This is a genomic window from Sphingomonas sp. S6, from assembly GCF_043498045.1.
Classification (GTDB): domain Bacteria; phylum Pseudomonadota; class Alphaproteobacteria; order Sphingomonadales; family Sphingomonadaceae; genus Sphingomonas.
In genome coordinates, this window is sequence record NZ_JBIEOE010000013.1 from 1 (window position 1) to 55076 (window position 55076).

At 63.2% G+C, this 55076-nt stretch carries 61 protein-coding genes (1 of these 61 running past the window's edge); 35 read left to right on the forward strand and 26 right to left on the reverse strand.

Going from position 1 to position 55076, the window contains the following annotated elements; translation table 11 throughout:
* The first annotated feature begins 527 nt into the window (after positions 1–527).
* The gene (locus tag ACGVWT_RS15440; RefSeq protein WP_231729948.1) at positions 528–2366 is read left to right on the forward strand and encodes a TonB-dependent siderophore receptor; all 1839 of its coding nucleotides are present in this window, start codon (positions 528–530) and stop codon (positions 2364–2366) included.
* A gap of 77 nt (positions 2367–2443) precedes the next feature.
* Here ACGVWT_RS15440 and ACGVWT_RS15445 read toward each other — a convergent pair whose 3' ends face one another.
* A complete protein-coding gene (locus ACGVWT_RS15445; RefSeq protein WP_066675301.1) occupies positions 2444–3100 on the reverse strand; it encodes a cation transporter in 657 nt (218 codons plus the stop codon).
* A gap of 64 nt (positions 3101–3164) precedes the next feature.
* On the opposite strand from ACGVWT_RS15445, the gene ACGVWT_RS15450 reads away from it, so the two are divergent.
* Positions 3165–3569, forward strand: a complete 405-nt coding sequence (locus tag ACGVWT_RS15450) for a helix-turn-helix domain-containing protein (protein ID WP_066675305.1) — start codon at positions 3165–3167, stop codon at positions 3567–3569.
* A 326-nt stretch (positions 3570–3895) separates the two neighbouring features.
* On the opposite strand, the gene ACGVWT_RS15455 is transcribed toward ACGVWT_RS15450, so the two are convergent.
* The 4 genes from ACGVWT_RS15455 to ACGVWT_RS15470 all read right to left on the reverse strand — a co-directional run bounded on the left by ACGVWT_RS15455 (position 3896) and on the right by ACGVWT_RS15470 (position 9499).
* Entirely contained in the window at positions 3896–4264 is a 369-nt protein-coding gene (locus tag ACGVWT_RS15455; RefSeq protein WP_010409068.1) for a hypothetical protein, read from the reverse strand.
* On the reverse strand, positions 4261–6369 hold the full coding sequence (locus tag ACGVWT_RS15460; protein ID WP_048939652.1) for a hypothetical protein: 2109 nt from the start codon (positions 6367–6369) through the stop codon (positions 4261–4263). Before ACGVWT_RS15460 ends, ACGVWT_RS15455 begins: the two co-directional genes overlap by 4 nt.
* A gap of 2 nt (positions 6370–6371) precedes the next feature.
* On the reverse strand, positions 6372–8036 hold the full coding sequence (locus ACGVWT_RS15465) for a hypothetical protein (RefSeq protein WP_048939653.1): 1665 nt from the start codon (positions 8034–8036) through the stop codon (positions 6372–6374).
* 110 nt (positions 8037–8146) lie between these two features.
* Positions 8147–9499 (reverse strand): tyrosine-type recombinase/integrase, encoded by a 1353-nt coding sequence (locus ACGVWT_RS15470; protein ID WP_037522502.1) that lies wholly within the window; start codon positions 9497–9499, stop codon positions 8147–8149.
* A 202-nt stretch (positions 9500–9701) separates the two neighbouring features.
* Here ACGVWT_RS15470 and ACGVWT_RS15475 point away from each other — a divergent pair, with 202 nt between their 5' ends.
* From ACGVWT_RS15475 to ACGVWT_RS15540, 14 genes are all read left to right on the forward strand, one after another.
* Positions 9702–10025, forward strand: coding sequence for a hypothetical protein (locus ACGVWT_RS15475; RefSeq protein WP_394427142.1), 324 nt, complete (start codon positions 9702–9704; stop codon positions 10023–10025).
* 9 nt (positions 10026–10034) lie between these two features.
* Entirely contained in the window at positions 10035–10763 is a 729-nt protein-coding gene (locus tag ACGVWT_RS15480; RefSeq protein ID WP_052192506.1) for a DUF6710 family protein, read from the forward strand.
* A 762-nt stretch (positions 10764–11525) separates the two neighbouring features.
* Positions 11526–13397, forward strand: coding sequence for a reverse transcriptase domain-containing protein (locus ACGVWT_RS15485; protein ID WP_394427146.1), 1872 nt, complete (start codon positions 11526–11528; stop codon positions 13395–13397).
* A gap of 29 nt (positions 13398–13426) precedes the next feature.
* Positions 13427–13714 carry a hypothetical protein gene (locus ACGVWT_RS15490; protein WP_394427150.1) on the forward strand — a complete coding sequence of 96 codons (288 nt, stop codon included), beginning with the start codon at positions 13427–13429 and terminating at the stop codon, positions 13712–13714.
* Positions 13715–13764: 50 nt separating this feature from the next.
* The gene (locus ACGVWT_RS15495) at positions 13765–14253 is read left to right on the forward strand and encodes a hypothetical protein (protein WP_147036907.1); all 489 of its coding nucleotides are present in this window, start codon (positions 13765–13767) and stop codon (positions 14251–14253) included.
* Positions 14254–14479: 226 nt separating this feature from the next.
* Positions 14480–15439 carry a DUF2493 domain-containing protein gene (locus tag ACGVWT_RS15500; protein ID WP_033966666.1) on the forward strand — a complete coding sequence of 320 codons (960 nt, stop codon included), beginning with the start codon at positions 14480–14482 and terminating at the stop codon, positions 15437–15439.
* A gap of 117 nt (positions 15440–15556) precedes the next feature.
* The gene (locus ACGVWT_RS15505) at positions 15557–15790 is read left to right on the forward strand and encodes a hypothetical protein (protein ID WP_033966667.1); all 234 of its coding nucleotides are present in this window, start codon (positions 15557–15559) and stop codon (positions 15788–15790) included.
* A complete protein-coding gene (locus tag ACGVWT_RS15510) occupies positions 15787–16401 on the forward strand; it encodes a hypothetical protein (protein WP_147037396.1) in 615 nt (204 codons plus the stop codon). Before ACGVWT_RS15505 ends, ACGVWT_RS15510 begins: the two co-directional genes overlap by 4 nt.
* A gap of 34 nt (positions 16402–16435) precedes the next feature.
* Positions 16436–16894 carry a hypothetical protein gene (locus tag ACGVWT_RS15515; protein ID WP_147037397.1) on the forward strand — a complete coding sequence of 153 codons (459 nt, stop codon included), beginning with the start codon at positions 16436–16438 and terminating at the stop codon, positions 16892–16894.
* Between the two features lie 190 nt (positions 16895–17084).
* The gene (locus ACGVWT_RS15520; protein WP_147037398.1) at positions 17085–17375 is read left to right on the forward strand and encodes a hypothetical protein; all 291 of its coding nucleotides are present in this window, start codon (positions 17085–17087) and stop codon (positions 17373–17375) included.
* Positions 17372–17659 (forward strand): hypothetical protein, encoded by a 288-nt coding sequence (locus ACGVWT_RS15525; protein ID WP_033966671.1) that lies wholly within the window; start codon positions 17372–17374, stop codon positions 17657–17659. Before ACGVWT_RS15520 ends, ACGVWT_RS15525 begins: the two co-directional genes overlap by 4 nt.
* On the forward strand, positions 17656–18147 hold the full coding sequence (locus ACGVWT_RS15530; RefSeq protein ID WP_033966673.1) for a DUF6884 domain-containing protein: 492 nt from the start codon (positions 17656–17658) through the stop codon (positions 18145–18147). Before ACGVWT_RS15525 ends, ACGVWT_RS15530 begins: the two co-directional genes overlap by 4 nt.
* Positions 18148–18158: 11 nt before the next feature.
* On the forward strand, positions 18159–18710 hold the full coding sequence (locus tag ACGVWT_RS15535) for a hypothetical protein (protein WP_147037399.1): 552 nt from the start codon (positions 18159–18161) through the stop codon (positions 18708–18710).
* Positions 18711–19436: 726 nt separating this feature from the next.
* A complete protein-coding gene (locus tag ACGVWT_RS15540; protein WP_033966680.1) occupies positions 19437–19850 on the forward strand; it encodes a single-stranded DNA-binding protein in 414 nt (137 codons plus the stop codon).
* 53 nt (positions 19851–19903) lie between these two features.
* Here the strand turns inward: ACGVWT_RS15540 and ACGVWT_RS15545 are convergent, their stop codons facing one another.
* The gene (locus tag ACGVWT_RS15545; protein ID WP_033966681.1) at positions 19904–20311 is read right to left on the reverse strand and encodes a response regulator; all 408 of its coding nucleotides are present in this window, start codon (positions 20309–20311) and stop codon (positions 19904–19906) included.
* Between the two features lie 540 nt (positions 20312–20851).
* Between ACGVWT_RS15545 and ACGVWT_RS15550 the strand changes: the two genes are divergently transcribed.
* Together ACGVWT_RS15550 and ACGVWT_RS15555 are read left to right on the forward strand one after the other, a co-directional pair.
* Positions 20852–21016, forward strand: coding sequence for a hypothetical protein (locus ACGVWT_RS15550; RefSeq protein ID WP_167509725.1), 165 nt, complete (start codon positions 20852–20854; stop codon positions 21014–21016).
* Positions 21017–21318: 302 nt separating this feature from the next.
* Positions 21319–21576 carry a hypothetical protein gene (locus ACGVWT_RS15555; RefSeq protein ID WP_147035692.1) on the forward strand — a complete coding sequence of 86 codons (258 nt, stop codon included), beginning with the start codon at positions 21319–21321 and terminating at the stop codon, positions 21574–21576.
* Positions 21577–21985: 409 nt separating this feature from the next.
* Here ACGVWT_RS15555 and ACGVWT_RS15560 read toward each other — a convergent pair whose 3' ends face one another.
* A complete protein-coding gene (locus ACGVWT_RS15560) occupies positions 21986–22312 on the reverse strand; it encodes a hypothetical protein (RefSeq protein ID WP_033966713.1) in 327 nt (108 codons plus the stop codon).
* 251 nt (positions 22313–22563) lie between these two features.
* On the opposite strand from ACGVWT_RS15560, the gene ACGVWT_RS15565 reads away from it, so the two are divergent.
* The 5 genes from ACGVWT_RS15565 to ACGVWT_RS15585 all read left to right on the forward strand — a co-directional run bounded on the left by ACGVWT_RS15565 (position 22564) and on the right by ACGVWT_RS15585 (position 25125).
* A complete protein-coding gene (locus ACGVWT_RS15565; RefSeq protein WP_033966715.1) occupies positions 22564–22956 on the forward strand; it encodes a DUF3768 domain-containing protein in 393 nt (130 codons plus the stop codon).
* A 59-nt stretch (positions 22957–23015) separates the two neighbouring features.
* Positions 23016–23231 (forward strand): antitoxin VbhA family protein, encoded by a 216-nt coding sequence (locus tag ACGVWT_RS15570; RefSeq protein ID WP_033966687.1) that lies wholly within the window; start codon positions 23016–23018, stop codon positions 23229–23231.
* 296 nt (positions 23232–23527) lie between these two features.
* Entirely contained in the window at positions 23528–23671 is a 144-nt protein-coding gene (locus ACGVWT_RS15575) for a hypothetical protein (RefSeq protein ID WP_156143070.1), read from the forward strand.
* 237 nt (positions 23672–23908) lie between these two features.
* Positions 23909–24490: a hypothetical protein gene (locus tag ACGVWT_RS15580; protein ID WP_033966689.1), complete on the forward strand. Its 582-nt coding sequence runs from the start codon at positions 23909–23911 to the stop codon at positions 24488–24490.
* Positions 24491–24810: 320 nt separating this feature from the next.
* Entirely contained in the window at positions 24811–25125 is a 315-nt protein-coding gene (locus tag ACGVWT_RS15585) for a hypothetical protein (protein ID WP_033966692.1), read from the forward strand.
* 31 nt (positions 25126–25156) lie between these two features.
* On the opposite strand, the gene ACGVWT_RS15590 is transcribed toward ACGVWT_RS15585, so the two are convergent.
* Entirely contained in the window at positions 25157–25420 is a 264-nt protein-coding gene (locus tag ACGVWT_RS15590) for a hypothetical protein (RefSeq protein ID WP_147035691.1), read from the reverse strand.
* Between the two features lie 95 nt (positions 25421–25515).
* On the opposite strand from ACGVWT_RS15590, the gene ACGVWT_RS15595 reads away from it, so the two are divergent.
* The gene (locus ACGVWT_RS15595) at positions 25516–25722 is read left to right on the forward strand and encodes a helix-hairpin-helix domain-containing protein (protein WP_033966693.1); all 207 of its coding nucleotides are present in this window, start codon (positions 25516–25518) and stop codon (positions 25720–25722) included.
* A 240-nt stretch (positions 25723–25962) separates the two neighbouring features.
* Here ACGVWT_RS15595 and ACGVWT_RS15600 read toward each other — a convergent pair whose 3' ends face one another.
* The 4 genes from ACGVWT_RS15600 to ACGVWT_RS15615 form a co-directional block, all read right to left on the reverse strand.
* The gene (locus ACGVWT_RS15600) at positions 25963–26223 is read right to left on the reverse strand and encodes a hypothetical protein (protein WP_231565314.1); all 261 of its coding nucleotides are present in this window, start codon (positions 26221–26223) and stop codon (positions 25963–25965) included.
* Between the two features lie 30 nt (positions 26224–26253).
* A complete protein-coding gene (locus ACGVWT_RS15605; protein WP_147035690.1) occupies positions 26254–29517 on the reverse strand; it encodes an error-prone DNA polymerase in 3264 nt (1087 codons plus the stop codon).
* Positions 29514–31112 (reverse strand): DNA polymerase Y family protein, encoded by a 1599-nt coding sequence (locus ACGVWT_RS15610; protein ID WP_244304997.1) that lies wholly within the window; start codon positions 31110–31112, stop codon positions 29514–29516. Before ACGVWT_RS15610 ends, ACGVWT_RS15605 begins: the two co-directional genes overlap by 4 nt.
* Positions 31113–31212: 100 nt before the next feature.
* A complete protein-coding gene (locus ACGVWT_RS15615; RefSeq protein WP_183949601.1) occupies positions 31213–31974 on the reverse strand; it encodes an ImuA family protein in 762 nt (253 codons plus the stop codon).
* Between the two features lie 133 nt (positions 31975–32107).
* Between ACGVWT_RS15615 and ACGVWT_RS15620 the strand changes: the two genes are divergently transcribed.
* The 5 genes from ACGVWT_RS15620 to ACGVWT_RS15640 all read left to right on the forward strand — a co-directional run bounded on the left by ACGVWT_RS15620 (position 32108) and on the right by ACGVWT_RS15640 (position 35867).
* Positions 32108–32743: an SOS response-associated peptidase gene (locus ACGVWT_RS15620; protein ID WP_081988825.1), complete on the forward strand. Its 636-nt coding sequence runs from the start codon at positions 32108–32110 to the stop codon at positions 32741–32743.
* Positions 32744–33518: 775 nt separating this feature from the next.
* Positions 33519–34100, forward strand: coding sequence for a recombinase family protein (locus ACGVWT_RS15625; protein ID WP_033966719.1), 582 nt, complete (start codon positions 33519–33521; stop codon positions 34098–34100).
* A gap of 225 nt (positions 34101–34325) precedes the next feature.
* Positions 34326–35003 carry a ParA family protein gene (locus ACGVWT_RS15630; protein WP_033966697.1) on the forward strand — a complete coding sequence of 226 codons (678 nt, stop codon included), beginning with the start codon at positions 34326–34328 and terminating at the stop codon, positions 35001–35003.
* Entirely contained in the window at positions 35000–35350 is a 351-nt protein-coding gene (locus ACGVWT_RS15635) for a hypothetical protein (RefSeq protein ID WP_147035687.1), read from the forward strand. Before ACGVWT_RS15630 ends, ACGVWT_RS15635 begins: the two co-directional genes overlap by 4 nt.
* A gap of 163 nt (positions 35351–35513) precedes the next feature.
* On the forward strand, positions 35514–35867 hold the full coding sequence (locus tag ACGVWT_RS15640; RefSeq protein ID WP_033966698.1) for a hypothetical protein: 354 nt from the start codon (positions 35514–35516) through the stop codon (positions 35865–35867).
* A 432-nt stretch (positions 35868–36299) separates the two neighbouring features.
* Here the strand turns inward: ACGVWT_RS15640 and ACGVWT_RS15645 are convergent, their stop codons facing one another.
* Positions 36300–36569 carry a hypothetical protein gene (locus ACGVWT_RS15645; protein WP_033966699.1) on the reverse strand — a complete coding sequence of 90 codons (270 nt, stop codon included), beginning with the start codon at positions 36567–36569 and terminating at the stop codon, positions 36300–36302.
* A gap of 341 nt (positions 36570–36910) precedes the next feature.
* Between ACGVWT_RS15645 and ACGVWT_RS15650 the strand changes: the two genes are divergently transcribed.
* From ACGVWT_RS15650 to ACGVWT_RS15660, 3 genes are all read left to right on the forward strand, one after another.
* On the forward strand, positions 36911–37492 hold the full coding sequence (locus ACGVWT_RS15650; protein ID WP_147035686.1) for a hypothetical protein: 582 nt from the start codon (positions 36911–36913) through the stop codon (positions 37490–37492).
* A gap of 245 nt (positions 37493–37737) precedes the next feature.
* Positions 37738–39000: a relaxase/mobilization nuclease domain-containing protein gene (locus tag ACGVWT_RS15655; RefSeq protein WP_244304994.1), complete on the forward strand. Its 1263-nt coding sequence runs from the start codon at positions 37738–37740 to the stop codon at positions 38998–39000.
* Positions 38997–40079 carry a hypothetical protein gene (locus ACGVWT_RS15660; RefSeq protein ID WP_052192509.1) on the forward strand — a complete coding sequence of 361 codons (1083 nt, stop codon included), beginning with the start codon at positions 38997–38999 and terminating at the stop codon, positions 40077–40079. Before ACGVWT_RS15655 ends, ACGVWT_RS15660 begins: the two co-directional genes overlap by 4 nt.
* Before the next feature lie 42 nt (positions 40080–40121).
* Here the strand turns inward: ACGVWT_RS15660 and ACGVWT_RS15665 are convergent, their stop codons facing one another.
* The 9 genes from ACGVWT_RS15665 to ACGVWT_RS15705 form a co-directional block, all read right to left on the reverse strand.
* Positions 40122–40457 carry a hypothetical protein gene (locus ACGVWT_RS15665; protein WP_033966703.1) on the reverse strand — a complete coding sequence of 112 codons (336 nt, stop codon included), beginning with the start codon at positions 40455–40457 and terminating at the stop codon, positions 40122–40124.
* Entirely contained in the window at positions 40454–41167 is a 714-nt protein-coding gene (locus ACGVWT_RS15670) for a ZIP family metal transporter (RefSeq protein WP_033966704.1), read from the reverse strand. The genes ACGVWT_RS15665 and ACGVWT_RS15670 overlap by 4 nt, the downstream gene beginning before the upstream one ends.
* A 13-nt stretch (positions 41168–41180) precedes the next feature.
* Positions 41181–41399, reverse strand: coding sequence for a hypothetical protein (locus ACGVWT_RS15675; RefSeq protein WP_221204854.1), 219 nt, complete (start codon positions 41397–41399; stop codon positions 41181–41183).
* A gap of 144 nt (positions 41400–41543) precedes the next feature.
* Positions 41544–41783, reverse strand: coding sequence for a hypothetical protein (locus ACGVWT_RS15680; RefSeq protein ID WP_147035684.1), 240 nt, complete (start codon positions 41781–41783; stop codon positions 41544–41546).
* A gap of 99 nt (positions 41784–41882) precedes the next feature.
* On the reverse strand, positions 41883–45125 hold the full coding sequence (locus ACGVWT_RS15685; protein WP_033966706.1) for an efflux RND transporter permease subunit: 3243 nt from the start codon (positions 45123–45125) through the stop codon (positions 41883–41885).
* Positions 45122–46282, reverse strand: coding sequence for an efflux RND transporter periplasmic adaptor subunit (locus tag ACGVWT_RS15690; RefSeq protein ID WP_147035683.1), 1161 nt, complete (start codon positions 46280–46282; stop codon positions 45122–45124). The genes ACGVWT_RS15685 and ACGVWT_RS15690 overlap by 4 nt, the downstream gene beginning before the upstream one ends.
* Positions 46279–47538, reverse strand: a complete 1260-nt coding sequence (locus tag ACGVWT_RS15695; protein WP_147035682.1) for a TolC family protein — start codon at positions 47536–47538, stop codon at positions 46279–46281. The genes ACGVWT_RS15690 and ACGVWT_RS15695 overlap by 4 nt, the downstream gene beginning before the upstream one ends.
* A gap of 57 nt (positions 47539–47595) precedes the next feature.
* Positions 47596–47910: a hypothetical protein gene (locus ACGVWT_RS15700; protein WP_033967010.1), complete on the reverse strand. Its 315-nt coding sequence runs from the start codon at positions 47908–47910 to the stop codon at positions 47596–47598.
* Positions 47911–47978: 68 nt separating this feature from the next.
* Positions 47979–49316 (reverse strand): MFS transporter, encoded by a 1338-nt coding sequence (locus ACGVWT_RS15705; protein WP_033967011.1) that lies wholly within the window; start codon positions 49314–49316, stop codon positions 47979–47981.
* A gap of 87 nt (positions 49317–49403) precedes the next feature.
* Here ACGVWT_RS15705 and ACGVWT_RS15710 point away from each other — a divergent pair, with 87 nt between their 5' ends.
* Positions 49404–49673, forward strand: coding sequence for a metal-sensing transcriptional repressor (locus tag ACGVWT_RS15710; RefSeq protein ID WP_033967013.1), 270 nt, complete (start codon positions 49404–49406; stop codon positions 49671–49673).
* A gap of 72 nt (positions 49674–49745) precedes the next feature.
* Here ACGVWT_RS15710 and ACGVWT_RS15715 read toward each other — a convergent pair whose 3' ends face one another.
* The gene (locus ACGVWT_RS15715; RefSeq protein WP_156143081.1) at positions 49746–50015 is read right to left on the reverse strand and encodes a hypothetical protein; all 270 of its coding nucleotides are present in this window, start codon (positions 50013–50015) and stop codon (positions 49746–49748) included.
* 364 nt (positions 50016–50379) lie between these two features.
* On the opposite strand from ACGVWT_RS15715, the gene ACGVWT_RS15720 reads away from it, so the two are divergent.
* Both ACGVWT_RS15720 and ACGVWT_RS15725 read left to right on the forward strand, forming a co-directional pair.
* Complete coding sequence (locus ACGVWT_RS15720) at positions 50380–50604, forward strand: antitoxin VbhA family protein (protein ID WP_033967015.1); 225 nt, start codon at positions 50380–50382, stop codon at positions 50602–50604.
* Entirely contained in the window at positions 50601–51659 is a 1059-nt protein-coding gene (locus ACGVWT_RS15725) for a Fic family protein (protein WP_033967016.1), read from the forward strand. Before ACGVWT_RS15720 ends, ACGVWT_RS15725 begins: the two co-directional genes overlap by 4 nt.
* A gap of 39 nt (positions 51660–51698) precedes the next feature.
* Here the strand turns inward: ACGVWT_RS15725 and ACGVWT_RS15730 are convergent, their stop codons facing one another.
* The 3 genes in view from ACGVWT_RS15730 to virB10 are tightly spaced (at most 15 nt apart) and all read right to left on the reverse strand, a layout consistent with a single transcriptional unit that may run on beyond the window.
* On the reverse strand, positions 51699–53594 hold the full coding sequence (locus ACGVWT_RS15730; protein ID WP_147035680.1) for a type IV secretory system conjugative DNA transfer family protein: 1896 nt from the start codon (positions 53592–53594) through the stop codon (positions 51699–51701).
* A 15-nt stretch (positions 53595–53609) separates the two neighbouring features.
* Complete coding sequence (virB11, locus tag ACGVWT_RS15735) at positions 53610–54632, reverse strand: P-type DNA transfer ATPase VirB11 (RefSeq protein ID WP_033967017.1); 1023 nt, start codon at positions 54630–54632, stop codon at positions 53610–53612.
* Between the two features lie 4 nt (positions 54633–54636).
* On the reverse strand, positions 54637–55076 hold the final stretch of the coding sequence (gene virB10 / locus ACGVWT_RS15740) for a type IV secretion system protein VirB10 (RefSeq protein WP_147035679.1). It continues 844 nt past the right edge of the window; 440 of the gene's 1284 nt are visible here — the last part of the coding sequence; its start codon lies off the right edge, out of view; it ends in the stop codon at positions 54637–54639.

Genomic DNA, 55076 nt, shown 5'->3' on the forward strand with positions numbered 1-55076 from the left:
CAGCGGACCTTCATCGTCATCCCCGCAAAGGGGGCGACATCATCTCGGAATCAGGGGGCGAGTAATTCTCGGAACAGGGGGGCGGCATCATTTCGGAATGAGGGGGCGGCTTCCCTCGGAATCAGCATTTTTCCATCGGAAAGCACGGCCCTGTCATAACAAGGCGTCTTCCCGACATGGTCAGGTTGACGCCGCGGCAGGGAAGAACCCACGATATGCGGGCGCAGGAGACACCACCCTGCTACTCTATTCTCGGCGCCCCCTGATAACTGTTCCTGCTTGACCTGTCACGCTGCCTTCTGAAGGTCATCATCGGCTGCGCGGCTTACACAAGGCTGCCGGTGTTACCGTCAGGAGAATGTCCGGGCCTACGCGCGCTCCCGACGCAATGCGCACCGTCCCGGACGTTTCAACGGCCAATAGCAGATCCTGAAAACCGTTCTTGACCCTGTAGTCGCTACAGGTCTTATGGAGCCTTCCGTACCCGGCGTCAGATGTCGGGCAGGAACGGGGGCAATGTGAGTTTGATGGTTCGTGCCGGCAGGGTCTGTGTCGGGAGCAGCGCGCTGGTTATTGCAACCATGATGGCCGGTACAGCCTATGCGCAAGCACAGGTCCAGGCCGACCACACAGAGGAGGCTGAGACCGAGATTGTGGTCCAGGCGACACGGACGGGGCGCAGGGTTCAGGACGAACCGATCCGTGTCGATGTCATCAATCGCGAGGAGATTGAAGAAAAGCTCCTCATGCGCCCCGGCAACATCGCCATGCTCGTCAGCGAGACGCCGGGCGTGCGGGTTCAGACCACATCGCCCGCGCTAGGCGCGGCCAATGTCCGCATCCAAGGCCTCAAGGGCCGCTACACGCAGATCCTGGCCGACGGATTGCCCCTCTATGGTGGGCAGACACCCTCCATTGGTCTGCTGCAAATCCCGCCCACCGATCTTGGCCAGGTGGAGATCATCAAGGGCGCGGCATCGGCGCTCTACGGTCCCTCAGCACTGGGCGGCGTCATCAATTTGGTGTCGCGTCGTCCGGCCAGCGAGTCGCAAGGCGAACTCCTGCTCAATGCTACCAGTCGTGACGGACAGGATGTGACGGGGTATGTCGCCGCGCCGCTCAGCAGCGTGTTCAGTGCCTCGGTCACCGCTGGCTATGACCGTCAAAGCCGACAGGATCTGAACGATGACGGCTGGGCCGACATGCCCGGCTATGAGCGCTTCACAGTCCGGCCCCGTCTGTTTGTCAACACTGCCGATGGGACCAAAGCCTTGGTCACTTTCGGCGCGATGGCGGAGCAGCGCGACGGCGGAACGATGCCGGAAGCCAATGCGCCGGACGGATCGCCGTTCGCGCAGACGCTGCACAGCCGGCGCTACGACCTCGGCCTCACGGCCGAAACACCGCTGGAAGGCATCGGCACGCTGCGTTTGCGCGCGTCCGGCGTTACCCAATCGCATCGCCATGTCTTCGGCAAGACAGTGGAGAATGACCGCCACCGCACGGCATTCGCTGAGGCCTCGCTCGGCGGCAAGGCAGGCGAGACGACATGGCTGGCAGGCGCTGCGATCCAGTTGGACGACTATCGGTCCAAAGCGTTCTCAGCCTTCGATTACAGTTATACCGTGCCCGCGCTTTTCGTGCAGGGTGAGCAGGAACTGGCCGACCGGCTGACCCTGGCGGGGAGCCTGCGCTGGGATGCGCATAGCGACTATGGCTCACATGTCAGCCCGCGCCTTTCCGCGCTCTATCGCCCTGGGCCCTGGACGATCCGTGCGTCGCTTGGACGCGGCTTCTACGCGCCGACACCGTTTGTCGAGGAGACAGAGGCCAATGGCCTTGCGCGCCTTCTGCCTTATGGAAAGCTCAAAGCGGAGTTTGCCAACAGCGGGTCGATCGACTTCGGCTACGCCAGCGGACCGTTCGAAGCGAACTTCAACCTGTTTGCCTCGAGCATTGACCATGCCCAACAGTTGCAGACGGTGGACGCGGATCATGTCACGCTCATCAATGCCGATGGCGTCACGCGGACGCGCGGCGCCGAAGTGCTGCTACGTTATCGCTGGCAGGCTCTGTCTCTGACCGGCAGCTACGTGCATGTCGCCGCGAATGAACCCGATCTCGATGGCTCTGGTCGGCGGATCGTACCACTGACGCCCCGAGACAGCGCGGGCCTTGTCGGAATGTGGGAGAAGGAAGGGCGTGGCCGTTTCGGGATCGAGGCATACTATACCGGACGACAATCCCTACCGGACGCAAAGCAGGTCCTATGTCCAGCTCGGCGCTATGGGCGAAGTGATATTGGGCAAGGTCAGCCTGTTCCTCAATGCCGAAAACCTGCTCAATGTGCGGCAGACGAAATATGACCGGCTGCTCCTGCCGCGTCGCGCACCGGCGGGGGCATGGACGGTCGATGCCTGGGCACCGACCGACGGGTTTGTCCTCAACGGAGGGGTGCGGATTCGCTTCGGCGGAGAATAGGCCTGCTCCTCAGTTCACCGCGCGCCTGGTGGATGATCTGCCATCCGCCGGACAGCGCGAGCGCGGCCATGATTGCTGCGACAGCGATGTCCGGCCAGCCCGTGCCGGTGCCGAACACGCCCAGCGCTGCGGCGACCACGGCGATATTGCCGATCGCATCGTTGCGCGAGCAGATCCAGACCGAGCGCCGGTTGGCGTCACCCGCGCGGTGACGCCAGAGCATCGCGGCGCAGGCAAGGTTCGCGACCATTGCGATCACGCCCACGATCCCCATGGTCTCAGCAGCTGGAACTATGCCCTGCGTCGCCATCCAGATCGTGTTGCCCAGCACCCAAATCCCGAACAACAGAATCGATACGCCCTTGGCCATAGCCGCCCGCGCTCGCCACGCCAGCGCCATGCCCGCGACGCCGAGGCTGATCGCGTAGTTGGCAGCGTCGCCCAGGAAGTCGAGCGCATCGGCCTTGAGCGATGCAGACCCGGCAGTGACACCGGCGACAATCTCCACGCCAAACATGACCGCGTTGATCACAAGCGCGATCCATAACACGCGCCGCCATGCCGCATCGTTCAGCTTTTCGGTATTGTCCTGTGATCCGCCGCAGCATCCGCCGGCCATATGCATCTCCTGTTTCGGTGATGACAGGCTATATAGGGCCTGTAGCAACTACAGGGTCAAGGGTATGGCATTCACGATCGGCGATATGGGCAAGGCTACGGCCACGAAGATCGAGACGATCCGCTATTATGAGAAAATCGGCCTGCTGCCTAAGCCGGCGCGGACAACGAGCAACTACCGGGACTATGGGCAGGCGGAACTTGGCCGACTGTCCTTCATCCGCCGGGCCCGCGACCTCGGGTTTTCGCTCGATCAGGTCCGTGCGCTGTTAAGCATCTCGGGCGACCGCAGCTGCGATTGCGCCGGTATCGACCGGATCGCCAAAGAGCACCTACTTGAAGTTGACCGCAAGCTCTCGGACCTTGCGGCGCTTCGCAAAGAGCTGAAGGCGGTAATTGATTCCTGCGATGGCGGCATCGTTGCGGATTGCCGTATTATCGAAGCATTGGGGCCTGCATCGCCAGCCTAAGAATGGCAGTTGTTTGCCTTCCGCGGTCCATACCTGCCGTTCTCCTTACGGCCAATCGCGGTCATTTACATGCGAGATACCCATTCAAGCTGCTGGTCGCAGGCGGGCCGTTGATTGAGGGAATTCTTCGTCGAGTGATGGGCCCAACCAAAATCCATCAAGCGTTGTGCAGGGGAGGATCAGTGCTGCGCAAGCGGGGAGGGTTTTACACTGAACCTGCCTTCAATGCGTAGCCCGCCCGTGGCGGTCTCGCGTCGCCATGTAGCGTAGAGCGAATTGAGCGTGCAACGTGGCGTCGATTGTAATGTCCTCAGGACTTGCTCGCATCATGAGTCGGCCGGCCGTGGTTTTGGCAGCATTGAGCGCAATTGCCGGAGTTCCGCGTCTTTGGCTTCCAACGCAGCCTCCAGCATGATGATACGATTGAGCAACTGGTTGATCACGTTTCGCAGCTCGGCCTTGCCGCTCGTGCTTTGTGGTTTAGCCTTCGGCGGCTTCGGAGCTTCATCGAACAAAGCGAGAAGTTTGGAGCATCGATAGGCCGTCGCTCGACTGACCCCCGCCTCGCGCGCAACATTGGTTATGCTCAGCTTGCCATTCGTCGCGGTGCCTTTGCCGTCGCGCAAGCGGTTATAGGCGTCAAGCAGCGCGACGGTGGCTTGCGATTTCCGGGGAGGGTTCGCTTTCGTCGTCATCGTTCGACCTGTTCCAGCAACTGCCTGTAAATATCGATCTGTGCCTCAATGGCGTGTTTCTGGATCGGGCTGATGTTCTTGCCATTTTTCATGGTCTCGGCATCTGCGATGCATGATTGCAGAGCCAGCACATGCCGCCTCGCCACCACGCTGTTCGGACAACGAGCAGGCTGGCACCTCGTAAATGCCGGCTGCGCCTCAGCTCCTTTCACCTTCAAGCAGAGGGCGTGGTCGGCATAGAAGAAGCAGTCGTTGATATAACCCGGATGAAGCGTGACGGCGGTGTTCGAGAGCATTTTTGCGCGGCGCCGATCATCAACGACCGTGCCGGGCAGATCTCCGATCTTGTTTCTGATGCTTGTAAATTCGGCGACGAGTTTCGATCGCATGGGGCCGCCTGGATTGATCCCTGCCTTCCAGTCCTCGTACATCTCGACGATATCGCTGAGCTGAGCGAGGCGACGTTCCTCTTCGATCTCCGAACGGAAGCCGGATTGGGAAGTGCCCGCATAGCCTTCGAACATCATGGCGCTCGCGTGCCCATATTGTATCATGCCCGCGATCACGCCGAAGGGCTGACTGGCGATGTACCATGCAAGGGTGCGGCGGAGCTGACGCGTGCGCCACCGCCAGGGTTCATCACCCTCGTCCGGGATATGATAAAGTGCCAGTATGCGGTCGGCTTCGGCGGGCGCCGCCGCTGCCATTTCTTCGGCGAGCCGGCGACACTCTTTGGCAAAGTAATTCAGGTATACGGTCGATTGATGCGCCGTAAGCTGGACATTGCCCACCCCCCGAATCAAGGCCGGTTTGAACAGGGGCTCATCATCTCGCGGCGCTTCCGTTCGATCGGCGCTGTTGTGTAGATAGTCCTGCAACCGTATTGCTGCCAATACGGCCCTGGCAACAGGCTCTATCACGGTCCAGCGATGTTCAGCGCCGTCGACGTTTTTACGGGTTTTGAAGATTCTTCCGACGAGTTCGTAGCCCTTAACCTTCCCATGTTCGTCGCGCATGAGTCTGAGGCAACCACGCTTGAGCGCGGCCGCTTCCTCGCCGCGCATTCCTGATAATAGGCCGATTACGAGATAGCACGCGGCTATCGCCGGTATGAAGGTATAACGGCTGCTGAAGCTGGGAAGATGCGACCGCCACGCAATGTTTGTTCCTGGCATGCTGGCCCAACCACTGCTTGCGCCTGGGCGCTCGGTTCCGAGTTGCGAGATTGCCTTCTCGAGCATAGCTGAGCGTGCCTTCAGCACTGCCACGCCGAGGCCGCTGGCCTTGCAGATTTCTGGCCACGCGGGTCGACCATCTTGGGTCGCCGGTACTCCAGAGCCCGATGCTTCAAGCGCATCCAAATAAGCGCGCAGGCGCTGGTCGCTTAGTTTCGGTGACACTCTCTGCCGACGCGCGGCGATGTTGATGCCAGCTATACGATGTCGGGCGATAAGATCGTCGATCCCATGATGGACGTAGAACATGGCCCACCGCAACGCCGGCGCGCTAATGGCTTCCGGTATTCGCGGTGTGACATTTTCTCGGCCACCCCGGTATCCCGCGATCCTAGTCGCTGAACGGTTACCCCAAGGAGCTATCTCGATTCCCCGGAACGACAGGGAGGGCGTATAGAGCGCAAGTCGCCGTACGCAGAGGATCTTGTAGACAAGAGTTGCCGGTGCGAGGTGCCGCTTCGCGGACAGCCACTGATCCAGCCAAGGCTGATCGATCTCGTGGAGTCGAAGTCCGGCTTCCCGCACTTCTTGTAGAAAATGCCGGATTATATTGCCGACCTGCATCAGCGAACCAGGTTTCAGGACGCCGAGGCGGCCGCGCACATTGTCTCGGGAGTCGTAGTTTAAAGACAGGAACAGGTATTCTCGTATGAGCTCCCGCTCATCAGCATCGGCGATCCGACCGAAGCAGATACAGGCTTCATGGGCCTTTGTCGGCCGCGCGATGGCACATTCGAGCAGCCACTTATCGTCCCCGACCAGAGAGATATTCTGCTGCTCACGGCCACTCACGACCATCTGGGGCGGAATCACCAATGCCGAACGGTCAATCCGCCAAGATGCTTCGGCACGTTCCAGAACCCGACGCATGTTCAGCCCCGCTGAAGATGTGGCGGCAGCGCTGGCGCCACAGCGGCATTTTCCGCCGTGGACCGAGCCTGTTCGATATCGCCAGCGTCGAACACGGGGAGTATCTGTACCATAATTCGATTATGGTCGGCGCTGTAGCGCTCGTGCCACTCCGCTTCCGTCATGACGGCGCGCCGTTCAGCTAGCCATGTCAGATAGGTCAGCAATGCAGGCAGTTTTCGTGCGGTGAACACTGCATTCGAGCAATGGAGGCAGCCGGTGAACGCGGTGGCGCAGGAGCCGTTGTCGTTCCGCCCAAGAGGGCTCGACCAAAAGCCGGAACACATGCCAAGGAACGTATCGGCATCGCCTGAGACCAACGACGCGACCGCGCCTGCGTCGAGCTTTTGGTTTCCGATCGAGAGGCCGGATGCGAGCGCGCTGACTTCCTCCTTCGGTGGCAGGACCAACGGCATCATCGCCATGTCGAACAGTTGACCTTCAGCGACCGCTACCGAGCGTGCATGCTCTTCTCGAAGCCCGTCCACCGCGGCATAATGCCGAGCGGCAACTGGCTTCGAGTGATCGCTCGCGAAGCGCCGAAGGTGGCCTGTGTGGCGCAAGTAATTGTCCCGCTTCACCGTCTTCCTTAGCCGGGCGGGAACGATCTTGGTTATCGGCTTGCCCGCTTCGTCGACGAGCCCAAGGCTCCTGATCGCGGCATAGAAGTTGTGGGTAGAAAGGCTGAACCGCCGCCAGCTCGGCAGTCCGGCTGCAACGAAGCCCACCCACAGGTAATCCGCATTCGGGTCCCCTCGATCGGCCATTCGCTCGGCGGCGGGTCGGGATAGTTCGAGGGCAAGGCGAACGAGTCCGCCGGGCGTATTAATTCCACCATCACGCACGCGTTCGCGCTTGATCTTCGCGCGGGGGCCGCCTCGTCCCTTTGTGTATTCAATGGAGACGTACCCTCTCGCGGGGTTCTTCAGGCAGTCGCGCCGCAGGGTCCGCAGGCATTCTATCGGCATTTCGACCCGGAGCGCGATGGCGATGATGAAGCAGATCGCATCAGGCAGGGTCAGAACGAGAAGATCGCTGGCCGCGGCGATGGCAACCTTGCGATATTTGAACATGTCGAACTCGCTTCGAGCGGGGCGCGTGCCGTCGGCGACCCTCAGGAACACATTCTCAAAGCGGCTCCTCTCCGGCTTGTTTCGCAAAGCTTCGATCTGCTCGCGGCCCGACAAGATCCTTTCGCGTGTAGCTACCACGCTGCGATCAGCGGCGTCTTTCAGGACGCGAGCGACGAACGGTGTCAACGGTTCGCGGGGCCGTAATGCCGTTCCGTTGTGCCGGCTCGTGAAGTTGATCCGCGCCTTCAGATCCGGACGAAGCAGATCAGGGTTTCGTTCGTCTATCGCGCGAAGGCCGTGAACAAGGCAACGGAACCGGGAGTATTGACCCCGAACGTCGCAGGCATCGATGTCAGCGGCCGTGATCACGCGAAGCCCCCCGTTGAGGCGCCCGCTGGAGGACAGATGTTTCCCGAGCGGGATCCAGCTCTGTCGATACTGTTCGACACTCGGGACGGCCAGGCCGGCGAACAGCTCGTTCATCATCGGCCCAAGGTACAAGGCAAGATCGCGACCCAGGCCTTCGTTCCCCACCTCGTGCAGCAACCAGGTCATTTCGCGCCCGACACCGTCACGATGATGATAGGCTACGATCGCGTCGGCTCGCGGCTCCTCATCCTGCTGCGGAGGTAAATCGCGGAACGAGAGGCGAGGGCGACCCACTGCTAGAAGAAGCCCATCAGACGAGAGTCCAGCGCCTCGGCCGCCTGATCTACGATTTCGAAGGCTTCATCGAGGTAGGTGAGATATTTTTCAGTGGTCAGGACGCTGGCGTGACCCAGCCATCGCTGGACCCGGCGCAAGGGGTCGCTGACAACCTTCATGTAGATTTCCTCGGTTCGATCCGGGACAGATCGATCGTCGAGCCTCATCACTTCCGCTTTGACGAGGTGTGTAAGCCAGTAGACGGCAAAGGTATGCCGGAGGGTATGGGGCGATACGTGTAGGTCCCAGCCCATGTCCTCCGACAACTTCTTGCTGGTACGCCGGAATATCGACTGCCATGCCGCGGGGGTGAGGGCTTGGCCGTCCTGCGCCAGCCACAATGCTGCCGGCTGCGCACTTTCCAATGGTGCGCCCGATCCGGGCAGCAATAGGAGGTTGCGTCGTTCGTCGATGCGCAGAGTCGCCAGTGATCGAGGGCGCCGCTCGCCCTTGATCAAAACGCGTTGCCCGCCTGCAAGCGTGCCGATGAGCGGCTGCCGCATGGTCCGGACCCCACCCGCGCGTCGCCAGCGATCGACCAACTGGCTCCGCTCCTCGCGAATATAAGCGTCGATGAAGTTACTGGCTACCCGCCTCGGGAACGGCACTGATCGAGGTTTGCGCCCTTTGGTGATTCTGGCGGGCAGGTCGATCATGGTGCTGCGACAGCCGTGAAAGACGCGGGCGTTCGTCGTCGGAAGCTCACCGATCAGAAGGCTTGCGCCTTCTTCGAGCCTAACCCCTGTCGTCACAAGCAGCTCGGCGAACGCGGCATCGCGCATCGGATTCCGCCGGTGAGTGATGCCGTTCGCGTAACCCCCACCGAGCAGGCCTTGGTCTCGGAACAGAACGTAATCCTCGAGCGGGATCATGCGGATCGTATCTTCGGCAACCGCGCCATCACGGCGGAATCTGGTTTTCGGCGCAACTGATATCAGTCCTGCGTCCTCGCTGGCGGCCCATTGATAGAACCGCGTTAGCGCCGCAGAGGTGCGCTTCCAAGACGATCCCGATAGTCGGAGCTCGCCCGGCCCTTCGAGCCGAAGGCTGCGATATTTCCCTACGTCGGCACTCGATGCGTCGAGTAACGACTTTGAACGCGCATCCCGCAGGTAACGGGCAAAGACCTGAAGATCTCGAGCATAGTGGCCTGCGCTGGCAAGGGACACGCCATCGGATCGCAGGAACGTGATGAACGAATTGACTTCTACAACGGGGCTTCCGTCGGAATGAAGGAGAGAAGGGAGATTTGTTTCGGGTAAGTATTTGATTGCGTCCTGCTTTATGGAGTCATCAAGCGCAGGCCGGATCATCGTCCCATCAAGAAGTATAGGCTCGACGCCGAGCCAAGGATCGAACGGGAAAAGATGCACTGAACCCTCGACATGACACTGGGCGTTTCCATTTTATTGCCCCGACCCGATCGATAATGGGACAATATCCTTATCCCGTCAAAGGGAATGGATCGTCTCAATGGCGACATAATTCTTCTGCGGCAGCATCAAGCCCGACGAGGTGCTGGAGCTTTCGATTTCAGAACTGCGCGTGATCGTGCTGATGGAGGCACGGGCCAAGCCGCGCCTCCGCAACGTCGACGGCCTTTGGCGTAAGCCGGTCCTTGGCCGTCGCGGCGCGACCCCGCGCCCCGGCAGCATTACCGAGTTCATCCGTGAACGCGGCCTCCTGCCCCCGGCGGAGATCGACCACATCATCGAAACCGCGCCAACCGAACTAATTGCATTCCAGGCCGCTCAGGCAGTGCTTCCGCTCGAGGAACGAACCCCGCTGGGTCACTGGCTCGAAAACTTCAACCGCGCCGCAACGGCGCTCGTTCAATAAGGTGGTCTCATGAAACGCCCGTCCTGGATCCGCCGCCTGATGCGCTCAAACAAGCCGCGGCCATGGTGGCTCGCCGGGCGGGCCGATGATCCGCGCACGCACTTCGACATGCTGATGCTGACGGCGCGCGACCTCCATACTAAGAATCCGACCGCCCTTCCCCACCTTATCGCCGCGATACTCAGGCCCGAGCAATCCGAATTACTGCTCGCCGTAGGTGAACGTGGACAGGACGCAGCCGCAGACATCTCTGGCTTCACATTCTTCTTCGAAGGCGTGCTGGATCTGGCTTATGGCGACAGTCGACGTCCTCGGGAACTTCGGCCGAGCGACTTTCCCCTCGATCTGGGTCACGATTGTGTTCTGCCCTGCCCGTGGAGCCATGACCGTTTCATCGATGCGATGGCTTTCATCGGCCGTGCGAAGATCGATCAAGCGGATGCAGAGCGACAAATGTACGGGGGAGACTGGCGGCAGGACTCCAATCACCGTGTCGAGCTATGGCTTCCTTGGCGCATCGGCTTCGTGATCGGAGGCAACCACTCGCTCGCTGCTGGTATTCTTGCCGGCGCTGGCCACTTGATCCCGGACAATGTCCTGGATTTCGACCACCTCTTCGACCTCATCGAATGCGACGGTCGCACCTACCGGTACGGCGCAAACCTTGAACATACCGCGCCCGTGACTGATGCGCGCCACGCTGCAGTGTTCGAGATCGGGCGCATGATCGCTCGGTAGGAGGAAAGGAGGCTTTCGGCTTTGGGGAGCTTGGTGCTCGCCCAGATGAAGGAAACCGATCATGCACAGCGTCGCCGTCTACCTCACGCAACGGCTCTATGGCGGTCCCGAAGAAGGGGGCTGGTGTGCGCCGTTGTGGCGCGAGAAAGGAGTGCGTCTGATGACGTGATGCTTGTTGGCAATGGCATCTGCCCACCGAGCTTACCGGTGCCCTCGGGCTGAAACTTCGAAAGGAGAACGGGACCATAGCATGCTCGGAAAAGGCCCAAAGTGAATAGTCGCATTGAAGCAACGGGTCAGGGCAAGACGGTTATGGTGAACGCTACACTGCGTGAAGCCCAATCTCTCGCGGCCTAAACCCTTGGCGGCGAGGAAAGCGACTGAAACCCCGCACCGACGCGTCGGGTCCACTCTACCAGCTCGGACCCGAGAAGCGGCCAAGTCCGTACCATCGACTTGACCGGCCAACCTTGTCGGCGTGACCTCCTTCGGAGGACTAGAGATGAAAAGGCCACCTAAGACCGTTAGCTTATCTCCTTTCACGCGTAACTACGGGACCGCCTGTAGCTGGTCGAGTTATCGACCTGTATGGCGGCGGAGCCGCAATATTACCCGAACACCCGGCGTAATTGCCGGGACAGCCCTTGCCTCGGTGAGGGACGGTCGGCCGTATAAGTTCGGGGTGACCCGAGCGAAAGCGCAACCGAGCGGGGGAAGTGCGGCAGCTTCGATCCAGCATCGAACCAGGGCGGAGGTCTGCTGATGCAACCCTGTGCCGCCTTGAAAAGGCTGGAATCACTTGGAACGATTGCCTTGACCGGCAAACGTGTGAACGGTGTGTTCCGACTGCTGCTATCCCGCTCCTTGTGGGTGGAAGCTTTGGGCCGCATCCAACAGAACCGTGGGGCAGAGACCCCCGGCATCGACCGTGAGGCCGTAACCGATCTCGACGAAAGCCGGATCGATGCGGTGATCGCGCAACTCTCGGCGGGCACGTATCGCCCGCAGCCGGTCAGGCGCGTCCACATCCCCAAGACCAACGGTAAAACAAGACCGCTCGGCATCCCGACTGCAACCGACCGACTGGTGCAGGAAGTGGTCAGGATGATCCTGAACGAAGTCTATGAACCGATCTTCTCTGATCGGTCACACGGCTTTCGACGGGGGCGGTCGTGTCACACGGCGCTCGACCATGTCCGCAAGACATGGAAGGGCGTGAAGTGGCTGATCGAAGTCGATGTCGAAGGATACTTCGACAACATCTCTCACGAGAAATTGTTGAGCCTGCTTGAACGTCGCATTGATGATAGGCGGTTTACCGCTCTCATCAGTGCGATGCTGAAGGCAGGGTATCTGGAGCAGCAGCGTTTCCACGAAACCTATAGTGGCACGCCGCAAGGAGGCATCGTCTCGCCTCTGCTCGCGAACGTCTACCTGCACGAGCTTGACCATTATGTGGAAGGGCTCGTCGCTGGCTTCGACAAGGGTGCCCAACGTCGCAAATCGGCGGAATACAGGCACCTTCAGCGCCGTTCCGAGTACGCCCGGAAGCGCGTGGCTGCGCTGCGTGACAAAGGGCAGGTTGATGAAATCCAACCATGGCTGGACCGAATAAAGGAGACGCTCGCGGCGATGCGCAAGCTACCCGCGACGGACCCGTTCGATCCAGACTTTCGACGCCTTCGCTACGTCCGGTACGCCGACGACTTCCTTCTGGGGGTTATCGGCAGCCGGGCCGAGGCCAAAGAGATCAAGGCCGCCATCGAGGGCTTCCTCGCGAGCGAGCTTGAGCTCCGAACGTCCCCGTTGAAAAGCGGGATCCGCGAGGCTCGGAAGGGAGCAAGGTTCCTTGGCTACGACGTGCGCACTCGCACGGCGTCCGACCGGCTCGTCAAACAACGGGCACGGACGGGCATCGTCGCAGTCAAGCGGACGGTGACGGATCAAATTCAGTTGCTGGTCCCGCGCGACAAGGTGCAATCGTTCAGCCAGAGGCACGGCTATGGTCAGTTCGACTTGGGACGGGCTGTGCACCGTCCGGGCCTGCTTCACATGGATGATGCGGAGATCGTCAAGGTCTACAACGCCGAACTTCGCGGCTTTGCAAATTACTATGCCTTGGCCGTGGATGTGAAAGGCGCACTCAACAAGCTCGAGTTTCTCTGGCGCGGTAGTCTGTTCAAGACGCTCGCGCACAAGCATCGGACAAGCCTAATGGCTTCGCTCCGGCGCCTCAGGGTTGGCCCGGGCAGGTACGTAGTGCGTATCGGCGTTGGGAGGGATGAGAGGAGGATCGCGGTTTGGCGACTGGCGGAACTCGATCGTAGGCCGGTGTTCTGGCCGTCGGTCGACAACACGCCTCGCACGGAAGCTCTTCGGTTAAGCAGGACCAACCTGACTGACCGAGTGCTCGCCCAAGCATGCTCCGCATGTGGCGGCACCGATGGACCGTTCCATCTTCACCACAGCAACCCCGTGCGTCGCATGAGGGATGGGCCGGTGTTCCGGAGGCTTCACGCCGAACGGGCCCGGAAGACGAGGCCGCTTTGCGCGCCCTGTCATCAACTCCTTCATGCAGGGAAGCTGCCGGACTTTCGTTCTACAGTGCCCGGAGCGGAGAGCCGGATGCAGTGAAAGTTGCACGTCCGGTTCGGAGGGGGGCAGTGGGGTGTTCTCTCGTAGACGCCACCCTGCCTACCCTACGGTACGATGCCGGCGAACTCTGCACCGACCCGGCGCTGACCGCCTTCGGCGTCACCTTCCCCGACGGTCACGAAGATCGTGCCCGGCGAATGTCGGCCGAGGTTCAGGCGCATCTCGATCGCGACTGGAACGCTGGCGACCACGCGCGGCCGATCAGCAGCGTCCTCTCCGCTGGGCGCTTCGAGGCCCGCGTCCACGATGGCTGGCCCCCTCTCGCCTATCCGGCCGAGCGTCCCCGGTACGAATGACCCGAACCGCTTGGGTCTCCCACTTTGCCAACCTTCAGGAGTCCGGCCCCATGAAGACCTTCACCGTCCACTGCGAATACCCTGCCCATTACCGTGCGGAGATCACGGTCGAGGCGGAAGATGTCGTCAGCGCCTGCCGCTCTGCGATCGATGCGTCACATACGACCGACGGGTGGAAGAGCCTCGACACGGAGCATCCCACTTATGTCAGCGCAATCGCAGAAGGAGCCGGCGTCGATCCTTGGCGCTTCGTCCCCGATGGAGGCGATGCCTCTGTCTTGCCCGTCCCGGGCCTGTTCTCTGATGTGGCGGCCTGTGCGGGCTATGCCGCGACCCGTAGCGAGGATCTGGTGGACCAGCTCCGCATCATGATCGACGCAATCGGCGCCGACGGAGGGTTGAGGATCACCCCAGCGGCGATGGTACGCCTGTGCGACACGGGGCAGGCAATTCTCGACGACATCGCAAGGTGTGGGTTGAGCCCGACAGGTCCGAAGGCGGCAGCAAGCATGATCCCGGCTGCGCCCGACGCCACCTGACGCCCGACAGCCTTCCGCCAGAGAGATGCGGCACATGGGCGGCCGCGAGGCTCCCGCAACCGTAAAAATCCGGGCCGAGTTGCCGCTGCGCGGCTGCCCGCACCACCCCGGTTTTTAAGGTTTCCCTTCGCTACGCTCCGGTGCGGGTGCCTCTTATTCGGCCGCCCAGGAGGTGCGCATCCGGCGGATAGGCCGCCGGCCTCGATCAGATGAAGGGCTTGACCCCATGACCACTTCCCTCGCTGCCGCACTCTCCGCTCTGGAGCTGGGACACCTCGAACCCCGCGCCGAAGATGTCTCGGGCATGTGCCCTCCCTCGACCGATGCACTTGAACAGACCACTACCGCGATCTGGAGCGACCTGTTCGCAACCCTCCAGAACACGTCGCTCGAGCGCGACATCGAGGAAATGGGCTGGGGCCTGGTCAATCTCTTCCACCGGGCCGCGGCCAAGAAGCACGCGACGATCGACCGTCTCACCGACGAAATCAGGCTCCTCCTGGCCGAGCAGGACGGTTCGGAGATCAACACCTCCAACCTCGAGGACAAGATCGACCTTGCCAAGAAGATCGAGGAAGCCGCCACCTGCTACGAGGTGATGCGCGACACCGCAGCGGCGCACTACATCCGCGAGACCGGCCGTTCCTGGATCCCGTCGACCGGCAACCGCATTTCGCTCGGGGTCACGTCGGCGATCGTTGACGGCCGCGCATTCCTCCAGGCTCGCCGCGAGCGCGTCCGCGACGCCAACACGGCACAGGGCACACCCGTCGTGTTTGCCGGAGGGCGGCTGACCTTCCGGACCGATGAGGACATGAAGGCGTTTGGCGACAACCTGCTGCGCACCCTCAACGCGGTTCGGGAACGCGTCGGCGACATGTATCTCGTTCATGGCGGCGACATGAAGGGGATCGAGCGCATCGCGGCATCGTGGGCCGAACAGCACGGTGTGCAGCAAGTCCGCTTCGGTCTCGACCGCAAGCTCGGGGACCGGGCCGGCTTCCGTCGCAACGAGCTGATGCTCTCGCTGAAGCCCCGCTACGTCATCGCCTTCCAGGGCAATGGCGTGACCGAGCGTCTGGTGATCGACGCGAAGAAGGCAGGCATCCGCGTGGTGGATCGCCGTGGTCCGCTCGGCACCCCACCCGCAGCACAGAACGCTCAGCGCGACCGCAAGGTCGCCTGAGCTCGGCTCGGCCGCTGGTACGCCAGCGGCCTCGCCGATGGCGGCTCGCCGTTCCGGCGCGCCGCACACCGCCCCGGAAGGGGCGTATCGATATCAACCCGCCAAGGAGCGCACCCCATGTCACGCCCGAATCCGTTCCAGACCGCCGCCCATTGCTGGCGCTTTGCGCTGCGCCGGGCGACGGCCGATGGCGATACCTTCCATATCGTGGTGACGGGCAATCCCGCCGCTCCGCGTGCGGTCATGTCCGATCGCGAGCTGTTCGCTCGCGAGGACCTGACGCCCGACGACATCGAGGCATCGTGCGACCCATTTCTGTTGGGCCTCAGCAACGTGGAATCCCGACCGTGATCTTCAACAAGCGCATCGCCAACATCTCCGAGGAGGAGTTCGCCGAATTGATGGCTATCGTCCGGGCGCCCCCCGACTCCGCCCGCCCGCTTACCGACGAGGATCGTTGGCGACGAGAATACCTGGCCGAACAGGAGCGCCGTCGCATCATCGGCTATCAGCCCGACCTCTTCACCGCCAAGCCAGTCACCCGCTACCACCGGCACCGGCCCGCGCCATCGTGGGATCGCACACCCGATGAGACGATCGAGGAAAAACTCGAACGCATCGCCGGCGACCGCTTCGCGACCTTCGGTCCGCCACGCCCCGATCGCCCCGCACACCAGACGCCCAACGAAAGGGCCGAGATCGTCGCCAAAGCCGCCAACTGGCTGCGCGTCAGCCAGCGTGTTCGCTTGGTCGACGCGCCCGGTGCCGTCGATCCGGCCTTCGGGATCCAACGATACCTCGGCCGATATGGCGTCGTCTGGCGGCTGTGCGCCGCTCCCTTCCAAGACCATTGCTACGTGTTCTTCGATCCGATCGGAGGCGAGCGAACGGCCAAGGTCGAACTGGCCGAGCTGCGCGATCTCGAGCCCGAACAGAGGAGAGGATGCGCCGAGCGCTGGTAAGCGGCCGATTCCCGGTCCGCACGGAGCCAGTACCATGACCGAGACCCTGACCATCGGCGCCAGCCCGGCAGAGGAGGATTGCGCTCAGCTCGGACGGACGCCCGACTTCCAACGGCTAAACCGCCTCGAAGTCGACTGCTACCAGGCCGCGCTGATCGCGCGCTACGGCCCGCCGCCTGAAGGCGCCGCCTTCGCGCGCGATACCTCGACCCACGATTTCGGGCGCTACACCGAACTCGCGCTGCGCTTCGATCCTACGGACGAAGCCCACGCCGCTTACGCCATGCTCGCAGATGAAGGGCTCGGCCGCTGGTTTCACGCCGGCTTCACCGCTCCGGTCGAGTATCCCGACAGCACATCCCCGGTGATCCACCACGCGGATCTTGCTGCCGCGATCCGCTCCGCGATCAGCATCATGCGCCCCCCATACCCCGACGGCGAACAGGCGATCGCGAACCTCCGCGCCCATTATCCGGAATTGGTCGCGGCCTGATGGCTCGCGACTGCATCCGGCACCCGCGCCACGTCATCCAGCCCCTCGTGATCGGGCGTCAGCCCGATCTCTTCGATGGTCCGACCGTGACGCACGAACGGCCGCCAAAGCCGGTCCCGCACACCTGGAGCCGGGACTTCCTCCGCTACCTCAGAGCCACGGGCTCCAACTCCGATTGAGGATGCCGACCATGACCGATTATTCCAGACCCGTCCGCGTCCCGATGCCGGACTGGACCGACGAGGAGCTGCGCACCCTTGTCGATTTTCGACGCCGCAAAGGACGCCGCTGGCGAAGCAAGTTGCTTGACCTCTACTTGTTCGGAAAGGATGACATCGAGCCGAACGGTGCCAGCCTTCGACACATCAGGAACCGTCAAGGCCCGAGCCGGGTGGCCGCCCTGAGCAAGGCAACCCTCGACGAAGCCGAGAAGCGCCTTGCGCCGATCGCCAAACGCCCATCGCAAGGGGACGTGTCATGAGCCGTCACGACTACAAGAACGACACGGCCCGTGTCTCGATCGGATGGGATGCCCCGCTCGCGACCTTCTTCCTCCAGATCTGGACCGGCGACATCGATGACGAGGACGCGTCGCCGGCGATCTGGCTCGGGGGTTTCTACGGCGAAGCCCCACAGCCCGACCCGCTGATCGCGGTCGCGCGTCGCCACATCCCCGATCTGCCGGCGACGCTACACCGGCAGCTCACCGTCGATCGACTTGGTGAGCCGGCACGCCCGCGCCGCCCGGGTCTGATAGACCCGTGACGAGCGCAGTCGACGCGACGCCGTGCGTGTATCTGATCGCCTGCGTTTCGCAGAAACTCGATCGGCGCGCACGCGCGGCCGACCTCTACCGCTCGGACTGGTTCCGCAAGGCGCGGACCTATGTCGAGGAAACCGGCGAGCGCTGGTTCATCCTCTCGGCCGCTCACGGCCTCGTGAAACCCACGCAGCGCCTCGCCCCTTATGACGCTACACTCCGCGACCTGACGGCCGCAGAGCGGCGTCTGTGGGGCGAGAAGACGACACGGCAACTACGCCGCGCCATCGGGCCGCACCACGCCGGCCCGATCGTCTTCCTCGCCGGACGGCTCTACCGCGAGCCGCTGCTCGCCTTCGCCGGCGATCGGGCCACCATCCCGATGCTCGGCATGGGGATCGGCCAGCAGAAGGCATGGCTTGCGGCCAAGATCGCAGAAGGGCGTGAGCGCGCCTTGCGCGCCGCCCAACTCGACCTCTTCCCCCTCTCCTGACGGAGGCTGACATGGCCAGCACCTTCGCACGGCGCCTTGCGGCGCCGACTGCGCCCGCGCGCGCGCAGCAGCTCGAATTGTTCGACCTGCCGACTGCGACCGCGCCTGCCTACGGCATGGCGGTCCCGCCGTGGTGCGGCCTCGCGGCCTGGCACCGCGAACTCGACCGCCAGTCGGCGATCATGCGTCCGCGCACGCCGCTCTACCACCGCTTCGAGGCGACCGCGCGCCAGCTCACGCGCGAGCGCATCCGCGCATCGCGCGACGTCGCCGCGATTGCCCGGCTTGTCATCCGGTTATCGGCCGCCCGCTATCCGACGGGCGATCTCCACGGCCTCGAACGGGTATGGTCGCGCGCCGAGCTCGGCACGCTGATCGTTGAAGCGACCAATCGTCGAACCCTGCTCGGTCTCGGGCGCGATGCGCCGCGGACCAAGGGTCCGGCATTGGATCCACGTCGATTGCCGGCTGACCGGCTCGACTACCTCATCCAGACCCATCGGGACATCGCCCTGGTCGACGCACTGCGCATCGAGCGCGAACGCCGGCATCGGCAGGGCTAAAGACACCCGCCCCTGCAGGGCGGGTCGCACCTGATATTCGGGGCGCTACCGCGCCCGCATCAGATCTGACGCGCGGAGCAGTTCCGTGGGGCGAGGCCGGAGTCTGCCCCTTGCCGTGTGCCTCTGGGACGGGGCGAGCGCCACCTCACCGCGTTGGTCTGCGCGCCAGCTTCGCCGCGCTAGGCCGAAGGGGGAATGCGTTGTCGGCATCACGACAGCCGCGCCGAGTTCCTGCCGTCCCGCTGGTGGGTCTCCGGAGCACGAACCGGCCTTCATCATCTTGACATGCACGACGCGCGCGCGCCGTGTTAGCAAAGGCGGCACCAAGGTCCACGCCGCAAGCGGCATCCTTCAAGTTGGTCACTGGCGCTGGGCGGATGCACCAGCGAGGCAGGGTGTCAGAGCCGCCCCGGGTAGCGAGATCGAGGCACAACGACACTGCCGGGCGAGTGACGTGACACAGGCGTCCTGCATACGGTTCCATGTCCATTGCCCGCCCGTGGGGGTCCATCCCCTCTCTTTCCTGAACGACCTAATCCGGCCGTCCAGCCCCTCCAACCCGCGATCATTCGGGCCGAGTTGCCGCTACGCGGCTGCCCGCACCACCCCTTTGATCGGGGTTCCCCTCCGCGTCTTCGCGCTCCGGTGGAGAGGCCGTCCTGGCCGTCTTTTTTGGTGTTCAGTCGAGGGGACGAACCCCCGGCGAGCAAAAAAAGGAACCTCGAAATGCAGAACCTCGTCATCCTCGCCGGCAACGTCGGCGCCACGCCCGAAGTCCGCACCACCCAGGGCGGCACGAAGATCACCCAGTTCAGCCTCGCCACCTCGCGCCCCAAGCGCGACAGCGACGGCAAGACCATGAAGGATGGCGACGGTCGCCGGGTCGAGGACACCGAATGGCACCGCATCACCTGCTTCAACGGCGTCGGCAAGACCGTCGCCCAGTATGTCGAGAAGGGCCAGAAGGTCATGGTCCGGGGCCGCATCCACTACACCCGCTGGACCGACAGCGAGAACATCGAGCGCTACGGCGTCGAGATCATCGCCGACGAAGTGACCTTCCTCTCCTACGGCAAGTCGCGCCAGCAGCAGGGTCCGACGCAGAACCACGACGACCTGGATGATGACGTCCCCTTCTGATTAGAGGCCAGAACGGCCCGGAGCCAAGGCTCCGGGCCTCTTCTCACGTTCACCTAGACCGCGTGCTTGAGCGGCTCCGGCTTTTTGCCGTCAGGCAGCTTTTCGCGGAGGTGGTCATGAACCATGCGCGCGTTGAACGGCTTGCCGATGAATGTCGCTTTGTCGGGCATGTCACCCTCTTCGGGCTTCACCCGCCCACTCGCGATCACGATCTCGATGTGGGGCCAGTGCTGGTCGACGTGCCGGGCCAAGGCGAATCCATTCATGTCGCCCGGCATGTCGACGTCTGAAAACAGCAGCGTGACATTCCCAGCATGATCTTGGAGAAGATCGACAGCTTCCTGGCCGGTCCCCCCGTAATAGCAACGGAAGCCAGCATCTTGGAGGATGTCGCAGGCGTCCATCTGGATCAGTGGATCATCGTCCACCACGAGGGCGTAGGGGTCGGTTGAGAGAGGCATCGAGGTACAATTCCCGGCTGAGGAAAAGGTCTCCGAGGAATGTCTGGCGTCTCCCGGCTACGCCGGGACCGTTGCTCTATTCCGCTTGCGCTCCACCGAGCCCGTACCGGTCTCGGCCCATTCGGGTGACGATCAACTGACGGTCGCGGACGCGCGCAGGAAACTTCTTTCCGAAAAGCGGCAAGATGTTTCCAAACCAGCCAAGCGACACCAGCCATCCGTGGGCCCAGCAACTCTGCCGATCGCCGGAGACGCGGAGTGGGGCGGCGGGATAGGCAAGCGTCCAGCAGACCCGCGAGGGTGGCGCATCGGGCAGTCCAATGTTGCGCAGCGAGGCTCCGGCCGTCGTGCTTCACCCCGCTCTTTGAGGCGCAATCCTTGGGCCGGGTCGGGTCCTTATACGATCAACCCACAAGGGGTCCGGGCGCTTCGCTACGGCTTTTTTCCGCGCGCGGAAAAAAGTGATCGCGGCCCCTCTCCGTCCTGTCGGGCGCCTGTCGAGCGGGGATGAACCCCGTCGGCTTCACAGGAGCCTCGGTCATGTTCAACGATATCTGGATCGCCCGCAAGAACGCCCTCAGCCTCGCACGCACCCTCATGGTCGCCACCATGATTATCTCGGTCGGCACCCAATACGCCGTCATCACCGCTGAAGATCACGACAGCTCGCTCACCGTCGTCCAGGAGTTTGACCCGTTCGCCTGACCGGTTGGGGGCCTCGCGGCCCCCGCGCCTATCGGCGCCAAGAGAGGGCCAAGGCGGGCATCGAGCCCGCCCAGGCCCCGCGCGTCGCGCGGCTGCGGCACCGTGGGAGGACTGCTCATTCGTGTCGTCCAAGTGTGACATGGGTACGCGCTCGCCTCAAGGATGCACGGCCCCTCCAATTTGCTGCGCAAATCGGTTCCTCCGTGCCCCGCTCCGCGGCCGCTTCGCGGTCCCTGACCCGATCGCTCGAAGCCCATGTCCGGGAGCTCCCGCACAAATTCGTGCAACAACGGGAGAACCCTATGCAAGTAGACCTGTATCAAACACTCAAAGGCATCAACGTAAGCGACGAACAGGCAAAGCTGGTGGTAGCCAGCATCGAGGAGTATATCGACGGGATGGTTGGAGACGCGACAAAGCCGCTTCAGGAGAAGATCGACGGCCTGCAAAGGTCTCTCGAGACGCACATGAAAACCCAAACCTGGGTCATCAGCATCATCGGCTTTACCATCGTGGCCCTGACCGCGATCGGAACGCTAGTCTCGATCCTGCGGCACTGAGGCGGAGGGGGCTCCGGCCCCCTTTTTTTTGCTCACCGCGAACCAGGCCGCACCAGCTCCGCAGCGAAAAGCTAGTCTGTCACCGCCAGAGCGCCTATCCGATCCGCGGTCGCCCAACCCGGGCGGTCAAGGGAGGTGATATCTATAGACACCGCAACAATCGTAGCACTGGTACTCGGCGTCGCGACGCTCGTCGTCGCGATCCTCGGCTTGGTGGTGAAAATCATCGAGCTGTCGCGCCACTAGGCCGAGTTGGGGACCCCCGGCGCTGGAACGCCGGGGCGTCCTTACAAAGTTTGAGCCCCGAACGCTGGAACGCTCGGGGCTCAGGGGATGATCTACAGACATAGAACATCGTAGCCCGACCGATATACGCTTCAATCCTTACCGCTTCAAGACGGCCTTGCTGTCACCCCCGCGCCGTTCTGACAGGCGGCAAAGCCTCAAACGAAGCGACGAGGCCAGGATCGCGTAGCAACGTCGTCCACGTCCCCCCGTAGGTCCGCGAGGCCAGATAGAAGGTTGAGCTGATGCACTCGACCATCCGGCAGCGCTCCAGCTTGTCGACCAGCGAGTAGCCCGGTCCGTGCCGGGCGACGATGTCGTGTAGATCCACGCGCATCAGGGTTCCGCAGCCCGAGCAGCGGGTGCGAACCAGAGCGTTCATGCGCAACATCTCGCCCGCGCTCTCCATCCAGCGGGGCCACAGGGTGACGATGTTGGCGGCATCTTGCATGGGCATACGATAACCCCCGATCGGCGCGATCGTCCAGCATGTGCATTGGTCTTAGGGGTCTCCTACTATGCGACGGTCGCGAGGGCATTTCGGGCTCCGAGGTCCTGGCCGGTGCGCTCGCGCGAGCAAGCCCGCGGGGCGGGCTTCTCCACTCCGTTTCGACCCTACGGGTGCACGCGCGATCTATGCACCGGCCGTCCTGTCGCCTGTCGAAAGGCCCCGATCGTCGGGGTCCAGGGATGGAGACCATCATGGCCGAGCACACGCCTCAACCCGACCGCGCCAAGGGTGGCGCATCTGCAATCGCCTGCCTCAACGATTGGCTTCGCGACAACATCCACGCCCCCGGCCGCAACCGCATCATGATGACGCAAGGGGTGGCCGAGCTGATCGGCGACGTCAGCCTGTTCCGCAACTTCCGCAAGCGCGCCGAGCTGCTGCGTATGGTGCGTGCCTACGACGCGTTCGACGCCTCGATCGACCCGCACGGCGAGCGTGACATGGGCCGGTTCGAGTTCGAGGGGACCGACTGCTACTGGAAGATCGATTATTACAACCTCGACCTGTCCGCAGGCGCCGAGGATCCGAGCGATCCCTTCCTCACCGTCCGCGTCCTGACCATCATGCGCGTCGACGAACGATGACCGATGCCGCCCCGGCGCGAGCCGCCGGGGCTCGCTCCAAGCCCTGAAAGGATCCACCGATGCCTGCCCGAGCCAACGCACTTGTTCAGCCTGCCGCCTTCGATCGTCACTCTCGCCAGCGCGAGGTCGACTTCGCCCGCGGCTGTGTCCGCCACGAAGGCGGCATCCTCACCGACGAGATCGAACGGCTGAATGCCCAATACATTGCCGGCGAGATCGACAGTGACGAGCTGACGAATGCGATCCTCCAATCGCAAACCGTTCAGACTCATTGACCGACGCGGAGGGCGGTGCGGGAAACCGCACCGTTTTCCGCGCGAAAGCACGAACAGAGGATGGCGTGGACGCTTGCTGCAACGTTCGCCTGTCCCACCACCGTTGGAAGGCTCTGTCGTCGACGGCCATTCATCGTGACAAGCCGAATGGACCGGCGTCAAGGATGCACGGCCCCTCCAATTTGCTGCGCAAATCGGTTCCTCCGTGCCCCGCTACGCGGCCGCTTACGCGGTCCCTGACCCCGGCCCATTCGGCTCGTCAGCCCGCCCCTGTCGTAAACGAACAGGAGGTTCACATGCATATTCAGACCGCACGCACCCAGGTTTGGCTCGCGGAACTGGCCAGCATTCAGGCAGAAATCGAAGCGCACGGTATGCCCGCGGCACCCCGGCCCGCTCGCAAGCGGACCCGCAAGCTCAAGCCGCTCTGGGAAGAATGAGGCGACGGGGCGGCGCAGCCGCCCCGCTCTCGGCATGTCTCATGCCAGTGACATTTACCCCCCCTTTTCCATGCCCCCGCTTGCCAACGGACCGAGGTTGCGGCCGTGAAGGGCGCGGCGATTTCGCCAAACCGTGTCTCGCGGTGACATTTACCCCCCCCCTTCGCGATCGTTTCAGCCGAACGTGGATTGAAACTTCCCCGACGTTCTGAATGATGGGTTCGACTGGGGAGCACCATGAAGACACTCGTTCTGATCGCATTGCTTGCGGCGAGCCTTCCTGCATCGGCGCAGGCGCAGGATACGTCCAAATCGCCGGACGGACTGTACACGGTCTCGATCGTTCCCAACGGCGCGGGGGATGAGAATGGCTCGGGCGCGGAGGCGCTGGTTCTCTACAGCACCAAGAGCAACCTCAAACGTCGGCTGCTCGTATCCAAATGGGATGGCGATTATGCCCGCAACCTCGCCAACCTCTCAAAGCCATTGTTTTCCCTCGATGGCGGCTATGTCTACTTCAACAGCTCGGACGCATCGCCGAACTCCAGCTACGTTCATCAATTCGATCTGAAGCTAAACGCGGTTCGATCGATCTGCCCCGGTTGGGCGTTGCGCGTCATGCGTACCGGACCCTATCGCGGCTATCTGCTGGTCCAGACCCACCGCTATTGGGATCGCCCGGAAGGTGGCTCCTACAACCCGGTGTTCCTAACGCACCCATCGGGCAAGAAAATCATGATGGTGCCAGGTAGCGACAATGACGAGGGCGAGCTGGCAGTCGACCCATGGCTCACAAAAATGAACTGGCGGGCTTGGTAGAGCCGAGCCAGCGAGGGGCGTCTCCCCGCCCTTATGGGGCGGGGCCGAGCTCTACTCCGCTTGCGCTCCACCGAGCCCCTGCGGGTCTCGGCCCTTCGGGTGACGATCCCTGACGTGACAACAACACAGGTGTATTACCCACCTACTGCAGGCCTAGCATGAGGTCCGGCTCCTGCCGCCTCAAGGATGCGCGGCCCCTCCAATTTGCTGCGCAAATCGGCTCCTCCGCGCCCCGCTCACGCGGCCGCTTCGCGGTCCTCTGACCCGGCATCGCTGCACCTCTTGGCCATGCCGCCAATGATGGCATGAAGGAGATTGTTATGTCGCACCGCCTCTTCGCTCAACTCGCTTTTGAGCGCGCCTTGGGCAGCGCCGCGATCAAGTCGCTGAAGGATGCGCTCACCGAGAAGGCGAACTTCGCCGCTCAAACCAACTGGCCCAAACCAGACCCATTCGCCGGGCAATATGACGTCGACGCGCTCACCGCCGAACTCGATCAGATCGTTCAAGATCGCATCCGCGACGTGCTGGAGGGTCCAGGACTGCAGATCATCGACCGGGGCGAGCTGTTCGCTGAGCCTGAGATCGTAGCTTTGGTTCAGGCCGCCAAGGCGAAACGGGACAAGCCCGGCTGAACCAACCGGGGCGGCTTCGGCCGCCCCGCATTCACCCAAGCGAAGTTGGGGACGGCACGTAAGGATGCGCCTCTCGCACCACCGCCGCAGCCTTCTCGATCACCTCTATATCCGACGCCTTTCCCGTCGGATCGATCCTCCAATTCGATCGGGGATGAAAGACGATTGGCAGTGCCGTCACTTCTCCGACGAGCTTCCTCCAATGTTCCTCCGGTTTGTCGGTGACGCCGGTCAGGAGATGAACGAGCAAGTCGCGAATATCGTCTGCGCTTGCAGGAGCATCATGGTTAGCCATGACGCAATCTAACCGCTTCAACGTCCTCAGCCATCGCGACTTTGGACCGCAACCGGGCGTCGCCGGTTTCATCACCGCCCAACGAAAGGTTGAACATGAGCGACGCATCCCTCGTGAACGTAAACACCGCTACCGCAGCGGAACTCGACGCAGTGCCCGAGCTCAAAGGTCATGGCTTCGAGATTGTCCGTTACCGCGATGAGCGTGGCAAATTCACCGATCTACGCCAGCTCGACGAGGTTCCCGGCCTGGCCGGCAAGGCGGACGGTGGAAGGTCCGCGCTGACCGTCGGCGACGCCTAAACGACTAGCGTTTGACGATGGGGACGGACGACACCGACGCATGTCCACGGCGACCGCAGCCACGGCAGCGGAGCCGGATTATCTTGGACGCTACCTCCCCATCGCCACGAAAGCGTTCAAGGATCCTAGCCGCCGGCATATTCATGGTGCGACCACAGACGCACATAATCCGCATGTCAGCACGATCCGCCGCCCATTCGGCGAGCGTTGTGTAGGGCGCCTGGATCGTCGGTCGCTTGCTCACAGAGGCGAGACATCTTCATACCGCCCCGCTTTACGAAGCTGACGGACGATCCCGTTGAAAGCAGCGGTAACGCCCTGAGCGCGGCCAATCTCATTGGTTTGCGACGCGGCGTCCCAATACAATTCCAGCGGCCAACGCTCGGGGCAGTGCGGCAACAAGCAGCGCAAGGCGAGCCGCACCTCCATGCCATCAACCGTCGTTTCCGAGCAGCGGGCGACGCCGGACCGCAAGATGTGCACTGACAGCGCGATCACCACGCGCTGGTGCCGAGGCAAGCTCGACACGGCTCAGTGAAAGTCGTGCGACTTGAAGCGCACGACGTCCTCAGGATCGGCACCCTCCGCATGAGGGGGCCAGTAACAATTACGCGGCTCAGGGCTCCACCCCTTGTCACCCCGGTCAGGCGATCCCGGATGCTGGGCGGCATCGCCACGGCCCGTCCGGTGCGGGAACGACATGTCACCGACACGGTGCAGCAGGTCGCCGTGGTCGATGATCCGGTCGCAAATGACATGGATTACCTCCCCTTCCTTCTGCACCCGCCCTTTCATGCCGATCATGGAGGCTGACATGATGGTGCGGCGCTGTGCCTCGAAACGGTCAGGCCACAGGATTCCGTTGGCGATGCCGCTTTCATCCTCGATCGTGATGAACAGCACGCCCTTCGCCGAACCGGGCTTCTGCCGCACAAGGATGATACCGGCGACCTCGACGTGCCGCCCGTCGCGAACGCTGGCGAGATCCGCGCACTTCGTGACGCCACGGCGCCTCAGCTCGTCACGGACGAACGTCAGCGGATGAGCGCGGAGCGATAGCTGTAGGTTGCGATAGTCCTCGATCACCTCGCGGCCGTCGGTAAGCGAGCGAAGCTGCACCTCGGGCTCCAGCCCCTCCGCGCTATGCACCTCGTCCGCGCGATCGGCCGCGGCAAAGAGCGGTAGCGGGGCCTCGCCGAGCCCCCTCACCTTCCAGAGGCCCTGCCGGCGATCGGCGCCAAAACTATGGAAGGCGTCGCCGTCCGCCAGTTTCTCGATCGCGGCGCGCTGCGCACCGGAACGTCGCCACACGTCCTCGACGCTTTCGTAAGCGGTGGTGCTACGCGCCGCGACGATCTTGGCGCCCTCGGCGTTCGAGAGCCCGCGGATGACCCGCAGGCCAAGCCGAACCGCCAGATAACGCCCACCGGTCCGCTCCAGCGTACAATCCCACCGGCTCGCGTTGACGCAGGGCGGTCGCACCTCGACGCCGTGTTCGCGCGCGTCTCGCACGATCTGGGCGGGGGCGTAAAATCCCATCGGCTGCGCATTCATGAGCGCGGCGCAGAACACGTCGGGATGATGGTGCTTCATCCACGACGAAGCATAGGAGATCTTCGCGAAGCTCGCCGCATGGCTCTCCGGGAAGCCGTAGGAGCCGAAGCCCTCGAGCTGACGGAAGGTGCGCTCGGCAAACTCACGCGGATAACCGCGCTCGACCATGCCCTCGATCAGCTTTTCGCTGAAGTGGCTGACCCCACCGGTGAACTTGAAGGTCGCCATGGCCCGGCGAAGCTGGTCCGCCTCGGTCGGCGTGAACCCCGCGCCGACAATCGCGACCTTCATCGCCTGCTCCTGAAAGAGCGGCACGCCGAGCGTCTTCTCGAGCACCGCGCGCAGCTCCGGACGCGGATATTCCGGCTTCTCCAAACCTTCGCGCCGGCGAAGATAGGGATGCACCATGTCGCCCTGGATCGGGCCGGGGCGCACGATCGCGACCTGGATGACAAGATCGTAGAAGCGCCGCGGCTTCATGCGCGGCAACATGCTCATTTGGGCGCGGCTCTCGATCTGGAAGGTGCCCAGCGTGTCCGCCTTCTGGATCATGGCGTACACATCAGGATCGTCGTCCTGCAGGTCCTTCAGCTCGACGTGCAGACCCTTGTCGGCCTCCAACATGTTGAAGGCGCGGTTCATACAGCCGAGCATCCCCAGGCCCAGGACATCGACCTTCATGAACTTGAGACTATCGATGTCGTCCTTGTCCCATTCGATGATCTGCCGATCCTCCATCGCGGCCGGCTCGATCGGAACGAGATCATCGAGACGGTCATGGGTCAGCACAAAGCCGCCGGGGTGCTGCGACATATGGCGCGGCACACCGATCAGCTTGCGCGCGAGGTCGAGCGTGAGACGCAGCCGGCGATCGGCGATGTCGAGGTTGAGCTCCTCGACCTGTTTCTCGCCGACGCCTTCGGCAGACCATCCCCAGACCAGCCCGGCCAGTGAGGACGTCAGGTCCTCAGGCAGGCCAAGGGCCTTGCCGACGTCGCGCACCGCGCCGCGTGCACGATAGCGTGTCACGACCGCCGTCAGCGCAGCGCGGGTCCGCCCGTAGGTCTCGTAGATCCACTGGATGATCTCCTCACGCCGCTCATGCTCGAAGTCGACGTCGATGTCGGGCGGCTCGCGCCGCTCGCCCGACACGAAGCGCTCGAAGAGCAACTCGTGCTTGATCGGATCGATCGAGGTCACACCGAGCACGAAGCACACGCAGGAATTGGCTGCGGAGCCTCGGCCCTGGCAAAGGATCCCCCGCCTCCGCGCTTCGCGCACGATCGCGTACACGGTCAAGAAATAGGGTGCGTAGCCGAGTTCGCCGATCAGCCGCATCTCATGCGCGATCTGGTTGGTGTACGCCTCCGGCACCTCGCCATCGAACATGCGCTCGACCGCTTCGGTCGCCAGCTTCTCCAAGGCCTCCTGCGCTGACAACCCCTCAATGAGGCGCTCATGCGGGTATTGATAGGCCAACTCGCCAAGGTCGAAGGTGCAGATGCGGGCGATATCGACGCTCGCCTGAAGCGCGTCCGGATAAGCGCGGAATCGCCGGACCATCTCGTCCGGCGATTTGAGCGCCCGGTCCGCGTTGACCTCGCGGCGATAGCCGAGCTCATCGACGGTGCATTTCTCGCGCACCGCAGTCACGACGTCCTGCAGCAGCCGTGCCTCTGGCGCATGGTAGAGCACGTCACCGGTCACGACGGCACGGACCCCTGCCCCGCCCGCCTGTCGCGCCAGCGCATCGATGCGGACCGCGTCCCCCGGCCGGCGCCGCTGGAACAGGGCCATATAGCCGCGACGCCCGTAGATAGCCTTCAGGTCCTTCAGCGCGGCGACGTTCTCCTCGTCCGCCTCGTGCGGCAGCAGGATGGCAACGACACCTTCGGACCACGGCTCCAGGTCGTGCCAGTGGAGGAGGCACCCGCCCTTGCCTGCCCGCTTCTTGCCGACGGTGAGCAGCCGCGTGATCCTCGACCAGGCAGGGCGGTCAGTCGGATAGAGCAACAAGCGCCGGCCGCACGACAGATCGACGCGGGTGCCCGCGATCGACCGGACGCCAGTCGCCTTCTGCGCTTCCCACGCACGCACGACACCTCCCACCGTGCCGATGTCGCTTACGCCGATCGCCGGATAGCCGAGCAGCGCCGCGGCTGCGAACAGCTCCTCCGGTGACGACGCGCCGCGCAGGAGCGAGAAGTGGGTGAGCACCTGCAGCTCGACATAGTGGGTCATCCGAAGACCCCGTGCATCCACCAGGAAAGGTCTCCGGTCTCGTCCTCGAACCCGTCACCCCGCCTGAAAACCCAGTACCGCCCTCCAGCTTCATCCTCGACACGGTAATAGTCGCGGACCGCCCAGACCTCGGCGTCGCGCCGCCACCACTCGCCGTGAACGCGCTCAGGACCATCACCGGCGACGATCTTGTACATCGTGCCTCGCCATTCGAAGCGACGTGGCGGCTGATCCGGCATCAGTGCCATGACGCGAGCCAATGGCTCTGGCTGCGGAAACAGGCGGATCGGACGCTTCCAAGCCGGCCATGATCCTGGCATTTCCACCGGGTCGGAGCGGGTGACGGCCCGTTCCGGCACATGGCTCTCGACGGGCGCAAGCCGGTAGACGGCATAGCCGCCGATCCTGCCGGCGATGACGTCGACCAAGCGTGCCGGGTCTCGCACGAGCGTCTCGCCAGCGAGGACCGCGCCAAGGTCGACCGCATCAAGCGGCTCGGTATGTGTGGCAACGAGCCAGAATTGCTCAAGCCCCATGCCGGGGTCGATCCGCTCGATCCTCAGCTTCAGAAGGCGGAGGAGGTGCGATACCTCGCGCGTAGGGCGCGACGTGCCAACGCCCACCACCTGCTCAGTACCGTCGACGCGCAAACCGGTTAGACGGAGTGCCCGCGCGCCTAGTCCCCGCGCCTGCAGAACCTCCGCAAGATCGGTCAGCAGGTCGCCCATCACCTGCTCAATCGCCTCGGCCGTGCCGATCGGCTCCAGCAGCCGACGCTCGACGATCGGGACCTCGGCATCCTCGCGCGGGGTGATCGGCTCGGCGACCGCGCCAAGCGCCTGGTCCAGGCGCGTGATCGCCGGAAGGCCAAGCCGGCGCGCGAGCGGTCCGCGCGCTACCGGCAGCAGATCCGCAACAGTCTCGAACCCAAAGCGCTTTGCGGCACTGATCGCCGATGGGGCGAGGCGCAGCGCGACGACCGGCAGCGCCGCAATTGCACTCGCCGTAGCGCCGGGCTCAACGCGGATCAGCTCGCCTCGGCCGAACCGGGCGAGCGCGTGCGCGGCACCTGCGGTATCGGCGACTGCGATCCGCGCGGTGAAGCCGGCGCGTCGGCAGAAAGCCAGAAGCCTTTTGCAAAATTTCTCCTCGCCGCCATGCAGATGAGCGCATCCGGCAACGTCGATCCATAGGCCATCGCTGGGGCTGACTGCGGCAATGGGCGACCAGCGACGCACTGCGAACAATGCAAGACGATCCAGGAGGGCGGCATCCGCCTCCGGCTCCGCCGGCCGGAAGTCGAGATCGGACACGAGCGCGCGCGCATGGGTCGCTGCCATGCCCGGATGCACGCCAAGCGCGCGCGCACCCTCACAGGCAGCTACCACCTCTTCACGCCGCCCGACCTTGCCGATCAGCGCCAAAGGCGCCTGATCTAGCGGCGCGGCAACTGGCCCGGGGATGCGCGGCGCTGGTGTCGAAACCTTGTACGGATGACTGGCAGCCTCCGAACGCCGACCCAGCTCGCGCATGGGCGGCTGCGCGTGCGCCGGCAGGCTGGCGATCTGCGCCTCTACGTCGCCACGCGACGGCATACCCTCGCGCGCCCAGCGCGCGCCGGGGCGCCACCCGCCGCCCCGCGGCACCGAACATGCACCGGGGTCGTCGTCTACCGGCAGCTCGAGGACAGGCCGTTCAGGCTGCCGCGGAGCGGACCGTTCCAACCGTCTCAGCCGCTCCACGGCCAAGCTCGGCAGGAACAGCGAGACGACCCGTCTCATCGCTGCCCTCCACAATCATGGAAAAGCCCTCACCGCCGCGCTGACGAACACACTCCACAGCCCAGCGCGCGCGCCCAACGCCCGCAACGTCGAGACGCTCGGATGGTGCTGCACCGATCCGCCAGCGGGTCCACGCAGCCGATGGCTCAGCCAGAACATCCTGGCTGAGGCCGCGAGGGCGGCGCAACAGGAGAACGGGAATATCGGCGTCAGCAGCAACGAGTTGCAGACGCCGTGTTGCCACCATCGAGACCTTGCTTGCCTCCGCGACGATCGCGCACGGCGTGCCGTCGCGCACCGCGTCTTCAACGACCGCCAGCAATGCCGCATCATCACGCGGCTGCGCAAAGATGACGTTGGCTGACGGCAGACCCGCTTGCTCCAGCGCGGGCGCATAGAGGTTTGTCCTACAGCTCGCCCACAGTACCGGCGCACCCGTACCGAGCGACTCACGCGCAGCAATGCCGGCCAGGAAAAGCGTGGTGGCGGCATCGTCGACTAAAGCTGCGCTTTGGGCCGCTGCCTCATGCAGTGCGCCAGCGCGTAACCCCCCTGCCCCGAGACGGGCGTCGATAGCCCCGACGCCGAACGGCATGACACGGTAGTCGGTCGCGGGAGTGGCGATCGTCCGCAGATGCGCTATGCTGGGCGCGAGGGAATTAAGGGCGGCGGACATAAGGGCTAGACTCTACTCGTTCCCTTTATGTTCCGTTAATGGCCGCTTGCGGTCAAGTAGGTTTTCCGCAGCTACCGAGTCCGTTCGTCGCAGACATGCCGGGCCAGCTCGCTGGCCGACATAGGAGGCGCGGATGTGCAATAGGTATCGACTGACAGCGAAACAGGCCGAGGTTGCCGCGACATTCGGCATCCGCGCACCCTATGAGATCGATGAGACGTTCCCCACCGGCGACATCTTTCCCACAGGGACTAAGACCCCCTTTTATGGCGCAGTGGTCGTCCAAGATGGCACCGATCGTCGTCTCGAAAGCATGGAATGGGGCGTCCCAACGCAGATCCCCAGCAAGCGGGACCCGGGGGTAAAGCTAACGAAATACGTCACGAACGTCCGGAACCTGCAATCCACCTTCTGGCGCTCGATGTTGACTACGCCAGCGCGTCGCTGCCTCGTCCCCGTCACGTCGTTCTCGGAATACGGGCTGAAGCCCGGCGAGGATGGGAAGAAGCCACTGCACTGGTTCGACGTGCCCAGCAGACCGTTATTCGCTTTTGCCGGTATCTGGCGACCAACGGAGCGCGGGAACGCCTACGGTTTTCTGACGACGGAGCCAAACGCGATCGTCGCACCCATCCATCCGAAAGCAATGCCTGTCATCCTGCATGATGACGACTACGGTCGCTGGCTTACCGGCGCCTGGGATGACGTGAAGGAACTGGTATCGCCCTACCCTTCTCAACTCATGCGCGTCGACCAGCCCGTCGATTGAAACGTGCGACCTTACGGCCGCCCCATCGACATGGGTCGATGGTGCTGCGAAGTTAGATGGCGCATCGATAATGATGTCATCTCGCCTTGCGCTGCGCTCGTACCTTTCCTTAAAGCTTGATGGCCTACAGAGACGTAGGACGGGGCGTGGAAACCTCGAAGGGTAAGGGCCGGTTCGAGCTATCGACCGGGTGGCGGACGCGTATGTCCAAGCCACCCGGCCAAAGGCGTTCGCGCCAAGCTTACCCTTGGTTTCCAACACCCGGTTCCGAAGCGGTGACGCGCCCAGCGGGCGCGTCACCGGCTTCTTGGGAGGCGTAGATGTCCGGTTGCACACCAGAAGACGACTTCCCGATGCCCTTAGGATCGCGTTCGCCCCTCAAAACTGATGTGCCTTTGGCACTGATGAGGATGGCGCTAGCGATCCTTGACCGGGACGGCCGGCCGGTGCCGGCGTGCTATTTGCAGCAAGCAATCGACAGCTACCTCGACACCCCTCCGGCACAACCGGGACCTCAACTCGATGCTGAAGTGAACGCCTGGTTGGAACGCAACCCACGGATGCTCGATTGAAATCGCGCTTGTCCGAAACCGATCGGTTTCGGACGCGACAACCAAAATAATGGATTTGTCCGGTTCATATCTGTCCGAAACCCCTGTCCACAACTGTCCGTCACAAACCCCCCCCAGAAACGTCCGAAACTAAAAACCTCTTGTGACTTTCGGACAAAAGCCCGAGAATGTCCGAAAGTAGACTTAACCACGGAGTTTCGGACGTGCTGATTGGGTACGCTAGGGTTTCAACCCATGAGCAGGACGTTCGGCTTCAGGTGGAAGCTCTCGAGGCCGCGGGCTGTACCAAGATCTTCACGGACGAAGGCGTGACTGGTGCAGCCGTCATTAAGCCGGAGCTGGTAAAGGCCCTCGCCTATGCTCGTGCCGATGAGGACACGCTTGTCGTATGGAAGCTGGATCGCCTCTCTCGATCCATGCGCGATCTCATAGAGACGGTGCAAGCCATGAAGGCGCGAGGCATTGGTCTCCGGTCTATCAAAGAGGCCGTGATCGATACCAGTAGCGCAGCGGGAAATCTCATCTTTCAGATTTTCGGAGCTTTCGCGGAGTTCGAGCGGGGCACAAATCACGAGCGCACGCTGGCCGGAATCGCTGCTGCGCAGCGTGCCGGCACCAGATTTGGGCGCCCGCCGAGCATCAGTGATGCACAATGGGCGAAGGCGCGCGAGTTGTTCAAAGCAGAGCCTCCTGCCCGGATCGCCGACATCGCGACGCTGCTTGGGGTTAGCCGACAGGCAATCTATCGCCGCCTCGAACGCGAAAACCTCAGCCTTCCTGACTGATGCCTCGGCGCAGTCGCCTAGCGCGTCAGGAACATGCAATTACATGTAAAGGCTTTTACATGACTGTAAATGCCATTGATGGCAATGCATTTTCTAGACAGGTACAGGAAATCATTGCCTGGGCCTGTCAATGACAGTAATACCCTTACCTGCATAGAACGGCACAGGAATGGTCGTTCATGCAATTGCATGTACGGACATGTATTAGCATGTAAGGGAATAGAGATGGCTGTTATCGCGCTCGCATCCTCAAAAGGCGGTTGCGGGAAATCGACGACCGCAATCGTCCTCGCGGGCCAGTATGCCGAGCAGGGATACCGGGTCACGATCATCGATGCTGATCCGAGAGAGCGTATCGTTCGATGGGCAGCAGCGGGGGAGGTGCCTGAAGGCATCATCGTCACCAAGGCCGATTATAAGACCCTTCCAGACGCGATCCGGCGAAACGAGGATCAGAGCGACGTTGTATTGATCGACGTTGAGGGTAGCGCAAACCTGAGCGTCTCGATCGCCGTCGGACACGCTCACTATGTGGTGATCCCCGCCAATCCGTCAGCGGCGGATGTCGAAGATGCGATCGACATGGTTCGCCTGGTTCACGACATCGCCGAGCGGTCGAAGCGTCCACCGTTGTACGCAGTCCTATGGACACGCGTTCCAACAGGCTTCCGCACCAGAGAGTATCTAGCCCTTGCCAAGCAGCTTGAGGAGGCGGCGGTCCCCGTCTGCGAAGTGTCCCTATCGGAGCGCTCGGCGTACAAAAGCCTCATCTCCTACAGCACCACTCTCGACCGCCTGCCGGCCGACGAAGTTCCCTCGCTGGATAAGGCAAGAGCGGAGAGCCGGGCGCTGGCTGACAGCATCAGTGCCGCCATCATCAACGCCCAGGAGACCGCAGCATGAGCGCCGATACCAAGCCCCAGCGCCGCTCTCTAACGGGCGGCTTGGGCGCGATCCGAAACACGCCCTCCGAAGAGACGAGCATCGACCAAGCGGCTCGGCCTACTGCGCCAAAAGGCTTTGATAGCGTGCCGGTGCCTGTTGGCGAGGTTGATCGCCTGCGGGCAAATCAAGCGCCGGAGGCACCACGCCGAGTAAGAGGGGGAGGGCGATCGATGCCGTTCTCATTGAAACTGCGGCCCGATACGCTCGAGTATATCTACGCCATCGCCAACGATAGAAATATCCCGTTAGCCCAGGTTATCGAAGAGCTGGTGGATGCCCATTCCAAGGCATTCCCGACCCGATAGAAGCATCATCCCTACGCTTGGTTATTCGCGATTCAGGGCTGATGTTAAGCGCAAAATGACACACTTGCTGTTTAGGTAGGCGAATGGGTCAAATGGCGGGGACGATCGGGCTTTGCTCCCACCGGTCGCCCCCTAATCACAACCCATCACGGAAGGATGGCTTATGACTGACGAGACCGTAGCTCGCCACGGGGAGCGGGGGAATACCGAATGGACGGAAGCCGAGGCTCGCTACAGAACCGCCAGCGAGGCACTTGAGGAAGCGACAAATCAGGCCAGCGGCGGAACCGGCGACGTCAATGATGCGGCAGTGATGGCTCACGCTGCTGCGGCGCGCGCGTTGATCGAAACACCGGCGACACACCTCGCTCACATCGCGGTAAAAATCCGAGCTGCCGACAATCTGCTCGGCCTAACCGCAAGCTATCCCGAGCTGCCGAAGATCCTCCTCGACGACATATTTGGACTGCTCGGCTTATATGATCCAGACGGGGCTGCACTGCCGCCAAGCATATAACTCCGTAGCAATGCCAGGCGGGATAGTGACACGTCCTGTCGTTGACCAACTGGTGAAGCGCAGCGACGGGCGAGGGTGGTCGCCTCGCGCAGTCATTGATATCCCGACGCCTGATAGCTTTCTGGTTCGCTGACTGACGATGCGCTATTCGTAACCGTCGGGCGTCAACGGATGACGCGGCGCACCCTGACCTATGCGAACGTAGTGTGCCAAAACCAAGGCGGCGATTAGCGCTACGGCGGCCAAAAACATGGCGCGAAAACGAGCTATCAACGAGCAAGATTGCTAAGAGGAAGGTGACGATCTAGCCGCCGCGCCGCCTTTGATCGGGTCGATGACGAAGGCGGCGGAATTGGCGATGGTGGGCGGTAAAAGGCGACGACCGTGGCAACTTGGATAACGAGACCAGGCCGAGGTAGTCACCCCTTGGCATCACTCCTTTCCAAGCGAACCAAGATGAGCGGCTACCGCTGAGCCGCCAAAAGATGCGATGGCGTTGGCGATCAAGCGAGCGTCCGCCTTTCCGAGTTTCCTGATTTTCACGCGATCCAGCGCCGCAAGAAGCGTGGGACGGCCTGCATCTCGCTCTTCCTCCTCGACCTCCTTAGCCTGAACATCGAGCTCCGCAATCTGTGCGAGAAGGCGGTCTTTCTGTGCCTGGATCGATGCTAGGTCATTCGGCTTCGATGATGTGCGGGCCACGGCGATTCCTCCGTTTTTCGATTGAGGGGTGAGTTAGTTCATGTCGGATTACATGCGACATTGCTAGGCTTGGTCACACCCTATCGCCGTATGGGGCTGCAACTTGGACGCATGAGACCGGACCGGTTGGGCAGGGGCACCACCCGGGCTGCGATCGTCTGACGGGTCGATTGGGGACTGCCCCATCCACATACACCCCACTCCGCGTCGTTGAGATTGGTTCGATTGCAGAGTTAGTCATTTAGGGGTATATGGATAAGGGAAGAGGGATGGCAGGATATGCCTCATGGCACCAATGTCGGACACTGGTTTATGAGGCGCCGCTGCACGGGGCTTGAGTGATGAAGGTAACAGTCAGGCTTGGTGATGATCTTACGTCAGAGATCGACCGCATCGCTGCTGCCAATGGGCAGACTCGAAGCGCCTGGATCTCCAACACGCTGCTCCGCTCCGTGATGTCAGATTCCAGCCAAGACGTGCCCATCCTGCCCGTTCAGGGGAGGGGCCATCCAGACGACCATATCCGGGTTACAGTGCGGCTTTACCGTAGTGAGATCGAGGCGATCGATGCGGTCGCTGGTCCAATGCGTCTCACGCGCAATGAGTGGATCAAGCGTTCTCTCCGCTGGCAGCTTTGGGACAAGGCCGCCCTTCTTCGTCTGTCCCCTTCCACCCAGTCGGAGATCGTGAAGGTCCGAAAGCAGGTTCTCGCGATTGGCCGGAATATCAATCAAGCCGTCCATGCGATGAACGCAGCGAACCAGCCTGAAAGCTCTCTCGATATCAGCCGGATCGCCGCGGCACTGATCGAGAAGTGCGCGGAGGTGAAGGACGTTCTGATGGAGACACGACGTGTCCTAGCATCCTCCATTGGTGGTGAGATCGCGTACTGGACGCGGCGCGACGAGGAGCAAGGCGGGTGAGCTTTCGCTTCTCTCCTGGCACGCTAGACTCGATGGCCGGGGTGTTCGCGCCTCCGAAGAAATATCGTCTGGGAACAGGCGGTGGAAGCCCAAAGGCGCCGAAGGCTGGCGGGGCAATTCTAAGCCTGGCAGTTGCGTCCATGTTCCCCAGGGCGGCGTCGGCATCCACTACCTCACGGCCTAGTATTCAAGCGAAGGCCGCCTTCGGGGGCGGCTCGCAAACTCGCATGAGTGGGCGTGCTGTGATGGCCGCCGAGCGAACCTCCAGGCGCGTTCCCGAGGCTGTAGTACGTATCACTGGGCGGCAGCATGGCGGTGGCCATGTCCTCGCAAACTTCGCGTATATCAGCCGTCTTGGTTACGGGGATGGCAAGGAATTGGGCTTGGAAACGAGCGAAGGCGACGTTCTTCGCGACGGCCGCGATATGCAACTCCTCGCGAAAGAATGGCATGATTTCGAGATGGACGGAGACGCGAGGCGGAAGGGCGCGACGTCGATCTCGATGATCCTTTCGATGCCGACGGGCACCGATCCAGAGCGCCTCAAGGGCGCCGCGCTGGACTTCGCACGCGAGGAGTTTGCCAACCGATCGTGGGTTGCTTCCCTTCACGTCGATCGCGATCACCCACACGTCCATCTGACGATTGCCCGCCGCGATCATGACGGTCGGCGCTTCCATCCTAACCGCGACGATCTGTATCGTTACCGCCAACGGTTCGCCGAAAAGCTGCGTGGTCGGGGCATCGAAGCGAACGCAACACCGGCGCGCGCGCGGGGCATCGATCCCAAGCATGAGCCCATCGCCGCGATTAAAATGCGTAGCAAAGGACAGGTGCCCCGGCTCGATAAGTCGCGCGCGTTGCGCGCTCAGCGATATCGGGATGGGGGATCTGTCGACCCGGTGAAGGCCTTTCTCGCCGAACGACAAGCGACCGTTCGGGCGACCTATAAGCGGTCGATCCAGGAGCTCTCGTCGTCTCCTCTGGCGGCCGATCAGCTCGTAGCGCAGAGCTTAGAGCGCTTTGTCGCTACCATGCCCGAACCGCAGCCAAATTCGCTAAGTGAGGACCGAAGCCCGGTTGATCGCGGCACGCCCAGTTTGAACCGCAGTGCGGGGTCGCTACCATCCCGGGTGCCTACAACGTCGCCAATGGTCGATACCGGCGTGGATAAACTGCAGGCGCTGAACGCAAGGTTGGCGGCTCGCGCTGCGACGTCGAAGGGGCATGTTTCAACGCCGCAACCGGCGGGCGCCCCGCCATCAGACGTCAACGAGCGGATCAGGAAAGTCGTCGAGAAAGCCCGTGGCGATGCTGGCAAAACGGATCAGAACGAGCGTGCCGGCACGCTCAGTGACAGGCTGCGCGAGCTAACTGAAAAGATTGCCTCACCCGCTCAGCCGATCGACTTAAGCCGCGCCAGTGAGATTATCCGGAAGGCTGAGGAGCGTGATCGCGAGAAGCGGGAGCGTGATCGGTCTCGCGATAGGGAAGGGCCTAGTCGATGAGTGTCGATGCATCGAGCGTTGCCTTGGCAGCCATAATGGACGCGGTATCTCTCCTACGGGGAGAAGTTGCCTCGCTCGCTAGCAGCAACGTGCGCATCGAAGAAAGCCAACGCGAGATAGAACGTCGGCTCGACGCCGTGGATGCCGGGATTGCACCGCTCGTCGACCTCATCCCATTCCAGGAGGCGATCCTTGCGAGGGTGATCGAAGGTGACGACGCGACCCATAAGTGGCTCAGTCTGATCGCCCCTGTGTTGGATAGAATCGTCGAGGAGACGGATCAGCAGAAGGAGGCGATCGGGTCTTTGAACGGGCTCACTGAGCAGGTGCACCAGAACATCGAGGATGGCCAACGGGAGCTATCAGCGGGGCTAGAGATCGGCGTCGATCGGTTGGTGGGCGCGGTGGAGCAAAGTCGAGACCAACAGGTCCAGGCCTTCAAGGCAACTGGTGAGATGATTGCTTTCACCCGCGCTGCGGCGCTTGGACAGCGCGCACCGCTGCCTGCCCATGTCGAAGACAACCCTCTATTCGAACGGTATGTGCTATTCCAGCAACCCGACCTCCAATCCGAGACCCGGGCGCTTGCAGACTGGCGACGCGTCGCCCGCGGGGCCGGGACTGGCGAGCTAATCGCTATCCTGTCGAGGCAGCAGATCCCATCGCCAACCGATACCCCTGATAGTCGGCTCCTTCGATACAGGCTTGCGGCTATCACCCGAGCAGAGATCGAGGGCCGCGGTGCCTCGGCACCCGCTCGGCCGACGACCACTCGCGCTTCCGATCGGTCGGCCGCGTCTGGGTTTGCGCGATCCCAGGAGCTTGCAGCACTCTGGCGTGCTGGCGAAAGCCCCGCCTTGTATTCCGACCCGGAACTCGCCGGCGTGATCGACTTATTCGCCGCAGCCGAGCTGGAGATTAGGCCGTCGAAGGGTGATGTAACACCACCCGAACTTATATCGCTACATCGCGAACTAGCGGGCCGCGTCGAATTTGGTGAGCGACCAACCCTCGACCAACGGCATACTCGAACCGACCGCGGATCAACAGATATGATGGACCTTAGTAAAGACCGGTAGCCGTAGCGACTCGCAAACGTGGCCGCGCCTTGTTCGTTCTCTTTAGGTGGCGTGCACAGTTGTTCGGCCGGCACCCTGGTAGGTGATGATGCATGAGTAGCCGTGTCCACATCGCTTGTGCATCAACGCGATAGCCTGCCTGTTAAAAGCGCTACGCTTGCCGTCATCGTCGACAAAAATGACTTGAACCTTGGCGAAGTCGACCATGCTTAAAGGCTTCTCCGCCTTTCCCGGGCGGATTGCAGAACGGTAGGCATTCTTGCCATATACGTAGGTCACGACGATGGGATGATCGGTTTCGTTTCGCCATTGGGGGTGGATCGGACCGCATCCGACGAGACCGATTGCGATCCCGATGCTGATAAGCGCCCGTCTCACGACAACAGCTCGGCGGCTAGGATTGCCATGAAGCCGAGGAAGAACAGCGACGTCACCAGCGTCGTCTCGCCATGCTCGTGCGCGCGAACCAGCAGCTCCTCGGTGACGAGGTAGAGCAGCGCGGCGCAGCCGAAGGCGAGCAGGGTCGTGACGATCGCAGCCGGTGCCCCGACGAGCAGCGAATAGCCGATCAGCGCGGACGCGCCGAGAACCAGCGCAAGGCCGACGCAGACCGCGACGACGCGGGTGATCCGCGCACCGGTGGCGCGGATCGTGTCGGCCGCGGTCAGGCCGAGAAAGAACATCTCCAGCGCGAGCGCGGCGACGATCAGGACGCCCTCACGCGCGCCGGCCGCGAAGCCGGTGCCGATGACGATGCCGTCGATGACGCAATCGATCGAGACGGCGGCGACGAAGCCGAGCGGAAAAGCTTTGCCCTCGCTGCCGCGTTCGAGCCGGGCGGCGAGCGAGCGCATCGCGAACATCGCCGCGACACCGGCGGCGAAGCCGGCGAGCGCGGCGCCCGGGATACCGGCGTGCATGACGCCGGGTACGATCTCGGTCGCGATCGCGGCGAAGACGATGCCGGCCGCGAAATGCTGGACCGCGCTGCGCCAGACGGTCGGTAGCGAAGCAAGTGCCCCGATGATGCCGGCGGCGATCACCGCAACGGACGGGATCAGCATGAGCGCGAGAAGCTGAGTGTTCATGTAGTGAATCTCGTCAATCGATGCGGTGGCACAGGCGCAGAAAGCCGGTGTCGCGCTGGAAGGCGATGGTGCCGCCCGCGATGGTGGCGCGGGTTCTGGCGCCTTGGAATGCAGCACCCGTGCGGGGCGCGATCAGCCATTCGGTGCCGCGGCGGGGAAGCCATGTCACTGCCATGCGAAGGCCGTTGTCGAGGAAGGCGATATCGGCGCGGCTGTCGTCGTCGCACGCCACGATCTGCTGCCCGAGCGCGTGGTTCGCACGAACATGGGTATGATCGTCACGTCGGGGCGGCTCCGAACAGCCGGCAAATAACAGGCACGCGAGGAGCGCCGAAAGGGCGTGCGGTCGATCCATGACCCGTAAGCCCATCCGGCCTCATGCGGACTGCGCGGCGTCGTCACCGCGCAGGACAATGAGACCGGTGCCTTCAAGGCCGTGCGCGATCGTCCAGAAGCGGCGGAGCGCTTCTTCCTCCCCGGCGACGTCGACGATCGTGCCCTCGGCATCCTCGCTGACCGTAACGTCGTCAAGGCCGGCCTCGCCGGCGTGAGCGCGGATAGCCTGGATGGTTCGATCGATGCCGGCCCGTTCTGCCGCCTTGAGGTGGATACGCATCTTGAGCGGTCCCGAAGCACGCATAATTGTCTCTCGATTGTCGATTTGAAGGGGAGGGCAGGTGGTCGCGGCTTCGATCAAAGCCGCGACCACGCGCGCCTATTCCGCCGGTACCGGCGCGGCGATCTGGTGTCGGCGCTCCGCCATGCGTCCGGTCAACCGCGCGACCCAGGCGGTGATCGCCGGCAGGACGAGCAGCGTCAGGATGGTCGACGTGACCAGTCCGCCGATGACGACGGTGGCGAGCGGGCGCTGCACCTCGGCGCCGGTGCCGGTGGCTAGCGCCATCGGCACGAAGCCGAGCGACGCCACCAGCGCCGTCATCAGCACGGGGCGGACCCGCTCCATCGCCCCGTCGGCGATGGCCTTGTCCTCGTCCTCGCCCTCCTCGCGGTACTTGCTGATCGCTTCCATCATCACGAGGCCGTTCAGGACCGCCACGCCCGAGAGGGCGATGAACCCTACGGCTGCGGTGATCGAGAACGGGATGCCGCGCAGCAGCAGCGCGAACACGCCGCCCGCCAGCGCCATCGGCACCGCCGAGAACACGATCAGCGCGGGGATGAACCCGCCGAGCGCCATGTAGAGCAGCGCGTAGATCGCCAGGAAGCAGATCGGCACCACGATCATCAGGCGGAGGCGCGCCGATTGCAGGCTTTCGAAGGTGCCGCCCCAGTCGGTATACATGCCGGCAGGGAGCTGTAACGCCGCGATCTTCGCCTGCGCGTCGGTGACGAAGCCGCCGAGGTCGCGTCCGCGGACGTTGACCTGGACCGTCACCATGCGCTTGCCGTTCTCGCGGCTGATCTGGTTCAACCCCTCGGTGAAGTTGAACCGCGCCACCTCGCGAAGCGGGACCGAACGGGCGGTCTGCCCCTCGGCCGCGGGCAGCATGACCGGGATCGCCCCCAGCACGTCGACGTCATCGCGTTGCGCGTCAGGGAGGCGGACGACGATATCGAACCGCCGATCGCCCTCGAACACGAGCCCGGCTTCCTTGCCGCCCAAGGCGGCCGAGACGGTGTTCGCCACCTCCTCGACCGACAGGCCGAGCCGCGCCGCGGCCTGTCGGTCGACCTGCACGTCGAAGGTCGGCGCGCCGGCGGTCTGTTCGACGCTGACGTCGCCGGCCCCCGGGATGCCCTTCACCGCCGCGGCGATCCGCTGCGCCTGCTCGCCCATCTGCGTCAGGTCGTCGCCGTAGAGCTTGATCGCGACGTCGGCGCGGACGCCGGCGATCAGCTCGTTGAAGCGCATCTGGATCGGCTGCTGGATCTCGGTCCGGTTGCCGATGACGCTCTTCATCTTCTCTTCGATGCGTCGGATGATGTCGGCCTTGCTGTGGACGTCGGCCGGCCATTCGTCCTCGGGCTTCGGGATGACGTAGGTGTCCGATGCGTTGGGCGGCATCGGGTCGGTGCCGAGGTCGGCGTTGCCGTTCTTGGAGAAGACCAGCGCCACCTCCGGCAGCGTCTTCAAGGCATTCTCGAGCCGCAACTGCATCTCGGTCGACTGGTCGATCGACGCGGAGGGAATGCGGAAGTTGGTGACGGTGATGTCCTTCTCGTCGAGCTGGGGCATGAACTCCTCGCCGAGGAAGCCGAAGCAGAACACCGCCGCGGCGAACACGCCGACGCCGCCCAGGATGAAGGGCAGCGGCCGGGCGATGGCCTTCGTCAGGATCGGCCCGTAGCGCTCCTTGAACCAGCGGACGGGCTTGACCTCCGTCTCGCTGACCCGCCCCTTGATGACGATCGCGATCATCGCCGGCACGAAGGTCAGCGACAGCACGAACGCGGAGGCGAGCGCGATCATCAGCGTGATCGCCATCGGCGAGAACGTCTTACCCTCGACGCCCTGGAAGGTGAGCAGCGGGGTGAAGACGAGGAAGATGATGAGCTGCCCAAACACGGTCGGGCGGATCATCTCGACAGCCGATGCCTTGGTCGTCTCCAGACGCTCGTCGAGCGTCAACAACCGGCCTTCCTCCTGTTGTCGCTCGGCGAGGTGGCGCAGCGCATTCTCGACGATGATGACGGCGCCGTCGACGATCAGGCCGAAGTCGAGCGCACCGAGGCTCATCAAATTGCCGGACACCCCGAGGCCGTTCATCCCCATCGCCATCATCAGCACCGTGATCGGAATCACGGCCGCGGTGATGAGCGCCGCCCGGATGTTGCCGAGCAGCAGGAACAGCACGACGATGACGAGCAGCGCACCTTCGCTGAGGTTCTTCTTGACCGTCTCGATCGTCGCGTTGACGAGTTTGGAGCGGTTGTAGACCGGCTCGGCGAACACGTCGGGCGGGAGCCCCTTGTTGATCTGGGTCAGCTTGTCGGCGACCGTCGTGGCGACGATGCGGCTGTTCTCACCGACGCGCATCAGCACGGTCGAGATGACCGCTTCCGATCCCATGCGGCTCCCGGAGCCGGTACGAACGGCACCGCCGATCACGACCTGGCCGACGTCCTTCACTCGCACGGGCACACCGTTGCGGGTCGCGACGACGGCTTCCTGAATGTCGTCGATCGACTTCAGGCGAGCGTCGGCGCGGACCAGAAAGCTCTCGCCGGCGCGCCGGATATAGTTCGAGCCGGCCGACAGGTTGGCGCGCTCCATCGCGTTCGCCAGCTCGGTGATCGAGATGCCGTAGGATGCGAGCGCGTTGAGGTTGGGTTCAATCAGATACTGCTTGATGTAGCCGCCGTTGGAGTCGACGCCGGCGACACCCTCGACCGTCCGCATCTGCGGCCGGATGATCCAGTCCTGGACCGTTCGGAGATAGGCGGCCTTGGCCAGTTCGGTGGTCAGGCGCTCACCCTCGGGAGTGAGATAGCTACCGTCCGACTGCCAGCCGGGCTTGCCGTCGACATGGTCGGCGCCGCCCTTACCGTCCGGGTGACGGAAGGCGACAGAGTAGAAGAAGATTTCGCCGAGCCCCGTCGACAGCGGCGACAGGTTGGGTTGCACGTTGGCGGGCAGGCTGTCCTTGGCCTGGGCAAGCCGCTCGATCACCTGCTGGCGCGCAAAGTAGATGTCGGTCGCCTCGGTGAACACCGCCGTCACCTGACTGAAGCCGTTGCGCGAAAACGAGCGGGTCATCTTGAGCCCGGGGATGCCCGCCAGGGCGTTTTCGACCGGGAAAGTGACCTGCTTCTCGATATCGACCGGGCCGAGCGTCGGTGCGAACGTGCTGACCTGAACCTGGCGGTTGGTGATGTCGGGCACGGCGTCGATCGGCAGCTTGGTGATCTGCCACGCGCCGAAGCCGACGACGACGAGGACGAGGGCGGCGACCAGCCAGCGGAAGCGGACCGATAGGCCAAGTATGCGCTCGATCATTCGTCGCCTCCCTCGTTCTTCTCGAGTTCGGCTTTGAGGAGGAAGGCGTTGGTGGTCGCGATCGGTGTGCCGGCGGCAAGGCCATCGCTGATCGCGACCATACCGCCCGAACGACTGCCGATGCGGATCGTGCGGGCCTTAAAACCCTGCGCGGTGCGGACGAACACTACGGTGCGGTCGCCGAGCGTCTGCACCGCGTCCTGCGGGACCATGACACCCTGCTTGGCGGCGCCGCCACTGGCGAGGATACGCGCCTGGACGAGCTGGCCCGGAGCGACCGTGCTGGTGCCGGCGGTGGGGGTGATGACGACGGTGGCGGTCCGTGACTGCGGATCGACCACGCCGGTCGCCGAGCGCACCCGGCCCTCGACGGTGCGACCGTCATTGGTGGTCAGCTCCACCCGGTCGCCCTCCCGGATTCGCGAGGCATCGGCCGGGGGCACATTGGCGGTGATCTGGAGCCGGCGCGGATCGGCGACGCGGAACAGCTCAGTCTCGGCCGCGACATACTGGCCGAGATTGGCGGCCTCGCTGGTCACGCGCCCCGATACCGGGCTGACGATTGCGACCGATCGGCCATCGCCCGACACGCGCGCTGCGCCCGCGGCGGCACTGGCGCGGCGGGCGTCGGCCTGCGCGACGGCGAGGTTCGCCTGCGCGGACTCGAAGTCGGCACGGGGGCTGACGCCCTGGTTGAGCAGGCTGCGCTCGCGCGCGAGCTGCTTGGCGGCGAGCGTCACTCGGGCTGACGCGGACGAGCGATCGGCCGCGATCTGCGAGGCGTCACGGCTCTCGACGAGCGCGAGCGTCTGCCCGGTGCGGACCGGATCGCCGATCCGCACCATGATGCGGCTGACCGTGCCGGGCGCGCGCGCGGTCAAAACCGCCTCGGCGTCGGGCGTGGCCTCGACGGTCGCGGATGCGAGGACCGCGGCGTCCAGCTCGCCACTCGCGGCCGGTGCGACGGTGATCTGCGACGTGGCGATGGCCTGGGGGCTGATCGCGAGCGCATCAGACGGCGCCTTGGGCGCGGCGGTCTGCGTCGGCGTGGGCGCGGGAGTGGGAGCCTGGGTGAGGCGGGCGGCACCGAAGCCAATCCCGGCCGCGGCGACGAGGCCGATCGCGGCCCCGGTATAAAGACGATTCCTGTCGGTCATTGGACCGCTTCTCCGGTGATGGTGAGGCCCTGCAGACGGGCGAGATTGGCGCGAGCGTCGAGGCGAGCGATGGCGGCATCGAGGATGACGCCCCGGGCAACGCCGAGATTGTGGCGGGCAGCGAGCAGTTCGATCAGCGGTGACTTGCCGGCCTGGTAGGCGATGCGCGCAAGGCGATAACCTTCCTCGGCAGTCGCCATCGTGCGCTGCGCCGCTTCCGCCTTGCGATCGGCGGCCTCCACAAGCGCCAGTGCCGCCCGGCTGCCTGCTTCGGCGTCGAGACGGGCCGCTGCTTCACGTGCCTGTGCCCCTTGCAGTTCGGCCTGGGCAGCGGCGATGTTACCACGGTTGCGGTCGAACAGGGGAAGCGGGATGCCGATCCCGGCGACGATCGCCGGCCCGCTGGCGACGCGGAGTTGGCGGACGCCGATCTGCGCGGTCAAGTTGGGGATGGCGAGACGCTGCTGGACCGTCACCTGTCGCGCAGCCGCTTCGCGCTCCGCTTCGGCGACCTTGACCATCGTCGCCTGCATCGGATCGATCGGCCCCGACGCGGGCCTGGCGTTCATCCGGTCGAGCAGCGATTCCGACACACCGGTATAGGGCACTGGCGAACCCGCCAGCGCCGACAGGCGGGCGAGCGCCGCGACCTTCTGCGCGCGGGTGGTTTCGAGGTCCGCTTCGAGCGTGTTCAACTCGGTCTCGGCTTGGACTTGGCGCAGCCGGGCTTCCTTGCCGGCCCCCACCAACGCGCGCGCCGCCTTGAGGTCAGCGGTGGCTTCCTCCACCTCGTCCTCGGCAAGCTCGATGCGACGGCTCGCGATCTCGGCACCGGCATAGGCACGCGCCAACTCGGTCGCGTAGAGAAGCCGGCCGTCGCGGTTCCGCGCCTGCGCCGCGACGATCCCGGCCTCCCCGGCCGAGATACGTGCCGAACGCTTGCCACCCAGCTCGATCGGGATGTCGAGCTGGCCGGTGATCTGCTCCTGGTTGCGAGCATTGCGGGTCAGGTCGCCGGCGAAGTTCTCGGCATAGACGTTGACCGATGGATTGGGACGCGCGCGCGCCTGCTCGGCCAGCCCCCGGGCTCGTGCCACGTCGGCGTCGAGCGCGAGCGTGCGGGGCGTGCTTCGCGTCTGGTCATAGAGTTGCGCGAAGGACGGCGCGGTCTGCGACCATGCCGCGCCCGCGGGCAACAGCGCCGCGAGCGTGCCGGCCAGCGCATAGGCGCGCTGCCGGCGAGACTTACCGTTCATGATATCTGTTCCTCCGGGGGATAAGCCGATCGACGCCGGACGCGGCGCCGGTGGGGCTCAGCCGCGCGGAGGTCTCAGCAGTTCGGCAGGCGCGATCCCATGCAGCCAGGGTGCCACGTCGACCACCCACACCCGCTGATCCGCAAACAGCGGCGCAACCGGCATGAACGGATCGGCGAACCCGATCCACTGGCCCGTCGCATGGGCGAGGACGTGGACAGGCGCATCGGGATCGGTCTGTGACGACGATCCGTGACTGTGTTCGATCGAAACGGCATGGATGGGATCGTCGTCGTGAACCATCGCATTGTGCCACCCGGACACCGCGAAGAGCCCGAACAGAGCTAGGAACGCCAGAACGGCGCCGAACATCGCTGATCGGGATCGACGGATCACCATAGTCCTGTCGGTAAGCGAGGCACCCGACCGCGACAAGCATTTCACGATTTGGGCTCTTGCTTCGGCCACTCAGGATGCTTGCGATCAATGACGTAAGCGTGTTCGCCCGCCGCGTGGGCAAGATGATGAGGATCGTCCGCGGCGAGGTCGCCATGCTCGTGGACGATCACGTCCGGATCGGACGCCGGCCATAGCAGAAGCGCCAACACGACGCCGATCGCGGAGAGGATCGCCATGCCGGTGAAGGCGGCGGTCATCGAGACGCGCGCGCCAAGCTGCCCGACCAGCGGGTAGCAGATCAGCCAGCAGACGTGGCTCAAGGCGAACTGCGCCGCAAATAGCGCGGGCCGGTCATCCGCATTCGCCGAGCGACGCAGCAGTCGCCCCGAGGGGGTGACGTTCGAGGAATAGGCGATACCCATCACCAGCCATCCGGCGAGGATGGCGTGCCAATAGGCTGGCCCGGGCGTCATCGAGGCGGAGACACCGGCGAGGACCGCGAGCGCGATGGTGAGGATCGCCGCGCCGATCATCATCACGGTGCGGTCGGCCACCCGGTCGAGGACGCGCGGCAAGGTCAGCGCCGCGGTAATCGAGCCGCCTCCGAAGGCGGCGAGCGTAAATGCGACGTCGCGCTGGCTGAGCCCCATCCCCTTCACGATGACGACGGTGTTGACGATGACCATAGCGCTCGCCGCCGCGGCGCTGAGGGTCAGCGCGAGCAGGCCGCGCAGGCGCGGCGTCTTGAGGTAGATGCGAATGCCCCGCGTCGTCTTATCGTAGATGCCGCCTTGGTCCTCGACGGGCTTGGCCTTCGGCAGCACGGTAGACACGACCAACAGCGCCGACGCGACGAAGCCGACCGCAGTGCCGGAGAACAGCCAATGGTAGCTGACCAGCGTCAGCAGCCCGGCCGCGAGGATCGGGCTGGTCAGGCTTTCCATGTCGTAGGCGAGCCGCGAAAGCGACAGCGCGCGGGTGTAGTCGCGCTCCTCCGGCAGCACGTCGGGGATCGTCGCCTGGAAGGTCGGTGTGAACGCGGCCGATGCCGATTGCAGGACGAAGATCAGGACATAGACCTCCCACACCTGATTCACGAACGGCAGGCAGATGGCGACCACCGCGCGAACGGCGTCCATGCTGACGAGCAACGCCCGCCGGGGCACGCGGTTGGCGAAGGCGCCGGCGATCGGCGCGACGCCGATATAGGCCGCCATCTTGATCGCAAGCGCGGTGCCAAGGACCGCGCCGGCGTCACCGCCCGCGATGTCGTAGGCGAGCAGGCCGAGCGCGACCGTCGCGAGGCCGGTGCCGATCAGGGCGATGACCTGTGCCAGGAACAGATGGCGGTAGGTCCGGTTGGCGAGGACGCTGAGCATACGCCTCCATATCCCCCCAGGGGGTTCCAGTCTATCCCCCCGTGGGGATACTCGACAATATCCCGGCAAGTATCCTACATTGGCGGGATGGCTCACCACATCCACGCCACCCATCCGGCGATTATCAAGCGGCTGAACCGCGCGGCGGGGCACCTCCGCAGCATCGTCGGCATGATCGAAGGCGAGCGTGCCTGCGTTGATATCGCGCAACAGCTCCAAGCGGTCGAAAACGCGATTGCGAGCGCCAAGAGGGCACTCATCAACGATCATATCGACCATTGCCTCGTTCATGCTGAAGAGGGTGAAGGTCCTCAGCAGGCAATTGAGCAGTTTAGACAAATTTCAAAGTACTGGTAATTTTGCCAAGACGTGGGGAACTAACTTTTCCACAATTACATTAGCTCTAAGCTAAAGATATAATTTATAATATTATAGATCTTGATAAATCGATTGAATATCATTGGCTTGTAACCCGGCGCCCACTCTCACCAAGTTTGTTAGGAACTCGGCAAACACTCGACCAGCATCCATAGGCTCAAAGGGGAGGCTTTGCGGGTCTTCAAATTGATCGAGCCAATCTCGGATGCGGCTTCGATAAATCTGGGCGTGTTCCCGCTCCACAAGCGCACTAGCAAGTGCAGCCGCCTGCATTGAGTACCCATGACCGGGAAGTCCCGAAGGGCAGCGAGCTGTTTCCATAGTGTTTTCTTTCTCGAATAGAGCCGAAGGCGATGCGCACATCGACTTCTGGCCCTCGCCGAGAGCGGGGGGTGAATGGGCAAATCTGGGCCGATCGAGGGGGAGGGGTATCACCCAGCCTGCACCAAAGCGTAGCGTCGGGAAGGTTGGGGAAACCCCCTCGATCGCCAAGCGCAGCGCTTGCGCGGAGACGGTCTAGCCCTTGCCCAGAGGGGGGTGGCACCCCCCTCGATCCGCGACGCGATTAGCGCCGCCACGACCAACACCGACCATCGGTCGGCCGCTCTGCTGCTTCAATGGATCACGGGAATTTTAGCGTTCTACGTGAGTTTATGGTATGCTGATGGCTTGAAAGGATCGCTTGATGAACGTCGCAACGCCCTTCACGTCACCTGTCCCAGCGATCAGCGAGGGGGAGCGCGCACGTCGTCTAGCTGAGGTCAATTTCGCGAGGGGAAGCATCCGCTACGAGGGCGGCATTCTCTCCGACGAAATCGAGCAACTCAACGACCGATACGTCGCCGGCGAGCTCAGCAGCGACGAGCTGACCGCAGCCATCCTTGCATCTGAAACCGTTCGCTCGGCTTGATTAGCCAACGCGAAGCCGCCCTTACCTTTGCTCGGGTTCGAGAGCTTCAGCGCGATCCGGTTCAAGGGCAATTCGACGTAGCCCATCTCCAGGAGGTGCATCGTCGGATCTTCCAGGATCTTCCCGAGCATCACCCCGGCGAATTTCGCCCAGACGCTCCGGGTCATTTCAAAAACCGGGAGCTTGAGGCATCTGCCGATCGCATCCTCGTGCCCTATGCCTTGAGACCTGAAATCGACCGCAGCCTTGGTCCAACGCTCGAGGCCTTGCAGGGTGGAAAGGCACTCCGCGGTTACGACCTGCTCGATATGTCCGAGGCAGTCGCACAGACCTACGCGCGTCTCGACTACCTCCATCCATTCCGCGAGGGGAACAGTCGCACGCTGCGTACCTTCACCGAACAGCTCGCCAGAGAAAATGGTCATCAGCTCGATTGGGGGACGACGAACGTCACCGCCCAATCGCGCGACGCGCTGTATATCGCCAGGGACATGGCGGTGATTCAGTTGCGGAACCCGGGCATCACCATGGCCGACGCTAACGCGGCCGTCGACCGCCGCGACTACGAGGTGAAATACAAGCTCGCGAACCAGGTCGAGCGCTATAAGCTCGCCGACCCCCTCGACGAGATCGTGCGCCGTTCGCTTGAGCGCGGCCGTGACCAACAACCGGTCGACCGTCGCCTCCCGCTCGTCGACGTCGCTCGCGAAATCGCAGTCGTAGCGCCGGTCGCGCGCAACCAGGCGGAGCGCACGGTCGAAGAGACACGATTGGCTGTCCTTCGGAAGACCGAGCCGGCCTCCGAATTGGACCGTGCGACAAACATGCGAGACTGGGTTGTTCGCGATGGCTCAGCGAGTGCGCTCACCGACCGCCTCGCCGGCGTAACTTCCGGCGCTGTCACCATCCGACACGATCCGGGGGCGCCGGCGTTAGATCGGCTAACGGCGATCGCCGACGGCATCAACCTGGAGCTGTCTCGCCAGCGGTCGGCTCCGACGCCGACGGTCAATCCCCCCATCCGTGAGATCGATCGCGGGGACCGCGAACGCTGACGATGATCGGCGAGCGCAACGCGTCACGTTTCCTGGCCGTTACGCGGCCTTGTCTCGAACTATTACGACATGCTCGAACAGCTTCGCCACGCGCTGTTTTGGAGGCACCGCAAGAGCCGCCTCAAGCGCCGCTTGATTCAAACGAGTTGAAATGGGGGCCACAGCGCCGTTACCGGCTCCGGCCGCGGCCGTCGCGGGAGGTGCAGGCTCTGCCTGCGTTGCCTCGATCACCCTCAGGCTGTTCGCGGCAACGGCCGGATCCGGCCGGATCTGAGGCATCTGCGGCGCCGGCATCTTGGTACGCTCGATAAGCTTCTTCTCGGCATAGTAACGGACCTTCTTTCCATAGGTCGCGTACATCCCGCGTCGAAAAACGATCAGGTCATTTTCAGGCAGAAGCTCGACTTCCTGGGGGAGCATGAGCGGCCGGCGCTGGTCGGAATCAGACGTTGATCCACCACCACCGCCCCAAGTACCCATCGAGCGTGACCGCGCACGGAAGGTGTAGCTACCGAGCTGGTCAGAAATCTTCTTTGCCTCGGCGAGGCCCGCAGGCCGCAGGACGAGCCGCACGGCGCAGTTGCGCTCGATGTCGGCGGCAACCTTGTCTCCGTAGACACCTTGGATCTGTTCCATCGACTGGAACGCCGGCAGCATCCGCAAGCCGTAGCCCGCGACATAGCTGAAGGCGTTGGCCAACACCGTGCATTTTCCAAGGCTCGCGAACTCGTCGAGTGCCAGCAGGACCTTTACCTGGTGCTTGTCGCCCTTGGGCAACTCGCGGACATTCCGATCGATCAATTGCTGAAATAGCAGACCGTAGATCGCCGCAACGCGGTCAAGATCGTCGGGCGACACGCCTAGATAAAGCGAGATCCGCTTGTCGCGGAACTCGCTCAGGTCGAAGTCGCTCTCGGATGTTGCGGCATCGACATAGGGGTTGAGCCAACCATTGATCTTCGACGTGACGGACTGCCGTATCCCGGTAAAGGTGTTTGCAGACGAGGTGGTGTAGTCGAGGATCGCGGAGACGCAGCCTGTGGACAGCGGCTTGCCCGCCTTCTGCCGGGCCGCAATGATCTTCGGAAAGCGCTTTTGAGCGTCCCCGCCAGCGAATTGTCGATAGACCTCGCCGAGGGTGAACGGCAGTGCGTCCTCGCCGTCGTCGACCGTCGCAGCAATATACGCTGTGATGCCGAGGAAAGCGGTTCGTGCTCCGGCTGCCCAGAAGGGATCACCAGTCAGCGGATCGGGGTAGAGCATCGCCGCGATCTTCTGGAGCTCGTTGATGACCTCCACGGGATCGCGCCGGTTGATGTAGCTCAACGGATTCCACCGGACCGTTCGGCCGCTGGGATCGAGCGGGTTGAACAGGAGCACCTCCTGCCGGAGCGCACTCATCCGGTAGCCGGCGGTGTTGTCGTAATTCTCCTGTTTGATGTCGAGGACGACCAGCGAGTCCGGCCAATCGAGCAAATTGGGGATGATGACGCCCACGCCCTTGCCGGCGCGGGTGGGGGCCTCGAGCATGACATGCTCCGGCCCGCCAAACCGCATCACCTTGCTCCCGAACTTGCCGAGGACGATGCCACCTGGCGCGAGAAGCTTACCCTTCTTGATCTCGCCGATGCGAGCCCAACGTGCCTCGCCATGAAGTTTCTGACGCGTGAAGAGTGTAGAAACGATTGTGATGGCCGTCAGCACCAGCCCGATCCCGAAGCCGATCAGGAAGGGCTTATAGACGATCGGATACCCCTTCATCGCCCACAACGCGCCCGGCACCTTGCGCCATGGCGTGTGGATGTTGAGAAGGTGAGAGGCCCAAAGAACCACGAGCGCCCCAATCGCCGCACTTACCGCCAAACCGATGATTGCGAGGAAGACGATCGCGCCTGGCTGCGACCCTTCGCTGCTGCGAACCCATTTGCCGCTCACGTTTCGGTGCCTTTCTCAGTCGCGAGCTTTGCTCGCGGGATCGAACCAAACTCCAGTCATCCGATACCGCGCCGGCTTACCTTCGCCGGGCGGGATGCGATGCATCTGAACAACGATATCAACGAGCGATCGTAGGAGGGCGCGTACATCGTCACGATCAAGATCGCTGCCGCCCTCCGACTGCTTCACTAGCAGCGTGAGCTGCTCGAACGCGCCTTCAGGCGTATTTGCGTGGATCGTCGTGATCGAGCCGGGATGCCCGCTGTTCACGTTGCGGAGGTAATAAAAGGCTGTTCCGTCGCGCAGCTCCTGAAGGAGGATGCGGTCCGGCCGCATACGCAGTGCCGACTCCAGCAACTCCTGTGCGCCGGCCTTCTGCAGTCCCTTGCCGTCTTTGGCATACATCATGTGCACGCGGTTCGGATGCGGTACGACCAATTCGCGCGTGTCCTCAATCGTCAGGATACGCTCATATTCGGGGATAAGCTTGATAAGACCTTTTGAAAAACTGGTCTTACCCGAGCCCGTGGCACCGGAGATCAGAATGTTTTTGCGGTTCTCTACCGCTCGCCGAAAGAAGGTCTTCCATTCGCCAGCGTCGCGCAGCCGTTCAAGCTCGTCGTCAACCTCGCCATGCAGCCCCTTGGCCCGGACCTCGCTGAAAAGTCCTTCCCGGTCGAAGTCGTCGATGTCCATCGTCACCCCCGACGCTTTGCGGATGGTGATCGAGATGAACCCCTGCTCGACAGCCGGTGGGACAACGACCTGAGCACGTTCACCACCCGGGAGAACAGACGAACAGACCGGATATTCCGAGTTGATATCCTGCTTCGTCAAACCAGCGATGAGCTTGGCTAGAGTCATGAGGGCGGCGTTGTCCAACGCCGGCTCCTCATGCCACTCCCAACCATTGCGTGTTTCCAAGCCGATCACACCAGGTCGGTTGATGACCAACTCAGTCACATCCGGCCGGGAGAGATGCCTCTGTATCGGCTCTGCGTTGTGCTCGTAGATGGCAGAACTTACGTTCGACGCCATACGCTCAACGCCTCAGCCCGACTTCGTAGACGGAGCCGAAATCGAAATCCTTCGCGACGAAGATAGCGGCGGTATCCCCCTGGTTCTTCTTCAGGATGGGCCGGATCTGCATCGTCTGGGATAGCACGGTCTGGCCAGTGGTGCTGGGAACCTGAGTGGTATTGCTTCCATTACCCGCCAGCGCCCGCCCCGCGATGTTGGATGCGTCTTCAAGTACCGAGATCACCAGCCCAAGACCGAACCGCGCCCAAAATTGCGTGTCCACACCTCCCGGCAAACCGGCGCGGCCGAGACTATCCGCAGCAGGCGAACCGAGATCGATCGCCACGCCCCGCGGGGTAAGCGCTCGCGTCCAGACGACGAACAAGCGGGCTTGCCCCTGCGTGATGCCGCCAGAATACTGACCAAGAACCTTCGTGCCCTTGTCGAGGAGCACGATGCGCC

Excerpts from the sequence above, each read along its gene's own strand:
- ACGVWT_RS15515 (WP_147037397.1), top strand. The coding sequence starts at position 16,436 with ATGACCGAGACCCTGACCATCGGCGCCAGCCCGGCAGAGGAGGATTGC.
- ACGVWT_RS15545 (WP_033966681.1), bottom strand. The coding sequence starts at position 20,311 with ATGCCTCTCTCAACCGACCCCTACGCCCTCGTGGTGGACGATGATCCA.
- ACGVWT_RS15465 (WP_048939653.1), bottom strand. The coding sequence starts at position 8,036 with ATGACCTGGTTGCTGCACGAGGTGGGGAACGAAGGCCTGGGTCGCGAT.
- ACGVWT_RS15670 (WP_033966704.1), bottom strand. The coding sequence starts at position 41,167 with ATGAACACTCAGCTTCTCGCGCTCATGCTGATCCCGTCCGTTGCGGTG.
- ACGVWT_RS15695 (WP_147035682.1), bottom strand. The coding sequence starts at position 47,538 with ATGAACGGTAAGTCTCGCCGGCAGCGCGCCTATGCGCTGGCCGGCACG.
- ACGVWT_RS15660 (WP_052192509.1), top strand. The coding sequence starts at position 38,997 with ATGAGTGTCGATGCATCGAGCGTTGCCTTGGCAGCCATAATGGACGCG.
- ACGVWT_RS15710 (WP_033967013.1), top strand. The coding sequence starts at position 49,404 with ATGGCTCACCACATCCACGCCACCCATCCGGCGATTATCAAGCGGCTG.
- ACGVWT_RS15455 (WP_010409068.1), bottom strand. The coding sequence starts at position 4,264 with ATGACGACGAAAGCGAACCCTCCCCGGAAATCGCAAGCCACCGTCGCG.
- ACGVWT_RS15565 (WP_033966715.1), top strand. The coding sequence starts at position 22,564 with ATGGCCGAGCACACGCCTCAACCCGACCGCGCCAAGGGTGGCGCATCT.
- ACGVWT_RS15520 (WP_147037398.1), top strand. The coding sequence starts at position 17,085 with ATGACCGATTATTCCAGACCCGTCCGCGTCCCGATGCCGGACTGGACC.
- ACGVWT_RS15685 (WP_033966706.1), bottom strand. The coding sequence starts at position 45,125 with ATGATCGAGCGCATACTTGGCCTATCGGTCCGCTTCCGCTGGCTGGTC.
- ACGVWT_RS15450 (WP_066675305.1), top strand. The coding sequence starts at position 3,165 with ATGGCATTCACGATCGGCGATATGGGCAAGGCTACGGCCACGAAGATC.
- ACGVWT_RS15715 (WP_156143081.1), bottom strand. The coding sequence starts at position 50,015 with ATGGAAACAGCTCGCTGCCCTTCGGGACTTCCCGGTCATGGGTACTCA.
- ACGVWT_RS15480 (WP_052192506.1), top strand. The coding sequence starts at position 10,035 with ATGAAACGCCCGTCCTGGATCCGCCGCCTGATGCGCTCAAACAAGCCG.
- ACGVWT_RS15555 (WP_147035692.1), top strand. The coding sequence starts at position 21,319 with ATGCAAGTAGACCTGTATCAAACACTCAAAGGCATCAACGTAAGCGAC.
- ACGVWT_RS15650 (WP_147035686.1), top strand. The coding sequence starts at position 36,911 with ATGAAGGTAACAGTCAGGCTTGGTGATGATCTTACGTCAGAGATCGAC.
- ACGVWT_RS15610 (WP_244304997.1), bottom strand. The coding sequence starts at position 31,112 with ATGCCGTCGCGTGGCGACGTAGAGGCGCAGATCGCCAGCCTGCCGGCG.
- ACGVWT_RS15690 (WP_147035683.1), bottom strand. The coding sequence starts at position 46,282 with ATGACCGACAGGAATCGTCTTTATACCGGGGCCGCGATCGGCCTCGTC.
- ACGVWT_RS15525 (WP_033966671.1), top strand. The coding sequence starts at position 17,372 with ATGAGCCGTCACGACTACAAGAACGACACGGCCCGTGTCTCGATCGGA.
- ACGVWT_RS15495 (WP_147036907.1), top strand. The coding sequence starts at position 13,765 with ATGAAGACCTTCACCGTCCACTGCGAATACCCTGCCCATTACCGTGCG.
- ACGVWT_RS15620 (WP_081988825.1), top strand. The coding sequence starts at position 32,108 with ATGTGCAATAGGTATCGACTGACAGCGAAACAGGCCGAGGTTGCCGCG.
- virB11 (WP_033967017.1), bottom strand. The coding sequence starts at position 54,632 with ATGGCGTCGAACGTAAGTTCTGCCATCTACGAGCACAACGCAGAGCCG.
- ACGVWT_RS15630 (WP_033966697.1), top strand. The coding sequence starts at position 34,326 with ATGGCTGTTATCGCGCTCGCATCCTCAAAAGGCGGTTGCGGGAAATCG.
- ACGVWT_RS15470 (WP_037522502.1), bottom strand. The coding sequence starts at position 9,499 with ATGATCCGGCCTGCGCTTGATGACTCCATAAAGCAGGACGCAATCAAA.
- ACGVWT_RS15440 (WP_231729948.1), top strand. The coding sequence starts at position 528 with ATGGTTCGTGCCGGCAGGGTCTGTGTCGGGAGCAGCGCGCTGGTTATT.
- ACGVWT_RS15535 (WP_147037399.1), top strand. The coding sequence starts at position 18,159 with ATGGCCAGCACCTTCGCACGGCGCCTTGCGGCGCCGACTGCGCCCGCG.
- ACGVWT_RS15615 (WP_183949601.1), bottom strand. The coding sequence starts at position 31,974 with ATGTCCGCCGCCCTTAATTCCCTCGCGCCCAGCATAGCGCATCTGCGG.
- ACGVWT_RS15570 (WP_033966687.1), top strand. The coding sequence starts at position 23,016 with ATGCCTGCCCGAGCCAACGCACTTGTTCAGCCTGCCGCCTTCGATCGT.
- ACGVWT_RS15680 (WP_147035684.1), bottom strand. The coding sequence starts at position 41,783 with ATGCGTATCCACCTCAAGGCGGCAGAACGGGCCGGCATCGATCGAACC.
- ACGVWT_RS15590 (WP_147035691.1), bottom strand. The coding sequence starts at position 25,420 with ATGGCTAACCATGATGCTCCTGCAAGCGCAGACGATATTCGCGACTTG.
- ACGVWT_RS15585 (WP_033966692.1), top strand. The coding sequence starts at position 24,811 with ATGTCGCACCGCCTCTTCGCTCAACTCGCTTTTGAGCGCGCCTTGGGC.
- ACGVWT_RS15485 (WP_394427146.1), top strand. The coding sequence starts at position 11,526 with ATGCAACCCTGTGCCGCCTTGAAAAGGCTGGAATCACTTGGAACGATT.
- ACGVWT_RS15720 (WP_033967015.1), top strand. The coding sequence starts at position 50,380 with ATGAACGTCGCAACGCCCTTCACGTCACCTGTCCCAGCGATCAGCGAG.
- ACGVWT_RS15560 (WP_033966713.1), bottom strand. The coding sequence starts at position 22,312 with ATGCAAGATGCCGCCAACATCGTCACCCTGTGGCCCCGCTGGATGGAG.
- ACGVWT_RS15540 (WP_033966680.1), top strand. The coding sequence starts at position 19,437 with ATGCAGAACCTCGTCATCCTCGCCGGCAACGTCGGCGCCACGCCCGAA.
- ACGVWT_RS15460 (WP_048939652.1), bottom strand. The coding sequence starts at position 6,369 with ATGCGTCGGGTTCTGGAACGTGCCGAAGCATCTTGGCGGATTGACCGT.
- ACGVWT_RS15500 (WP_033966666.1), top strand. The coding sequence starts at position 14,480 with ATGACCACTTCCCTCGCTGCCGCACTCTCCGCTCTGGAGCTGGGACAC.
- ACGVWT_RS15640 (WP_033966698.1), top strand. The coding sequence starts at position 35,514 with ATGACTGACGAGACCGTAGCTCGCCACGGGGAGCGGGGGAATACCGAA.
- ACGVWT_RS15700 (WP_033967010.1), bottom strand. The coding sequence starts at position 47,910 with ATGTTCGGCGCCGTTCTGGCGTTCCTAGCTCTGTTCGGGCTCTTCGCG.
- ACGVWT_RS15605 (WP_147035690.1), bottom strand. The coding sequence starts at position 29,517 with ATGACCCACTATGTCGAGCTGCAGGTGCTCACCCACTTCTCGCTCCTG.
- ACGVWT_RS15550 (WP_167509725.1), top strand. The coding sequence starts at position 20,852 with ATGTTCAACGATATCTGGATCGCCCGCAAGAACGCCCTCAGCCTCGCA.
- ACGVWT_RS15595 (WP_033966693.1), top strand. The coding sequence starts at position 25,516 with ATGAGCGACGCATCCCTCGTGAACGTAAACACCGCTACCGCAGCGGAA.
- ACGVWT_RS15575 (WP_156143070.1), top strand. The coding sequence starts at position 23,528 with ATGCATATTCAGACCGCACGCACCCAGGTTTGGCTCGCGGAACTGGCC.
- ACGVWT_RS15655 (WP_244304994.1), top strand. The coding sequence starts at position 37,738 with ATGGCCGCCGAGCGAACCTCCAGGCGCGTTCCCGAGGCTGTAGTACGT.
- ACGVWT_RS15705 (WP_033967011.1), bottom strand. The coding sequence starts at position 49,316 with ATGCTCAGCGTCCTCGCCAACCGGACCTACCGCCATCTGTTCCTGGCA.
- ACGVWT_RS15445 (WP_066675301.1), bottom strand. The coding sequence starts at position 3,100 with ATGGCCGGCGGATGCTGCGGCGGATCACAGGACAATACCGAAAAGCTG.
- ACGVWT_RS15580 (WP_033966689.1), top strand. The coding sequence starts at position 23,909 with ATGAAGACACTCGTTCTGATCGCATTGCTTGCGGCGAGCCTTCCTGCA.
- ACGVWT_RS15505 (WP_033966667.1), top strand. The coding sequence starts at position 15,557 with ATGTCACGCCCGAATCCGTTCCAGACCGCCGCCCATTGCTGGCGCTTT.
- ACGVWT_RS15635 (WP_147035687.1), top strand. The coding sequence starts at position 35,000 with ATGAGCGCCGATACCAAGCCCCAGCGCCGCTCTCTAACGGGCGGCTTG.